Source organism: Pseudomonas acericola (SeqCode) (assembly GCF_053456465.1).
The window spans coordinates 224,002-278,010 of record NZ_JBRFJB010000006.1 but is presented as its reverse complement, the minus strand read 5'-3'; the positions used below and the strand labels follow the sequence as shown (position 1 = coordinate 278,010).

Sequence of the window (54,009 nt, the reverse complement as noted above, 5' to 3'; positions counted from 1 at the left end):
GTAGAGTTGGAGTTCAGCCAGGTCGAGAAGGTCTAGCTGAATAAGCATCCCAACCCCACAGCCTTAGGCTGTGGGGTTTTGTCGTCACTGGGATAAACGCGCAAGTAACCGGGGAGCCTTTCGAGGCGCTTGAACCCGTAATTGGAGTGCCTCATGGCCAAGAAGATTACCGCTTACATCAAGCTGCAAGTGAAGGCCGCTCAGGCCAACCCAAGCCCACCCGTCGGCCCAGCTCTGGGTCAGCACGGCGTGAACATCATGGAATTCTGCAAGGCCTTCAACGCCCGTACTCAGGGTATTGAGCCAGGTCTGCCGACTCCAGTGATCATCACTGTATATAGCGACCGTAGCTTCACCTTCGAAACCAAGTCGACCCCGGCTTCGGTTCTGTTGAAGAAAGCTGCTGGTCTGACTAGCGGTTCCGCTCGTCCTAACACCGTTAAAGTCGGCACTGTAACTCGTGCTCAGCTGGAAGAAATCGCGAAAACCAAAAACGCGGATCTGACTGCAGCTGATATGGATGCAGCCGTGCGTACCATCGCCGGTTCTGCTCGTAGCATGGGCCTTAACGTGGAGGGTGTGTAATGGCTAAGCTGACCAAGCGCCAAAAGGCTATCGCCGGCAAAATCGAAGCAGGCAAGTCCTACAACTTTGTAGACGCTGCTGCCCTGCTGACCGAGCTGTCGACTGTCAAGTTCAGCGAGTCCGTTGACGTTGCTGTAAACCTGGGTGTTGACCCACGTAAATCCGACCAGGTCGTTCGTAGCGCTACTGTGCTGCCACACGGTACTGGCAAGACTGTACGTGTAGCTGTCTTCACCCAAGGCCCGGCAGCTGAAGCTGCTCTGGCCGCCGGCGCTGACCGCGTTGGCATGGACGACCTGGCTGCCGAAATGAAAGGCGGCGACCTGAACTATGACGTAGTTATTGCTTCCCCGGATGCAATGCGCGTTGTAGGTCAGTTGGGTCAGATCCTCGGTCCACGCGGCCTGATGCCTAACCCTAAAGTCGGCACCGTGACTCCAGACGTAGCTACCGCGGTTAAAAACGCCAAGGCTGGTCAGGTTCGTTATCGCACCGACAAAAACGGCATCATCCACACCTCCGTTGGCAAAGTCGGCTTCGATGCCGTCAAGCTGAAGGAAAACGTTGAAGCCCTGATCGCTGATCTGAAGCGTATCAAGCCAGCTTCCTCGAAAGGTATCTACGTCAAGCGCGTTACCCTGAGCACCACTATGGGCCCAGGTCTGGTCATCGACCAAGGCTCGCTGGACGTATAAGACACAGATTGGCGCGAGAGATTGCGCCAATTGAAAAATTGGGGTCCCTGCCTGGCGGGGGCTATCCAAGACCGTAGGCGGCGCAAGCCTTAAACCTCAAGCCTACGCAGATGGTGCTCCCGGTTCCTTACCGAATCAGACACCAAAACGACATCCGGCTCCGGCCAGATGAAACGGTAACAAGCAGGAGTTAAACCCGTGGCAATTAATCTCGAAGACAAGAAGGCCATCGTCGCTGAAGTCAACGAGGCTGCCAAAGCTGCTCTGTCCGCTGTCGTGGCTGATGCCCGTGGTGTGACAGTAGGCGCTATGACCGGACTCCGTAAAGAGGCTCGTGAAGCTGGCGTTTACGTACGTGTTGTACGTAACACTCTGCTCAAGCGCGCTGTTGCTGACACTGAATACAGTGTTCTCAACGACGTGTTCACTGGCCCGACTCTGATCGCGTTCTCCAAAGAGCATCCAGGCGCCGCTGCCCGTTTGTTCAAGGAATTCGCCAAGAGTCAGGATAAGTTCGAGATCAAGGCAGCTGCGTTCGAGGGCAAGTTCCTCGCAGCTAACCAAATCGACGTACTGGCAACACTGCCGACCCGCGACGAAGCCATTTCGCAGCTGATGAGCGTGATTCAAGGCGCTACCAGCAAGCTGGCTCGTACTCTGGCCGCAGTTCGCGAGCAAAAAGAAGCTGCCGCAGCCTAAGGCTGAGCGACTTCTCTCGCGTATTTTTGTTTATTTCGATGGCCGTGTAGGCCGTCCCCCAATTCAGGAAATACAGCAATGTCTATCTCCCAAGACGATATCCTCAACGCCGTAGCTGAAATGTCGGTTCTGCAGGTTGTTGAGCTGATCAAAGCTTTCGAAGAAAAATTCGGCGTTTCCGCTGCCGCTGCTTCGGCTGGCCCAGCTGCTGCTGCTGCCGTTGTTGAAGAGCAAACCGAATTCAACGTCATGCTGACCGAAGCTGGCGAGAAGAAAGTAAACGTGATCAAGGCAGTACGTGAACTGACCGGTCTGGGCCTGAAAGAAGCCAAGGCTGTAGTTGACGGCGCTCCTGCCGTGGTTCTGGAAGCTGTGTCGAAAGACGCTGCTGACAAAGCCAAAGCTACTCTGGAAGAAGCAGGCGCTAAAGTCGAGCTGAAGTAAGCATCGACCTTGCGTCTCCAGCCCAAGCGTTAAGCTGAAGGCTGATGGCTGGTGGCTCTTGCCACCGGCCTTTTTCCGTTCTTGGCTGCCGACTAGGTCGCCGCCATTAACGCGCTGTAGCCACCCGAAGCGGTGGTGCAAACCAAGGGGTTTGCAAGATTTTCTGGCTGCTCCCGTCGGAGGGGCCAAACAAGCAGGTGACCAAGCTGGGGAACGCTGATGGCTTACTCATATACTGAGAAAAAACGTATCCGCAAGGACTTTAGCAAGTTGCCGGACGTCATGGATGTCCCGTACCTTCTGGCTATCCAGCTGGATTCGTATCGTGAATTCTTGCAGGCGGGAGCGACCAAAGATCAGTTCCGCGACGTGGGCCTGCATGCGGCCTTCAAATCCGTTTTCCCGATCATCAGCTACTCCGGCAATGCTGCGCTGGAGTACGTGGGTTATCGCCTGGGCGAACCGGCATTTGATGTCAAAGAATGCGTGTTGCGCGGTGTTACGTACGCCGTACCTTTGCGGGTTAAAGTCCGTCTGATCATTTTCGACAAAGAATCGTCGAACAAAGCGATCAAGGACATCAAAGAGCAAGAAGTCTACATGGGCGAAATCCCACTGATGACTGAAAACGGTACCTTCGTAATCAACGGTACCGAGCGTGTAATCGTTTCCCAGCTGCACCGTTCCCCGGGCGTGTTCTTCGACCACGACCGCGGCAAGACGCACAGCTCCGGTAAACTCCTGTACTCCGCGCGGATCATTCCGTACCGCGGTTCGTGGTTGGACTTCGAGTTCGACCCGAAAGACTGCGTGTTCGTGCGTATCGACCGTCGTCGCAAGCTGCCGGCCTCGGTACTGCTGCGCGCGCTCGGTTATACCACTGAGCAAGTGCTGGACGCTTTCTACACCACCAACGTATTCAGCCTGAAGGATGAAACCCTCAAGCTGGAGCTGATCGCTTCGCGTCTGCGTGGTGAAATTGCCGTCCTGGACATCCAGGATGAAAACGGCAAGGTGATTGTTGAGGCTGGCCGTCGTATTACTGCGCGCCACATCAACCAGATCGAAAAAGCCGGTATCAAAGAGCTGGAAGTGCCTCTGGACTACGTCCTGGGTCGCACCACCGCCAAGGTTATCGTTCACCCGGCCACAGGCGAAATCCTGGCTGAGTGCAACACCGAGCTGAACACCGAGATCCTGGCGAAAATCGCCAAGGCCCAGGTTGTTCGCATCGAGACCCTGTACACCAACGATATCGACTGCGGTCCGTTCGTCTCCGACACTCTGAAGATCGACTCCACCAGCAACCAATTGGAAGCGCTGGTCGAGATCTATCGCATGATGCGTCCTGGCGAGCCGCCAACCAAAGACGCTGCCGAGACCCTGTTCAACAACCTGTTCTTCAGCCCTGAGCGCTATGACCTGTCTGCGGTCGGCCGGATGAAGTTCAACCGTCGTATCGGTCGTACCGAGATCGAAGGTTCGGGCGTGCTGTGCAAGGAAGACATCGTCGCGGTACTGAAGACCCTGGTCGACATCCGTAACGGTAAAGGCATCGTCGATGACATCGACCACCTGGGTAACCGTCGTGTTCGCTGCGTAGGCGAAATGGCCGAGAACCAGTTCCGCGTTGGCCTGGTACGTGTTGAGCGTGCGGTCAAAGAGCGTCTGTCGATGGCTGAAAGCGAAGGCCTGATGCCGCAAGACCTGATCAACGCCAAACCAGTGGCTGCGGCGGTGAAAGAGTTCTTCGGTTCCAGCCAGCTCTCGCAGTTCATGGACCAGAACAACCCGCTCTCCGAGATCACCCACAAGCGCCGTGTTTCTGCACTGGGCCCGGGCGGTCTGACCCGTGAGCGTGCAGGCTTTGAAGTTCGTGACGTACATCCGACGCACTACGGTCGTGTTTGCCCGATCGAAACGCCGGAAGGTCCGAACATCGGCCTGATCAACTCCTTGGCTGCCTATGCGCGCACCAACCAGTACGGCTTCCTTGAGAGCCCGTACCGCGTGGTGAAAGACGCTCTGGTCACCGACGAGATCGTGTTCCTGTCCGCCATCGAAGAAGCTGATCACGTGATCGCTCAGGCTTCGGCCACGATGAACGACAAGAAAGTCCTGGTCGACGAGCTGGTAGCTGTTCGTCACTTGAACGAGTTCACCGTCAAGGCGCCGGAAGACGTCACCTTGATGGACGTATCGCCGAAGCAGGTAGTTTCGGTTGCTGCGTCGCTGATCCCGTTCCTGGAGCACGATGACGCCAACCGTGCGTTGATGGGTTCCAACATGCAGCGTCAAGCTGTACCGACCCTGCGCGCTGACAAGCCGCTGGTAGGTACCGGCATGGAGCGTAACGTAGCCCGTGACTCCGGCGTTTGCGTCGTGGCTCGTCGTGGCGGCGTGATCGACTCCGTTGATGCCAGCCGTATCGTGGTTCGTGTTGCCGATGACGAAGTTGAAACTGGCGAAGCCGGTGTCGACATCTACAACCTGACCAAATACACCCGCTCGAACCAGAACACCTGCATCAACCAGCGTCCGCTGGTGAGCAAGGGTGATCGCGTTCAGCGTAGCGACATCATGGCCGACGGCCCGTCCACCGATATGGGTGAGCTGGCTCTGGGTCAGAACATGCGCATCGCGTTCATGGCATGGAACGGCTTCAACTTCGAAGACTCCATCTGCCTGTCCGAGCGTGTGGTTCAAGAAGACCGCTTCACCACGATCCACATCCAGGAACTGACCTGTGTGGCACGTGACACCAAGCTTGGGCCTGAGGAAATCACTGCAGACATCCCGAACGTGGGTGAAGCTGCACTGAACAAGCTGGACGAAGCAGGTATCGTTTACGTAGGTGCTGAAGTCGGCGCAGGCGACATTCTGGTCGGTAAGGTCACTCCGAAAGGCGAGACCCAACTGACGCCAGAAGAAAAACTGCTGCGTGCCATCTTCGGTGAAAAAGCCAGCGACGTTAAAGACACCTCCCTGCGTGTACCTACTGGTACCAAGGGTACTGTTATCGACGTACAGGTCTTCACCCGTGACGGCGTTGAGCGTGATGCTCGTGCACTGTCCATCGAGAAGACCCAGCTCGACGAGATCCGCAAGGATCTGAACGAAGAGTTCCGTATCGTTGAAGGCGCGACCTTCGAACGTCTGCGTTCCGCTCTAGTAGGCCACAAGGCTGAAGGCGGCGCAGGTCTGAAGAAAGGTCAGGACATCACCGACGAAATCCTCGACGGTCTTGAGCACGGCCAGTGGTTCAAACTGCGCATGGCTGAAGATGCTCTGAACGAGCAGCTCGAGAAGGCCCAGGCCTACATCGTTGATCGCCGCCGTCTGCTGGACGACAAGTTCGAAGACAAGAAGCGCAAACTGCAGCAGGGCGATGACCTGGCTCCAGGCGTGCTGAAAATCGTCAAGGTTTACCTGGCAATCCGTCGCCGCATCCAGCCGGGCGACAAGATGGCCGGTCGTCACGGTAACAAAGGTGTGGTCTCCGTGATCATGCCGGTTGAAGACATGCCGCACGATGCCAATGGCACCCCGGTCGACGTCGTCCTCAACCCGCTGGGCGTACCTTCGCGTATGAACGTTGGTCAGATCCTTGAAACCCACCTGGGCCTCGCGGCCAAAGGTCTGGGCGAGAAGATCAACCGTATGATCGAAGAGCAACGCAAGGTCGCTGACCTGCGTAAGTTCCTGCACGAGATCTACAACGAGATCGGCGGTCGCAACGAAGAGCTGGACACCTTCTCCGACCAGGAAATCCTGGATCTGGCGAAGAACCTGCGCGGCGGCGTTCCAATGGCTACCCCGGTATTCGACGGTGCCAAGGAAAGCGAAATCAAGGCCATGCTGAAACTGGCAGACCTGCCAGAAAGCGGCCAGATGCAGCTGTTCGACGGCCGTACCGGCAACAAGTTCGAGCGCCCGGTTACTGTTGGCTACATGTACATGCTGAAGCTGAACCACTTGGTAGACGACAAGATGCACGCTCGTTCTACCGGTTCGTACAGCCTGGTTACCCAGCAGCCGCTGGGTGGTAAGGCTCAGTTCGGTGGTCAGCGTTTCGGGGAGATGGAGGTCTGGGCACTGGAAGCATACGGTGCTGCTTACACTCTGCAAGAAATGCTCACAGTGAAGTCGGACGATGTGAACGGTCGGACCAAGATGTACAAAAACATCGTGGACGGCGATCACCGTATGGAGCCGGGCATGCCCGAGTCCTTCAACGTGTTGATCAAAGAAATTCGTTCCCTCGGCATCGATATCGATCTGGAAACCGAATAACACGTGACGCGAATCGAGAGCGGGGCTGTTTAGCCCGCTCTCTGCTCCGCCAGGAGGAAAGGCCTTGAAAGACCTACTGAATTTGCTGAAAAACCAGGGTCAAGTCGAAGAGTTCGACGCCATCCGTATTGGATTGGCATCGCCTGAGATGATCCGTTCGTGGTCGTTCGGTGAAGTTAAAAAGCCGGAAACCATCAACTACCGTACGTTCAAACCTGAGCGTGACGGCCTGTTCTGCGCCAAGATCTTTGGCCCGGTAAAGGATTACGAGTGCCTGTGCGGTAAGTACAAGCGCTTGAAGCACCGTGGTGTGATCTGCGAGAAGTGCGGCGTTGAAGTTGCACTGGCTAAAGTTCGTCGTGAGCGCATGGCGCACATCGAACTGGCTTCGCCGGTTGCTCACATCTGGTTCCTGAAATCGCTGCCGTCCCGTATCGGCTTGCTGATGGACATGACCCTGCGTGATATCGAACGCGTTCTCTACTTCGAGAGCTATGTCGTTATCGATCCAGGCATGACCACCCTTGAGAAAGGTCAGCTGCTGAACGACGAGCAGTACTTCGAAGCGCTGGAAGAGTTCGGCGACGATTTCGATGCCCGCATGGGTGCCGAAGCTGTCCGTGAACTGCTGCACGCTATCGACCTGGAGCACGAGATTGGCCGTCTGCGCGAAGAAATTCCGCAAACCAACTCGGAAACCAAGATCAAGAAACTGTCCAAGCGTCTGAAGTTGATGGAAGCCTTCCAGGGTTCCGGCAACTTGCCAGAGTGGATGGTGCTGACCGTTCTGCCGGTTCTGCCGCCAGACCTGCGTCCGCTGGTACCGTTGGACGGTGGTCGTTTCGCGACGTCCGACCTCAACGACCTGTACCGCCGCGTGATCAACCGTAACAACCGCTTGAAGCGCCTGCTTGATCTGTCCGCTCCGGACATCATCGTGCGCAACGAAAAGCGTATGTTGCAAGAAGCTGTCGATGCCTTGCTCGACAACGGTCGTCGTGGCCGCGCTATCACCGGTTCGAACAAGCGTCCACTGAAATCCTTGGCTGACATGATCAAGGGTAAGCAAGGTCGTTTCCGTCAGAACTTGCTCGGTAAGCGTGTTGACTACTCCGGTCGTTCGGTAATTACCGTAGGCCCGACCCTGCGTCTGCACCAGTGCGGTCTGCCTAAGAAGATGGCGCTTGAGCTGTTCAAGCCATTCATCTTCGGCAAGTTGGAAATGCGTGGTCTCGCGACCACCATCAAAGCGGCCAAGAAAATGGTCGAGCGCGAACTGCCAGAGGTTTGGGACGTTCTCGCTGAAGTGATCCGCGAACACCCGGTTCTCCTCAACCGTGCACCGACCCTTCACCGTCTGGGTATCCAGGCGTTTGAACCGGTACTGATCGAAGGTAAGGCTATCCAGCTGCACCCTCTGGTCTGTGCTGCGTACAACGCCGACTTCGACGGCGACCAAATGGCCGTGCACGTACCGCTGACACTGGAAGCCCAGTTGGAAGCGCGTGCGTTGATGATGTCGACCAACAACATTCTGTCGCCAGCCAACGGTGAGCCAATCATCGTTCCGTCGCAGGACGTTGTATTGGGTCTGTACTACATGACCCGTGAAGCGATCAACGCCAAGGGTGAAGGTCGTGTGTTCGCTGACCTGCAAGAAGTTGACCGTGTGTTCCGTGCCGGCGAAGCCGCACTGCACGCCAAGGTCAAAGTGCGGATCAACGAAACCGTCAACGACCGTGATGGCGGCAGCGTGAGCGGCACCCGTATCGTCGACACTACCGTCGGCCGTGCGCTGCTGTATCAAGTTGTGCCAAAAGGTCTGTCGTACGACGTCGTCAACCTGCCGATGAAGAAGAAAGCGATCTCCAAGCTGATCAACCAGTGCTACCGCGTGGTTGGTTTGAAAGAGACCGTGATCTTCGCTGACCAGTTGATGTACACCGGTTTTGCTTATTCGACCATTTCCGGCGTTTCCATCGGTGTTAACGACTTCGTTATCCCGGATGAAAAAGCCCAGATCATCGGTGCTGCTACCGATGAAGTGAAAGAGATCGAAAGCCAGTACGCCTCCGGCCTGGTAACCCAGGGCGAGAAGTACAACAAAGTGATCGACCTTTGGTCGAAGGCGAACGACGAAGTTTCCAAGGCGATGATGGCCAACCTCTCGAAAGAGAAGGTTATCGACCGTCACGGCGTGGAAGTCGATCAAGAGTCCTTCAACTCGATGTACATGATGGCCGACTCGGGCGCACGGGGTTCTGCTGCGCAGATCCGTCAGCTCGCCGGTATGCGTGGCCTGATGGCCAAGCCGGACGGTTCCATCATCGAAACGCCGATTACTGCGAACTTCCGTGAAGGTTTGAGCGTACTTCAGTACTTCATCTCCACTCACGGTGCTCGTAAGGGTCTTGCGGATACCGCGTTGAAAACCGCTAACTCGGGTTACCTGACTCGTCGTCTGGTAGACGTTGCACAAGATCTGGTTGTAACCGAGATCGACTGCGGCACCGAGCACGGCCTGCTGATGACTCCGCACATCGAAGGCGGTGACGTTGTAGAGCCGTTGGGTGAGCGCGTACTGGGTCGAGTGATCGCCCGTGACGTATTCAAGCCAGGCACCGAAGAAATCATCGTTCCTGCCGGTACTCTGGTAGACGAGAAGTGGGTCGAGTTCATCGAACTCAACAGCATCGACGAAGTGATTGTTCGTTCGCCGATCAGCTGCGAAACCCGCTACGGTATTTGCGCCAAGTGCTACGGCCGTGACTTGGCTCGTGGTCACCAGGTGAACATCGGTGAAGCGGTCGGCGTTATCGCTGCCCAGTCCATCGGTGAGCCGGGTACCCAGCTGACCATGCGTACGTTCCACATCGGTGGTGCGGCAAGCCGGACCTCCGCAGCTGACAGTGTTCAGGTGAAGAATGGCGGTACCGTCCGTCTGCACAACCTGAAGCACGTTGAGCGAGTGGATGGCCACTTGGTTGCTGTGTCCCGTTCCGGTGAGCTGGCAATCGCTGATGACTACGGTCGTGAGCGTGAGCGCTACAAGCTGCCGTACGGTGCTGTAATTTCGGTTAAAGAAGGTGACAAGGTCGACGCTGGCGCAATCGTGGCCAAGTGGGATCCGCACACTCACCCAATCGTTACCGAAATGAAAGGTACCGTGACCTACGTGGGCATGGAAGAAGGCATCACGATCAAGCGTCAGACTGACGAATTGACCGGTATGACCAACATTGAAGTACTCGACGCGAAAGATCGTCCAGCTGCCGGTAAAGACATCCGTCCTGCCGTGAAGATGGTCGATGACAACGGCAAGGACTTGTTGCTGCCAGGCACTGACGTAATCGCTCAGTACTTCCTGCCAGCCAACGCCCTGGTCGGTGTAGCGGATGGTGCGAAGATCGCGATCGGTGATGTTATCGCTCGTATCCCGCAAGAAACTTCGAAAACTCGAGACATCACCGGTGGTCTGCCGCGTGTTGCCGACTTGTTCGAAGCTCGTCGTCCGAAAGAAGCGTCGATTCTGGCTGAAGTCAGCGGCACCATCGCGTTCGGTAAAGAGACCAAAGGCAAGCGCCGTCTGGTCATTACCCCGAACGACGGTAGCGATCCGTACGAAGAGCTGATTCCAAAGTGGCGTCACCTGAACGTGTTCGAAGGCGAACAGGTAAACCGCGGCGAAGTTATCTCCGACGGCCCGAGCGACCCACACGACATCCTGCGTCTGCTGGGTGTGAGTGCGCTGGCCAAGTACATCGTGAACGAGATCCAGGACGTTTACCGTCTGCAAGGCGTGAAGATCAACGACAAGCACATCGAGACCATCCTGCGTCAGATGCTGCGTAAAGTTGAAATCGCTGAATCCGGCGATTCCAGTTTCATCAAGGGCGACCAGATGGAACTGACTCACGTACTGGTAGAAAACGAGCGTCTGGCTGGCGACGAGAAATTCGTTTCCAAATTCACTCGTGTGTTGCTGGGTATCACCAAGGCGTCGTTGTCCACTGAGTCGTTCATCTCGGCGGCCTCCTTCCAGGAGACCACCCGCGTACTGACCGAAGCAGCGGTAACCGGCAAGCGCGACTACCTGCGCGGCCTGAAAGAAAACGTGGTTGTGGGTCGTTTGATCCCGGCGGGTACCGGTTTGGCTTACCACAGCGAGCGCAAGCGCCGCCGTGATGCTGACAAGCCGCTGCGCGTAAGCGCCAGTGAAGTGGAAGCTGCACTGACCGAAGCGCTGAACTCAAGCGGTAACTGAGTTCTGCGATAAATAAGACCGGGCCCTGGCAGCCCCATTCGTCGGATCGAGGCAGTTTTGCCCCGGTTCGATGAGAGGGGAGGTCGGGGCCTTGCCTTGACTGGGGGCAAGATCCTCTTTAGACTCTTGTACCCCTAAATTTGGCGGGAATTCGTTCCTGCCATTTTGCTTTTCTTGCAAGACAATAGCGTCGCAAGACAACAGTGGAGCTAGTAGATGGCAACTATCAACCAGCTGGTACGTCAGCCGCGTAAGCGTATCGTCGAGAAATCCGACGTACCTGCGCTGCAGAACTGCCCGCAACGTCGTGGCGTATGCACCCGTGTGTATACCACCACGCCGAAAAAACCTAACTCGGCACTGCGTAAAGTATGCCGTGTGCGCCTGACCAACGGTTTCGAGGTTTCCTCGTACATCGGCGGTGAAGGCCACAACCTGCAAGAGCACAGCGTGGTACTGATCCGCGGCGGTCGTGTAAAAGACTTGCCAGGTGTTCGTTACCACACCGTACGCGGCTCCTTGGATACTTCCGGCGTTAAAGGTCGTAACCAGGGTCGTTCGAAGTACGGTACCAAGAAGCCTAAGTAGTAGCGGCTTTTTGTAAAACTGAATCATCTTATTTTCTGAGTCGATAAGAGTAAGGTCGGAGGCGTCCCGAAAGGGCACCGATTCCGAGCGAACCTGAAGACCGTTTGAGGGCTTATCCATGCCAAGAAGACGCGTAGCAGCCAAGCGCGAAGTGCTTGACGATCCAAAATACGGAAGCCAAATCCTGGCCAAGTTCATGAACCACGTGATGGAAAGCGGCAAGAAAGCCGTTGCCGAGCGTATCGTTTATGGCGCGCTGGAAAAGGTTAAAGAACGCAAGAACAGCGACCCCCTGGAAATCTTCGAGAAAGCTCTCGACGCCATCGCTCCGCTGGTCGAAGTGAAGTCGCGCCGTGTAGGCGGTGCTACTTACCAGGTTCCGGTTGAAGTTCGTCCGTCCCGTCGTAACGCTCTGGCAATGCGCTGGTTGGTAGACTTCGCCCGTAAGCGTGGCGAGAAGTCTATGGCTCTGCGTTTGGCCGGCGAACTGTTGGACGCTGCCGAAGGTAAAGGTGCTGCTGTTAAGAAGCGTGAAGACGTGCACCGTATGGCTGAAGCTAACAAAGCTTTCTCGCACTACCGCTTCTAATCTTAGCTTCACTAATTTTGCGAGGGCTTTATGGCTCGTACTACTCCGATTAGCCGCTACCGTAACATCGGTATCGTCGCTCACGTGGATGCTGGTAAAACCACCACCACCGAGCGCGTACTGTTTTACACCGGCAAAAGTCACAAAATGGGCGAGGTGCATGACGGCGCCGCGACCACAGACTGGATGGTTCAGGAGCAGGAGCGTGGTATTACCATTACTTCTGCTGCTATTACCGCCTTCTGGAAAGGTTCTGAGAAGCAGTACAAAGACGAGCATCGCTTCAACGTAATCGATACCCCGGGCCACGTAGACTTCACCATTGAAGTTGAACGTTCCCTGCGCGTGCTCGACGGCGCTGTCGTTGTGTTCTGCGGTACCTCGGGTGTTGAGCCTCAGTCGGAAACCGTATGGCGTCAAGCCAACAAGTACGGCGTTCCACGTCTTGTTTACGTAAACAAGATGGACCGTGCTGGCGCCAACTTCCTGCGCGTGATCGGTCAGATCAAGCAGCGTCTGGGTCACACTCCGGTGCCAATCCAATTGGCTATCGGTTCCGAAGACAACTTCCAGGGTCAGATCGATCTGCTCGCCATGGAAGCTGTTTACTGGAATGATTCCGACAAAGGTATGGTTCCTGTTCGTAAGCCTATCCCTGAAGAGCTTCAGGAGTTGGCTGACGAGTGGCGCGGTAACATGGTTGAGGCTGCTGCCGAAGCCAGCGAAGAGCTGATGAACAAGTACCTCGAGGGTGAAGAACTCACCAACGTGGAAATCAAGGCTGCTCTGCGTCAGCGTACCATCGCTGGCGAAATCGTCTTGGCTGTTTGTGGTTCTTCCTTCAAGAACAAGGGTGTTCCCCTGGTTCTCGACGCCGTTATCGACTACCTGCCGGCTCCAACCGACATTCCTGCTATCAAGGGCTCCAACCCTGATAACGAGGAAGAAGAGATGGAGCGTCATGCAGACGACAACGAGCCGTTCTCGGCTCTGGCGTTCAAGATCGCTACCGACCCATTCGTGGGTACCTTGACCTTCGTCCGCGTTTACTCGGGCGTGTTGGCATCCGGCGACGGCGTGATCAACTCGGTTAAAGGCAAGAAAGAGCGCGTGGGTCGTATGGTGCAAATGCACGCAAACGCCCGTGAAGAGATCAAGGAAGTACGCGCTGGTGACATCGCGGCCCTGATCGGCATGAAGGACGTCACCACTGGTGAAACCTTGTGCGACGCTGCCAAGCCAATCATCCTGGTTCGTATGGACTTCCCGGAGCCGGTTATTTCGGTTGCCGTAGAGCCTAAGACCAAGGATGACCAGGAAAAAATGGGTATCGCTCTGGGCAAGCTTGCTCAGGAGGATCCATCTTTCCGCGTTAAGACTGATGAAGAGACTGGTCAAACGATCATCTCCGGCATGGGCGAGTTGCACCTGGACATCCTGGTTGACCGGATGCGCCGTGAGTTCAACGTCGAAGCCAACATCGGTAAGCCTCAGGTTTCCTATCGTGAGCGCATCACGAAGAACTGCGAAATCGAAGGCAAGTTCGTTCGTCAGTCCGGCGGTCGTGGTCAGTTCGGTCACTGCTGGATCCGTTTTGCTCCTGCTGACGAAGGTCAGGAAGGTCTGCAATTCGTGAACGAAGTAGTGGGTGGTGTGGTTCCTAAGGAATACATCCCTGCTATCCAGAAGGGCATCGAAGAGCAGATGAAGAACGGCGTTGTTGCCGGCTATCCGCTGATCGGCCTGAAAGCAACCGTTTTTGACGGTTCTTACCACGACGTCGACTCCAACGAGATGGCGTTCAAGGTAGCTGCCTCCATGGCAACCAAGCAACTGGCCCAGAAGGGCGGTGGTGAGTTGCTTGAGCCGATCATGGCGGTAGAAGTTGTTACACCTGAAGACTATATGGGTGATGTCATGGGCGACCTTAACCGTCGTCGCGGCATGATCTTGGGTATGGAAGACACGGTTTCCGGCAAAGTGATTCGCGCCGAGGTTCCGTTGGGTGAGATGTTCGGTTATGCGACCGACGTTCGCTCCATGTCCCAGGGTCGCGCAAGCTACTCTATGGAATTCAAGAAATACAATACGGCTCCGTCGCACATCGTCGAAACCGTTACCAAAAAACAAGGCTGATTCAGCCCGTTTAGGCTAGGAGTTAATTGTCGTGGCTAAAGAAAAATTTGATCGTTCCCTACCGCACGTAAACGTTGGCACCATCGGCCACGTTGACCACGGTAAAACCACTCTGACCGCAGCTCTGACTCGCGTTTGCTCCGAAGTATTCGGTTCTGCAATCGTTGACTTCGATAAGATCGATAGCGCTCCAGAAGAAAAAGCTCGTGGTATCACCATCAACACCGCGCACGTAGAGTACAACTCTTCGATTCGTCACTACGCTCACGTTGACTGCCCAGGTCACGCTGACTATGTGAAGAACATGATCACCGGTGCTGCCCAGATGGACGGCGCGATCCTGGTTTGCTCGGCCGCTGATGGTCCGATGCCACAAACCCGTGAGCACATCCTGCTGTCCCGTCAGGTAGGCGTTCCGTACATCGTGGTTTTCCTGAACAAGGCTGACCTGGTAGACGACGCTGAGCTGCTGGAACTGGTTGAGATGGAAGTGCGCGATCTGCTGAGCACTTACGACTTCCCAGGCGACGACACTCCGATCATCATCGGTTCTGCTCGTATGGCTCTGGAAGGCAAAGACGACAACGAAATGGGTACTACCGCTGTTAAGAAGCTGGTAGAAACTCTGGACAGCTACATCCCAGAGCCAGTTCGTCTGACCGACAAGCCGTTCCTGATGCCAATCGAAGACGTATTCTCGATCTCCGGTCGCGGTACTGTTGTGACTGGTCGTATCGAGCGCGGTATCGTTCGCATTCAAGATCCGCTGGAAATCGTTGGTCTGCGTGACACTACCGTCACCACCTGCACCGGTGTTGAAATGTTCCGCAAACTGCTCGACGAAGGTCGTGCTGGCGAGAACTGCGGCGTTCTGCTGCGTGGTACCAAGCGTGACGACGTTGAGCGTGGCCAGGTTCTGGTTAAGCCAGGCACCGTTAAGCCGCACACCAAGTTCACCGCAGAAGTCTACGTTCTGAGCAAAGAAGAAGGCGGTCGTCACACTCCGTTCTTCAAAGGCTACCGTCCTCAGTTCTACTTCCGTACTACTGACGTGACTGGTAACTGCCAGCTGCCAGAAGGCGTTGAAATGGTAATGCCAGGTGATAACATCCAAATGGAAGTTACCCTGATCAAAACCATCGCAATGGAAGATGGTCTGCGCTTCGCTATCCGTGAAGGCGGCCGTACCGTTGGTGCTGGTGTTGTAGCTAAAATCATCGAGTAAGCTCTTTTTGAGTTAGCTTGATGTTTTGAAAAAGCCTCCGCTCAGCGGGGGCTTTTTTTATTGGGTTGACACCTATCTGGGGCGTCTATAGAATTGCGCCTCCTTTTAACGGGCGTATTGCGCTCGCTGGGAATAGCAGCCGGAGTCTGAAATCCAATGCAAAATCAGCAAATCCGTATCAGGTTGAAGGCTTTTGACCATCGCCTGATCGACCAATCCACCCAGGAAATCGTGGAAACCGCGAAACGTACTGGTGCACAAGTGCGTGGTCCAATTCCACTGCCTACCCGTAAAGAGCGGTTCACCGTTCTGGTCTCCCCGCACGTCAACAAAGACGCGCGTGACCAGTACGAGATCCGTACTCATAAGCGCGTTCTGGACATCGTCCAGCCAACGGATAAAACCGTTGATGCACTTATGAAGCTTGATCTGGCGGCCGGTGTGGAAGTACAGATCAGCCTCGGCTAAGACTTGGGTCTTAGTCGTGTAACGCTCTGAAATGGGCGGCCATAGCGGGTGAAAGCCCCGTACACTCATGAGGTTTACAACATGACTATTGGTGTAGTCGGTCGTAAATGCGGTATGACCCGTATTTTCACCGAAGAAGGTGTCTCCATTCCGGTCACGGTCATTGAGATCGAACCGAATCGCGTCACCCAGTTCAAAACTGAAGAAACCGATGGCTATCGTGCAGTGCAAGTCACTGTCGGCGAGCGTCGTGCTTCGCGCGTGACTGCTGCTCAAGCAGGTCACTTCGCAAAAGCAAACGTTGCAGCTGGTCGTACTGTTATGGAGTTCCGTCTTGAAGATGGCGACTACCAGGCTGGCGATCTGATCAACGCTGAAATCTTCGCCGCTGGTCAACTGGTTGATGTAACCGGTCAGTCCAAGGGTAAAGGCTTCCAGGGTACGATCAAGCGTTGGAATTTCCGTGGTCAAGACAACACTCACGGTAACTCCGTTTCCCACCGCGTCCCGGGCTCTATTGGCCAGTGCCAGACTCCTGGTCGTGTATTCAAGGGCAAAAAAATGTCCGGTCATATGGGCGCTGAGCGCGTGACCGTGCAGTCCCTCGAAGTAGTGCGCGTCGACGCTGAACGCAATCTGTTGTTGGTCAAGGGTGCTGTTCCTGGCGCTACTGGCGGCAACCTGGTTGTACGTCCAGCGGCCAAGGCTCGCGGTTAAGGGGAAGCTGACATGCAATTAAATGTAAATGACGCTCAAGCGATCGAAGTTTCCGAACTGACATTTGGCGGCGAATTCAACGAGACGCTCGTTCACCAAGCAGTCGTGGCCTACATGGCCGGCGGCCGTCAAGGTAGCAAGCAGCAAAAGACCCGTTCCGACGTACGTGGTGGCGGTAAGCGCCCTTGGCGTCAGAAAGGCACTGGCCGTGCTCGTGCCGGTACTATCCGTAGCCCAATCTGGCGTGGCGGCGGTACCACTTTCGCAGCTCGTCCACAGGATCACTCTCAGAAGCTCAACAAGAAGATGTACCGCGCAGCACTGCGCTCCATCCTTGCTGAACTCGTGCGTACTGATCGTCTGGTCGTGGTTCAGGACTTCGCTGTTGAAAGTCCAAAAACCAAAGATCTGCTGGGCAAACTGAACAACATGAGCCTGACCGACGTTTTGATCGTGTCTGAAGCTGTTGATCAGAACCTGTACCTGGCTGCTCGCAACCTGCCACACGTTGATGTACGTGACGTGCAAGGTTCCGATCCAGTTAGTCTGATCGCATACGACAAGGTGTTGATCACCGTGTCGGCCGTGAAGAAATTCGAGGAGCTGCTGGGATGAACCAGGAACGCGTATTTAAAGTTCTGCTTGGCCCGCACGTTTCCGAAAAGGCTACGGTTCTGGCTGACAAGAAAGGCCAGTTCGTTTTCAAGGTTGCAACTGACGCAACCAAGCTGGAAATCAAGAAGGCCGTCGAAAGCCTGTTCAGCGTGAAAGTAGAGCGTGTTACTACCCTGAATGTTCTGGGTAAGAGCAAGCGCACTGCTCGCGGTCTGGGCAAGCGTAATGACTGGAAGAAGGCAGTTATCTCCCTTCAGCCAGGCCAAGATCTCGATTTCAGCAGCAGTGCTGAGTAAGGAAGGGGTGCATCATGGCAATCGTTAAATGCAAACCGACTTCCCCTGGCCGCCGTTTTGTGGTCAAGGTGGTCAACCAGGAGCTGCATAAAGGCGCTCCTCACGCACCGCTGCTCGAGAAAAAATCGAAGACTGGTGGTCGTAACAACAATGGTCGTATTACCACTCGTCACATCGGTGGTGGCCATAAGCAGCATTATCGTCTGGTCGATTTCCGTCGCAACGACAAAGATGGCATCTCTGCCACTGTCGAGCGTATCGAATACGATCCAAACCGTACTGCTCACATCGCTCTGCTGCTGTACGCAGATGGCGAGCGTCGCTACATCATCGCCCCTAAAGGCGTGAGCGCTGGCGACCAGCTGATCGCAGGTGCCTTGGCACCGATCAAGCCGGGCAACGCTCTGCAACTGCGTAACATTCCAGTTGGTAGCACCGTACACGGCATCGAATTGAAGCCAGGTAAAGGCGCGCAGATCGCTCGTTCCGCTGGTGCTTCGGCTCAGCTGATCGCTCGTGAAGGTGTCTACGTGACCCTGCGTCTGCGTTCTGGTGAGATGCGTAAAGTGCTGGCTGAATGCCGCGCGACCCTGGGCGAAGTCTCGAACTCCGAGCACAGCCTGCGTTCGCTGGGTAAAGCTGGTGCCAAACGCTGGCGTGGCGTTCGCCCAACCGTTCGTGGTGTTGCCATGAACCCGGTTGACCACCCACACGGTGGTGGTGAAGGTCGTACCTCTGGTGGTCGTCATCCGGTATCGCCATGGGGCTTCCCGACTAAGGGCGCGAAGACTCGTGGTAATAAGCGTACCGACAAAATGATCGTCCGTCGTCGCAAGTAAATAGAGGGATACGACAGTGCCACGTTCTCTGAAAAAAGGTCCTTTTATTGATCTTCACCTACTGAAGAAGATCGAAGTGGCGGCGGAAAAGAATGATCGCAAACCGGTGAAAACCTGGTCGCGTCGTTCGATGATCCTGCCACAAATGGTCGGTCTGACCATCGCAGTACACAACGGTCGTCAACACGTCCCAGTTCTCGTTAACGAAGACATGGTCGGCCACAAACTGGGCGAGTTTGCCGGTACCCGCACTTATCGTGGGCACGTGGCAGACAAGAAAGCCAAGCGTTAAGGGGTTAGGAAATGGAAGTAGCCGCTAAGTTGTCGGGCGCTCGAATCTCCGCCCAGAAAGCCCGCTTGGTCGCCGACCAGATCCGCGGGAAGAAGGTGGGCGAAGCGCTCAACCTGTTGGCTTTCAGCAGTAAGAAAGCCGCCGAGATCATGAAGAAAGTGCTGGAGTCGGCCGTAGCCAACGCCGAGCATAACGAAGGCGCAGACGTTGATGACCTGAAGGTCAGCACCGTTTTCGTCAACGAAGGGCGTTCGCTGAAGCGCATCATGCCACGTGCCAAAGGCCGTGCTGATCGCATCGTCAAGCGGTCTTGCCATATCACTGTCAAGGTTGCTGACAAGTAACGGAGTCGAAGAGATGGGTCAGAAAGTACATCCCATTGGCATTCGCCTGGGAATCGTCAAGGAGCACACCTCCGTCTGGTACGCAGACGGTCGGACTTATGCGGACTACTTGTTCGCTGATCTGAAGGTGCGTGAGTATCTCCAAGACAAACTAAAAAGCGCGTCCGTAAGCCGTATCGATATCCATCGTCCGGCACAAACTGCACGTATCACCATCCACACTGCTCGTCCAGGTATCGTTATCGGGAAGAAAGGTGAAGATGTTGAGAAACTGCGTCAGGACCTGACCAAGCAAATGGGTGTGCCTGTGCACATCAATATCGAAGAGATCCGTAAGCCGGAGCTCGACGGTATGCTGGTTGCGCAGAGCGTAGCTCAGCAGCTGGAGCGTCGCGTAATGTTCCGTCGCGCTATGAAGCGCGCCGTACAGAACGCCATGCGCATTGGTGCCAAAGGCATCAAAATCCAAGTGAGCGGTCGTCTCGGCGGTGCTGAAATCGCACGTACTGAATGGTATCGCGAAGGTCGTGTGCCACTGCACACCCTGCGTGCCGACATCGACTATGCCAACTACGAAGCTCACACCACTTACGGTGTGATCGGTGTAAAGGTTTGGATCTTCAAAGGCGAAGTAATTGGTGGTCGCCAAGAAGAACTGAAACCACAAGCACCAGCGCCTCGTAAAAAAGCTGCTAAGTAAGGGGTACGCCAAATGTTGCAACCTAAGCGTACGAAGTTCCGCAAGCAGATGACAGGCCACAACCGTGGTCTGGCTCAGCGCGGTAGCAAAGTCAGCTTCGGCGAGTTCGCGCTGAAGTCTGTAGCTCGTGGTCGTCTCACCGCTCGTCAGATCGAGTCAGCGCGTCGTGCTCTGACCCGTCACGTAAAACGTGGCGGCAAGATCTGGATCCGTGTATTCCCGGACAAGCCGATCTCCAAGAAGCCTCTCGAAGTGCGGATGGGTAAAGGTAAGGGTAACGTGGAATATTGGGTTGCCCAGATTCAGCCAGGCAAAGTCCTGTATGAAATCGAGGGTGTTACTGAAGAGCTGGCGCGTGAGGCTTTCGCCCTGGCTGCTGCAAAGCTGCCGCTCGCCACCTCCTTTGTTAAACGGACGGTGATGTGATGAAAGCGAATGAACTTCGTGAAAAATCCGCACAGCAGCTGAACGAGCAACTGCTCGGCTTGCTGCGCGACCAGTTCAATCTGCGTATGCAGAAAGCAACTGGCCAGTTGGGGCAGTCTCATCTGCTCTCGCAAGTTAAGCGTGACATCGCTCGCGTGAAGACTGTGCTCAACCAGCAGGCAGGTAAGTGATCATGGCTGAAGCCGAAAAGACTGTCCGTACGCTGACTGGCCGTGTTGTCAGCGACAAGATGGACAAAACCATCACCGTTTTGATCGAGCGTCGCGTTAAGCACCCGATCTACGGTAAATATGTTAAGCGTTCGACTAAGCTGCACGCGCACGACGAAACCAATCAGTGCCACATCGGCGACAAAGTCACTATTCGTGAAACTCGTCCGCTGGCCAAGACCAAGTCTTGGGCGCTGGTTGATGTTCTCGAACGCGCTGTGGAAGTCTAAGGACTAGGGGTCGGAGAAATTATATGATTCAGACTCAATCCATGCTCGATGTGGCCGATAACAGCGGCGCTCGCCGTGTTATGTGCATCAAGGTGCTGGGTGGCTCCCATCGTCGTTACGCTGGTATCGGTGACATCATCAAAGTTACCGTGAAGGAAGCAATTCCTCGCGGTAAAGTGAAAAAAGGCCAAGTGATGACTGCTGTTGTAGTCCGCACTCGTCACGGCGTACGTCGTGCTGATGGCTCCATTATCCGCTTTGATGGCAACGCTGCTGTTCTTCTGAACAACAAGCAAGAGCCGATCGGCACCCGTATCTTTGGGCCAGTGACCCGTGAACTTCGTACTGAGAAGTTCATGAAGATCGTCTCGCTCGCCCCAGAAGTGCTGTAAGGAGATCCGACATGCAAAAGATTCGTCGTGACGACGAGATCATCGTGATCGCCGGCAAAGACAAAGGTAAGCGCGGTAAGGTGCTTAAGGTTCTCGCTAATAACCGTCTGGTTATCGGTGGTCTGAACCTGGTTAAGCGTCATACCAAGCCTAACCCGATGTCGGGCGTGCAGGGCGGTATCGTCGAGAAAGAAGCTCCGCTGGATGCTTCTAACGTCGCCATCTTCAACGGCGAAACCAACAAGGCTGACCGCGTTGGTTTCAAAGTAGAAGACGGTAAGAAAATTCGTGTCTTCAAGTCGACCCAAAAAGCGGTTGATGCTTGAACACTGCTAGGTAGATTAGACCATGGCACGACTACAAGAGATTTACCGGAAGGAAATCGCCCCTAAGCTTAAGGAAGAACTTAAGCTTGGGAACGTGATGGAAGTTCCGCGCGTTACCAAAATCACCCTGAACATGGGTCTGGGCGAAGCGATCGGCGACAAAAAAGTCATCGAGCACGCTGTTGCTGACCTGGAAAAGATCACCGGCCAGAAAGTCGTTGTGACCTACGCTCGGAAATCCATCGCTGGCTTTAAAGTCCGTGAAGGTTGGCCGATCGGCGTCAAAGTGACCCTGCGCCGTGAGCGTATGTACGAGTTCCTGGATCGTCTGCTGTCGATCTCCCTGCCTCGGGTTCGCGACTTCCGCGGCCTGAATGCCAAGTCCTTCGATGGTCGTGGTAACTACAGCATGGGCGTGAAAGAGCAGATCATCTTCCCGGAAATCGACTACGACAAGATCGATGCTCTCCGCGGTCTGGACATCACCCTGACCACCACTGCCAAGAACGATGATGAAGGTCGCGCCCTGTTGCGTGCTTTCAAATTCCCGTTCCGCAACTGATTGGAGTAGGACCATGGCCAAGATGAGCATGAAAAACCGCGAGCTGAAGCGTCAGCTCACGGTTGCCAAGTACGCCAAGAAGCGTGCAGCACTGAAAGCAATCATCGTTGATCTGAACGCAAGTCCAGAAGCGCGTTGGGAAGCTACAGTAGCTCTGCAGAAGCAGCCGCGTGACGCAAGCGCTTCGCGCATGCGTAACCGCTGCCGCCTGACCGGTCGTCCACACGGCGTTTACCGCAAGTTCGGCCTCGGCCGTAACAAACTGCGTGAAGCGGCAATGCGTGGTGACGTACCAGGTCTGGTTAAAGCCAGCTGGTAAGTACTTTCAACGTCCTGGTGGTCGGAATCGCAAGATACTGACCGCCGGTGGCCTTGAATCTGGAACAAGCCCCTTTTGGGGCTTGTTTCATTTCTGGAGTGTGTCTAAAATACGCGGCTCGCCTGAGCCCGTGTTTTTTACCCGGAGATTCTCGGCGACATATGTAGCCGCAAGGCTAATTTTTTTGTATTAGGAGCGTCTAGCCCATGAGTATGCAGGACCCGTTAGCGGACATGCTAACTCGTATCCGTAATGCCCAGATGGCTGAAAAGTCCGTCGTAAGCATGCCATCTTCCAAGTTGAAGGTAGCTGTTGCCAAAGTCCTGAAAGACGAAGGCTACATTGCGGGTTATCAGATCAGCAGCGAAATCAAACCACTGCTGTCCATCGAGCTGAAGTACTTCGAAGGCCGTTCGGTCATCGAGGAAGTGAAGCGCGTTAGCCGTCCAGGCCTGCGTCAGTACAAGTCCGCTGAAGATCTGCCGAAAGTTCGTGGCGGTCTGGGCGTGTCTATCGTCTCCACCAACAAAGGTGTGATGACGGATCGTGCTGCGCGCGCTGCCGGTGTCGGCGGCGAAGTTCTTTGCACTGTGTTCTAAGGGGGGATAAGCATGTCTCGCGTCGCTAAGAACCCCGTTAAGCTGCCAGCCGGTGTCGAAGTAAAATTCGCAGGCCAACAGCTTTCGGTGAAGGGTGCCAAGGGTACTCTTGAACTGAACATCCATTCGTCCGTTGAGATCGTTGAAGAAGCTGGTGAGCTGCGTTTCGCTGCTCGCAATGGCGATCAACAAACTCGCGCAATGGCCGGTACCACGCGTGCGTTGGTAAACAACATGGTCCAAGGCGTAAGCCAAGGCTTCGAGCGTAAGCTCCAGCTGGTCGGTGTTGGTTACAAAGCGCAAGCAAAAGGCACGGTTTTGAACCTGGCCCTTGGCTTCTCGCACCCAGTGGATTACGAACTGCCGGAAGGCATCACCGCTGAGACTCCTAGCCAGACCGATATCCTGATCAAGGGCATCGATAAGCAACTGGTAGGTCAAGTGGCTGCTGAGATCCGCGACTTCCGTCCACCAGAGCCGTACAAAGGCAAAGGTGTGCGCTACGCGGACGAAGTCGTCCGTCGTAAAGAAGCCAAGAAGAAGTAGGGCATAGCAAATGACCGACAAAAAAGTTACTCGACTGCGTCGCGCTCGCAAAGCACGCCTGAAAATGCACGAACTCGAAGTCGTGCGTCTCTGCGTGTTCCGCTCGTCGCAGCACATCTACGCCCAGGTCATCTCGGCCGACGGCAACAAAGTCCTGGCAAGCGCCTCGACTTTGGATAAAGAACTGCGTGATGGTGCCACTGGCAACATCGACGCGGCCACTAAGGTTGGCCAGCTGGTCGCTACGCGTGCTAAGGCCGCTGGCGTCTCGCAAGTGGCTTTCGACCGCTCTGGCTTCAAGTACCACGGTCGCGTGAAAGCGCTGGCTGATGGCGCTCGTGAAGCTGGGCTGGAGTTCTAAGTTATGTCAAATAACGACCAAAAGCGCGACGAAGGCTACATTGAGAAGCTGGTTCAAGTTAACCGCGTAGCCAAAACCGTTAAAGGCGGCCGTATCTTCACTTTCACCGCGTTGACCGTGGTTGGTGATGGTAAAGGGCGTGTTGGCTTCGGCCGTGGCAAGTCGCGTGAAGTGCCTGCTGCGATCCAGAAGGCAATGGAAGCTGCTCGCCGCAACATGATCCAAGTTGACTTGAATGGCACTACTCTGCAGTACGCAATGAAGTCCGCTCATGGCGCTTCGAAGGTGTACATGCAGCCTGCTTCTGAAGGTACCGGTATCATCGCTGGCGGCGCTATGCGTGCTGTCCTCGAGGTTGCTGGCGTTCAGAACGTTCTGGCCAAGTGCTACGGCTCGACTAACCCGGTAAACGTGGTTCACGCCACTTTCAAAGGTTTGAAAGCTATGCAATCTCCTGAGTCCATCGCTGCTAAGCGTGGTCTGACTGTCAAGGAGATCTTCTGATCATGGCTACCGTTAAAGTAACGCTGATCAAGAGCATGACCGGCCGCATCCCTAACCACAAACTGTGCGTTAAGGGTCTGGGTCTGCGTCGCATCGGTCACACCGTAGAAGTACTTGATACTCCCGAGAATCGCGGGATGATCAACAAGGCTTACTACATGCTGCGTGTAGAGGGTTAATCGATGAAACTCAATGATCTGAGTCCAGCGCCGGGTTCCCGTCGCGAAAAGCATCGTCCGGGCCGTGGTATCGGTAGCGGTTTGGGTAAGACTGGTGGCCGTGGCCACAAAGGTCAGACCTCCCGTTCCGGTGGCACCATCGCTCCAGGCTTTGAAGGCGGTCAACAGCCGCTGCATCGTCGCCTGCCTAAGTTCGGTTTCGTTTCCCTGAAAGCCATGGATCGCGCAGAAGTGCGTCTGTCCGAGCTGGCTAAAGTGGAAGGCGACATCGTTACTGTGCAGACCCTGAAAGATGCCAACGTGATCAACGTCAACGTACAGCGTGTGAAAATCATGCTGTCCGGTGAAGTGACTCGCGCTGTCACTATCGGCAAGGGAATCGGCGCCACCAAAGGTGCGCGTTCGGCTATCGAAGCAGCTGGCGGCAAGTTCGAGGAATAAATGGCTAAGCAAGGTGCTCTCTCAGCGCTCGGCAAAGGCGGTATGTCTGAACTTTGGGCTCGTCTGCGTTTTCTGTTCCTGGCGATTATCGTCTACCGAATAGGCGCACACATCCCGGTTCCAGGTATCAACCCGGACCGACTCGCAGACCTGTTTCGACAGAATGAGGGGACCATTCTTAGCTTGTTCAACATGTTTTCCGGCGGCGCGCTGGAACGGATGAGCATCTTTGCACTGGGGATCATGCCGTACATTTCGGCATCGATCATCATGCAGCTGATGACCGCCGTCAGCCCGCAGCTGGAGCAGTTGAAGAAGGAAGGTGAAGCTGGCCGTCGCAAGATTAGCCAGTACACCCGCTACGGCACTGTAGCCCTCGCCCTGGTTCAGGCTATCGGCATGTCCGTTGGCTTGGCCGGGCAGGGTGTTGCGTTCACTGGTGACTTTGGCTTCCATTTCGTCGCGGTATCCACGTTTGTGGCTGGTGCGATGTTCATGATGTGGCTGGGTGAGCAGATTACTGAGCGTGGTGTTGGTAACGGTATCTCGATGTTGATTTTCGCAGGTATCGTCGCCGGTCTTCCGAGAGCAATTGGGCAGTCTTTCGAGTCTGCACGTCAGGGTGATATCAATATCTTCGCCCTGGTTGCCATCGGTTTGCTGGCAGTAGCGATTATCGGTTTTGTGGTGTTCATTGAGCGTGGCCAGCGTCGTATTGCTGTTCACTACGCCAAGCGTCAGCAGGGCCGTAAGGTCTTCGCTGCGCAGACCAGCCACTTGCCGCTGAAAGTGAATATGGCCGGTGTTATCCCGGCAATTTTCGCGAGCAGCATTTTGCTGTTTCCGGCTTCGTTGGGTACCTGGTTTGGTCAGTCTGAAAATATGGGCTGGCTGCAGGACCTCTCTCAGTCGATCGCTCCTGGTCAGCCGTTGAATATTCTGCTGTTTAGTGCAGGGATTATTTTCTTCTGCTTCTTCTATACGGCGTTGATGTTCAATCCGAAAGACGTAGCGGAAAACCTGAAGAAGTCCGGTGCCTTTATTCCGGGTATTCGTCCAGGTGAGCAGTCGGCACGCTACATTGATGGCGTTCTGACTCGTTTGACCCTGTTCGGTGCTCTATATATGACGGCCGTGTGCTTGTTGCCCCAGTTCCTGGTGGTTGCAGCAAACGTTCCGTTCTACCTTGGCGGGACCTCGTTGCTGATCGTCGTCGTGGTTGTGATGGACTTCATGTCCCAAGTACAATCGCACCTCGTTTCGCACCAGTACGAATCCCTGATGAAGAAAGCCAACCTGAAGGGCTACGGCAGCGGCATGTTGCGCTGAGTACCCCATAAGGTTCGAGGAGTTGGTGATGAAAGTTCGTGCATCGGTGAAAAAGCTGTGCCGTAACTGCAAGATTATTCGCCGCGAAGGTGTTGTTCGAGTAATTTGCAGCGCGGAACCGCGTCACAAACAGCGCCAAGGCTGAGTGTGATCCGCTTGAAGCCCGGCAGCTAGTGCGCTGCCGGGTTGATTATTTGTTATTACAGCGATATTATCTCGCGCCCTATTTCTTGGCTTCCGGGGCGTAGGTAGCTGTCAATTGGAGTCCCACTGAATGGCCCGTATTGCAGGCGTTAACATTCCAGATAACAAGCACACTGTTATCTCGCTGACCTACATCTATGGTGTTGGTCGCACAACTGCGCAGAAGATTTGCGCGGTCGCTGGGGTAAACCCAGCCGCTAAGATCAAGGATCTGAGCGACGAGCAGATTGAACAGCTGCGTGGCGAAGTGGCGAAGTTCACCACTGAAGGTGACCTGCGTCGCGAAATCAACATGAAAATCAAGCGTTTGATGGACCTCGGTTGCTATCGCGGTCTGCGTCATCGTCGTGGTCTTCCAGTACGCGGTCAGCGTACCAAGACTAACGCGCGTACCCGTAAAGGTCCGCGTAAGCCGATCCGCAAGTAATCGCCCCAGCGAATCGACAGGAAAATTATCATGGCAAAACCTGCTGCTCGTCCTCGTAAAAAAGTTAAAAAGACAGTGGTTGATGGCATCGCCCACATCCATGCTTCTTTTAACAACACAATCGTGACCATCACCGACCGTCAAGGTAACGCGCTGTCTTGGGCTACCTCTGGTGGTTCGGGTTTCCGCGGTTCCCGCAAGTCCACCCCGTTTGCTGCTCAAGTAGCTGCTGAACGTGCTGGTCAAGCTGCGCTGGAATACGGCCTGAAAAACCTCGACGTTAACGTCAAAGGTCCAGGTCCAGGTCGTGAGTCTGCTGTCCGTGCTTTGAACGGCTGTGGCTATAAGATCGCCAGCATCACCGACGTGACGCCAATCCCGCACAACGGGTGCCGTCCGCCGAAGAAGCGCCGCGTGTAATCCAGGAGATTGTAAAGAATGGCTCGTTACATTGGTCCAAAATGCAAACTCGCTCGTCGCGAAGGCACCGATCTCTTCCTGAAGAGCGGCGTGCGCGCGATCGAATCGAAGTGCAACATTGAAGCAGCACCTGGTATCCACGGCCAACGCCGCGGTCGCCAGTCCGACTACGGCACCCAACTGCGTGAAAAGCAGAAGGTCCGTCGTATCTACGGCGTTCTCGAGCGTCAGTTCAGCGGCTACTACAAAGAAGCTGCTGGCAAGAAAGGTGCAACCGGTGAAAACCTGCTGCAACTGCTCGAATGCCGTCTGGACAACGTTGTATACCGTATGGGCTTTGGTTCGACTCGTGCCGAATCCCGTCAGCTGGTATCGCACAAATCCGTCAGCGTAAACGGTCAGACCGTTAACGTCCCGTCCTACCAGGTTCGTGCTGGTGACGTGGTCGCGATTCGCGAGAAAGCAAAAAACCAACTTCGCATTGTCCAAGCTCTCGATCTGTGTGCCCAACGTGGCCGCGTAGAATGGGTAGAAGTAGACACTGAGAAGAAGTCGGGCGTTTTCAAGAACGTTCCTGCTCGCAGTGATCTGTCCGCCGACATCAACGAAAGCCTGATTGTCGAGCTCTACTCCAAGTAAGGGCTAGAAAATAGGTGCATCCATGCAGATTTCGGTAAATGAGTTCCTGACACCCCGCCACATTGATGTGCAGGTTGTCAGTCCAACCCGCGCCAAGATCACTCTCGAGCCTCTCGAGCGTGGTTTTGGCCACACCCTGGGCAACGCGCTGCGCCGCATCCTGTTGTCCTCAATGCCCGGCTGTGCAGTAGTCGAGGCCGAGATTGACGGTGTGCTCCACGAGTACAGCGCCATCGAAGGTGTACAGGAAGACGTAATTGAAATCCTGTTGAACCTTAAAGGTCTGGCTATCAAGCTGCACGGCCGTGACGAAGTTACGCTGACCTTGTCGAAGAAGGGTTCGGGGGTGGTTACCGCTGCCGATATTCAGCTGGATCATGATGTCGAGATCGTTAATCCCGATCACGTAATCGCTAACCTGGCGTCTAACGGCGCCCTGAACATGAAGCTCACCGTAGCTCGTGGTCGTGGTTATGAACCGGCCGACTCGCGTCAGAGCGATGAAGACGAAAGCCGCAGCATTGGTCGCTTGCAGCTTGACTCTTCGTTCAGCCCGGTTCGCCGTATCGCATACGTGGTGGAAAACGCCCGTGTCGAACAGCGTACTAACCTGGACAAGCTGGTTATTGATCTGGAAACCAACGGTACTCTGGATCCTGAAGAGGCTATCCGCCGCGCTGCAACCATTCTGCAACAGCAGTTGGCTGCGTTCGTCGACCTCAAAGGTGACAGCGAACCAGTGGTAATCGAGCAGGAAGACGAGATCGATCCGATCCTGCTTCGCCCGGTTGACGATCTGGAACTGACTGTACGTTCGGCTAACTGCCTTAAGGCGGAAAACATTTACTACATCGGCGACCTGATTCAGCGTACCGAAGTAGAACTGTTGAAGACTCCGAACCTGGGCAAGAAATCCTTGACTGAAATCAAGGACGTTCTGGCCTCCCGCGGTCTGTCCCTCGGCATGCGCCTCGACAACTGGCCGCCTGCAAGTCTTAAGAAGGACGACAAGGCGACTGCCTGATCGTCGTAATCACCGAACGTGAGTTTGGTAAGGAATGAACCATGCGTCATCGTAAAAGTGGTCGTCACCTGAGCCGTACCAGCTCGCACCGCAAGGCCATGTTTCAAAACATGGCGGTGTCGCTGTTCGAGCACGAGCTGATCAAAACTACACTGCCGAAAGCTAAAGAACTGCGTCGCGTTGCTGAGCCGCTGATCACTTTGGCCAAGACAGACAGCCTGGCTAACCGCCGTCTGGCTTTCGACCGTACTCGTTCGAAAGCTATCGTTGGTAAGCTCTTCAACGACCTGGGCAAGCGTTACGCTACCCGTGAGGGTGGCTACCTGCGCATCCTCAAGTGCGGTTTCCGCGCTGGCGACAACGCGCCTATGGCGTACGTCGAGTTGGTTGATCGTGCTACTGCCGGCGAAGCTGTAAGCGCCGAGTAAGACGTCAAGCTGTAACGAAAAACCGGGCCTAGTGCCCGGTTTTTTGTGCGCGTAACAAAAGCACCACCCGTACAAGCTTCCCAGGGCAGTGGCATGCACTATCGGTCTCGGAGTTGTTGGTAGTAATTTTCTATTGAAGTCCGCAATTTAATGAATTTGTGGGTGTTATCTTCATGATCAATACTCTCCACCAAGCCGATTAGCCGGCAGTTTCAAGTCCGACCTGAGGAATACGCACATGAGCCAGAATAAAATCCTTACGACCGCCAGCGGTGCTCCCGTTGCGGACAACCAGAATTCCCGTTCCGCTGGCCCCCGCGGCCCGTTGCTGCTCGACGATTTTCACCTGATCGAAAAGCTCGCTCACTTCAACCGTGAAAACATTCCTGAGCGCCGTGTACACGCCAAGGGGTCGGGTGCTTACGGTACGTTCACTGTTACTAAAGACATCACGCAGTACACAAGCGCCAAGTTGTTCGAGTCTGTTGGTAAGCAAACGCCAACTTTCCTGCGCTTTTCCACAGTAGGCGGGGAGCGCGGCTCGGCTGATACCGAGCGTGATCCACGCGGCTTCGCGTTGAAGTTCTACACCGAAGAAGGCAACTGGGACATCGTTGGCAACAACACGCCTGTGTTCTTTATCCGTGACCCGCTGAAATTCCCTGACTTCATCCACACTCAAAAGCGCCTGCCGCAAAGCAACCTTAAAAGCGCGCAAATGATGTGGGATTTTTGGTCGCACTCTCCAGAGGCGCTGCACCAGGTCACCATCCTGTTTTCGGACCGTGGTATCCCAGACGGCTACCGCCACATGCACGGCTTCGGCAGCCACACTTACAGCCTGATCAACGCCAAGGGTGAACGTCATTGGGTGAAGTGGCACTATAAAACCAAACAGGGCATCAAGAACCTGGCGCCCGCCGATGCCGCCCGCTTGGCGGGTACTGATCCTGATTACGCCCAGCGTGACCTGTTCGGTGCAATCGAGCGCGGTGACTTCCCGAAATGGCGCGTCTGCATCCAGATCATGACTGAAGCCCAGGCGAATGCTCACTATGAGAACCCCTTTGACGTGACCAAAACCTGGTCGCAAAAGGAATTCCCGTTGATCGAAGTTGGCGAGTTGGAGCTCAACCGCAACCCACAGAACTACTTCGCTGAAGTCGAGCAAGCGGCGTTCGGTCCAAGCAATATGGTCCCGGGCGTGGGGCTGTCGCCGGACCGCATGCTGCAAGGTCGTGTTTTCGCCTATGCTGATGCCCACCGCTACCGTGTCGGCACCAACCACCAGCAACTGCCGGTGAATGCGCCTCTGAGCCCGGTGAACAGCTACCAGCGTGATGGTTCGATGGCGTTTGGCCCCAACGGTGGTGCCGCTCCTAACTACGAACCCAACAGCTACGCCGATGCGCCTAAACAAGCGCCTCAATATGCTGAGCCTGCGCTGGCCCTGAGCGGTGCCGCCGATCGTTACGATCACCGCGAAGACACTGACTACTACAGTCACGCCGGTGCGCTATTCCGCCTGATGAGCGATGAGCAGAAAGCATTGCTCACCAACAACATCGCCGGCGCGATGGCGGGTGTGACAAGTGACGTGGTTCAGCGTCAACTGGCGCACTTCTACAAGGCCGATCCAGCGTACGGAGAAGCAATCGCAAAGGCACTGGGTGTATCGCTTAACTGACTCTAAACGATAAGCAGAACCGCCCTCATTTGGGCGGTTTTTGCGTTATTTCAGCTACTTTTCTCCGGAAATCTTCACTTTTCTGCCGTTGATCCCGTGACCTCCGGGTCATCATGGTTCAAACTACAGGCTTTCAAGCAGGGAGATGTAGGGCGATGCAAGGTCACCCCGACGTAATCGATTACCTCAACACGTTGCTGACGGGCGAACTGGCAGCTCGTGACCAATACTTCATCCATTCGCGTATGTATGAAGACTGGGGCTTTACGGAGCTCTACGAACGCATCAACCACGAAATGGAAGAAGAGGCACAGCACGCCGACGCGCTGATGCGCCGTATCCTCATGCTCGAAGGTACGCCACGCATGCGTCCCGACGACCTGGACACCGGCACTACCGTACCTGAGATGCTCGCCAGTGACTTGCGCCTGGAGTACAAAGTACGTGCCGCACTCTGCAAAGGCATTGAGCTTTGCGAGAAGCACAGCGACTTTGTCACCCGTGAAATCCTGCGTGTGCAGTTGAACGACACCGAAGAAGATCACACCTACTGGCTGGAAAAGCAGTTGGGCCTGATCAAGTTGATCGGCCTGGAGAATTACCTGCAATCGCAGTTCTGATTCCTGGCTACAAAAAAGCCCCTGTCGCCTTAACGGTGACAGGGGCTTTTTGTTGGGCCCGATAAATCAGGCCCGGTCGCGCGCCAACAGTGGTTTTAAGTAGTAACCGGTGTGCGACTGCGGCATCTCAGAGACTTCCTCCGGTGTGCCCACCGCGATGATCTGGCCACCTTTTGAGCCACCTTCCGGCCCAAGGTCCACCAGCCAATCGGCGGTCTTGATCACATCCAGGTTGTGCTCGATCACGACTACCGTGTTGCCGTGGTCGCGCAAGCGGTGCAGCACGTCGAGCAATTGCTGGATATCCGCGAAGTGCAAACCGGTGGTCGGTTCATCGAGGATATACAAGGTCTTGCCAGTATCACGCTTGGACAGCTCGCGCGACAGCTTCACCCGTTGCGCCTCGCCGCCGGACAGCGTGGTCGCCGACTGCCCCAGCTTGATGTACGACAGGCCCACATCCATCAACGTCTGTAGCTTGCGCGCCAACGCCGGAACCGCGTCGAAGAACACCCGCGCTTCCTCGATGGTCATCTCCAGGGTTTCGTGGATGCTTTTGCCCTTGTACTTGATCTCCAGGGTTTCGCGGTTGTAGCGCTTGCTCTTGCACACATCGCAGGGCACGTAGATGTCTGGCAGGAAGTGCATCTCCACCTTGATCAGGCCATCACCCTGGCAGGCTTCGCAGCGCCCGCCCTTGACGTTGAACGAGAACCGGCCAGGTCCGTAGCCCCGTGAGCGGGACTCCGGGACACCCGCAAACAACTCGCGAATCGGCGTAAACAACCCGGTATAGGTCGCCGGGTTGGAGCGTGGCGTACGGCCAATGGGGCTCTGGTCGATATCGACCACTTTGTCCAAGTGCTCCAGGCCCTTGATGCTGTCATGCGCTGCCGCTTCCAGGGTGGTCGCGCCGTTCAGGGCGGTGGCACTCAACGGGAACAGGGTGTTGTTGATCAGCGTCGACTTGCCTGAGCCTGAAACACCCGTCACACAGGTCAGCAGGCCCAGGGGGATTTCCAGGTCCACGTTACGCAAGTTGTTGCCGCGAGCGCCCTTGAGGTGCAGTGACAGCTTCTTGTTGCGTGGTGTGCGCTTGGCCGGCACTTCAATCTTCACACGGCCGGACAGGTACTTGCCCGTCAGCGAGTCCGGGTGCGCCATGACTTCGGCAGGTGTGCCCTCGGCGACAATGTGCCCACCATGAACACCCGCGCCCGGACCGATATCGACGACGTAATCCGCCAGGCGAATCGCATCTTCATCGTGCTCGACCACAATCACGGTGTTGCCGATATCCCGCAGGTGTTTCAGCGTGCCGAGCAGGCGATCGTTGTCGCGTTGGTGCAAACCGATCGACGGTTCGTCGAGGATGTACAGCACCCCCACAAGGCCCGCGCCAATCTGGCTGGCCAGGCGAATCCGCTGGGCTTCACCGCCGGACAACGTATCTGCGCTGCGATCCAGCGACAGGTAGTCCAGGCCCACGTTGACCAGGAACTGCAAGCGCTCGCGAATTTCCTTGAGGATCTTGTCGGCAATCTCGCCGCGACGGCCGGTCAGCTTAAGTACACCAAAATACTCACAGGCGTCGCCGATCGGCAGGTTGGTCACCGCCGGCAACGTCTTTTCACCCACCCACACATGCCGCGCCTCACGACGCAGGCGCGTGCCGCGGCAATCCGGGCAGGGTTGGGTGCTGAGGAATTTCGCCAGCTCTTCACGCACGCTGGCCGATTCGGTCTCGCGGTAGCGGCGCTCCAGGTTTGGCACGATGCCTTCGAACGGGTGCGAGCGTTTAACGATGTCGCCGCGGTCGTTCAGGTATTTGAAGTCGACATTCTGTGAGCCGCTGCCATGGAGGATGACTTTCTGCTGATCCGCCGGCAGTTGGTTGAACGGCACTTCCAGGCTGAATTTGTAGTGGGATGCCAACGACCCCAGCATCTGGAAGTAATAGACGTTGCGCCTGTCCCAGCCGCGTATCGCACCCTCGGCCAAGGTCAGCTCGCCATTGACCAGGCGCTTGATGTCGAAGAACTGCTTCACGCCGAGGCCATCGCACGTCGGGCAGGCGCCGGCCGGGTTGTTGAAGGAGAACAGCTTGGGTTCCAGCTCGCTGATGGCGTGGCCGCATATAGGGCAGGCAAAGCGCGCGGAGAAGATGATTTCTTCACCCGGCTCGTCATCCATCGGCGCCACCAACGCAATGCCATCCGCCAGCTTCAAGGCCGTCTCGAACGATTCCGCCAGGCGCTGTTGCAGGTCAGCCCGTACCTTGAAGCGGTCCACCACTACATCGATGGAGTGCTTCTTCTGCTTGTCGAGCTTTGGCGCTTCGTCCAGCTCATAGAGCTTGCCGTTGATCCGCGCGCGTACAAAACCTTGTGCGCGCAGCTCTTCGAAGACGGAAAGGTGTTCGCCCTTGCGCTCGCGAATCACGGGTGCCAGCAACATAAGCTTGGCGCCTTCCGGCTGGGCCAGCACCAGGTCAACCATCTGGCTGACGGTCTGGGCTTCCAGGGGAATGTCATGGTCCGGGCAGCGCGGAATACCTACGCGTGCATATAGAAGACGCAGGTAGTCGTAGATTTCGGTGATGGTGCCCACGGTGGAACGCGGGTTATGGGAGGTCGATTTCTGCTCGATGGAGATCGCCGGCGACAGGCCTTCAATGGTGTCGACGTCGGGCTTTTCCATCATCGACAGGAACTGCCGGGCATAAGCCGACAGCGATTCCACATAGCGCCGCTGGCCTTCGGCATACAGCGTATCGAAGGCCAGGGACGATTTGCCGGACCCCGACAAACCGGTGATGACGATCAGTTTGTCCCGGGGCAGGGTCAGGTCGATGTTCTTCAGGTTGTGGGTTCTAGCCCCACGAATCAGGATCTTGTCCAAGATGGCCTCGCACGGCGGGCGTAAATAATGCAGGAGTATACGGCTAAAGACTGGATGAATATACACTGTCAAATTGCCGGGTGCAGCCTTACATGAAAGCTGCGCGGCAAAGCGCCGCATATACCCTCTCAATCGATGGGACTGGTAGAATCGCCGCCGGTTCACACGAGGTTTTTCCATGCACGATCCCCACAGCGAACGCATGAGTAGCGGCGAGACCCGAGCGGCAAGCGGTCTGGCCCTGGTGTTCGCCTTCCGTATGCTTGGCATGTTCATGGTGTTGCCGGTACTGGCGACCTATGGGATGGATCTCGCAGGCGCGACCCCCGCCCTGATCGGCCTGGCGATTGGCGCCTATGGCCTGACCCAGGCGATTTTCCAGATTCCATTCGGGATCATTTCCGACCGCATTGGCCGCCGCCCGGTGATTTACCTGGGGCTGATCGTGTTCGCCCTCGGCAGTGTGCTGGCGGCCCAGTCGGATTCGATCTGGGGCGTGATTGCTGGCCGTGTCCTACAGGGCGCCGGGGCAATTTCTGCCGCGGTCATGGCACTGCTGTCGGATTTGACCCGCGAACAACACCGCACCAAGGCCATGGCCATGATCGGCATGACCATCGGCCTGTCGTTTGCCGTGGCCATGGTGGTCGGCCCTTTGCTCACCAGCGCCTTCGGCCTGCATGGCCTGTTCCTCGCCACGGGCGGCATGGCGCTGTTCGGCATCGTGATCGTGGCCTTCATGGTGCCGCGCTCCACCGGCACGTTGCAGCACCGCGAGTCTGGGGTTGCGCGCAAGGCGTTGTTGCCGACGCTCAAGCACCCCGACCTGCTGCGCCTGGATTTAGGTATCTTCGTATTACACGCAATGCTGATGTGCAGCTTCGTCGCCTTGCCCCTGGCGCTGGTGGAAAAAGCCGGTTTACCCAAGGAGCAGCACTGGTGGGTCTACCTCACGGCACTGCTGATTTCGTTCTTCGCCATGATCCCGTTCATCATCTATGGCGAGAAGAAACGCAAAATGAAACGAGTTTTGCTGGGCGCCGTCGCGACGCTGATGCTCACTGAGCTATTCTTCTGGCAGTTCGGCGATAGCCTGCGAGCGTTGGTGATCGGTACGGTGGTGTTCTTCACCGCGTTCAACCTGCTGGAAGCCTCGTTGCCTTCGCTGATCAGTAAAGTTTCACCGGCCGGTGGCAAGGGCACGGCGATGGGGGTGTATTCCACCAGCCAGTTCCTCGGCTCCGCGCTGGGCGGCATCATGGGTGGCTGGATGTTCCAGCATGGCGGTTTGTCGGTTGTGTTCCTCGGATGCGCCGGCCTTGCTGCACTTTGGTTGGCCTTTGCTGTTACCATGCGCGAACCTCCATACGTCACAAGCCTGCGCCTGCCGTTGTCGCCCGAAGCAATTCGTGAAGCCGGCCTGGTAGAGCGCCTAATGGCCGTTGTTGGGGTAACAGATGCGGTAGTGATCGCCGAAGAAGCCGCCATCTACATCAAATTGGACACCGAATTATTGGATCGCGCGACGCTTGAGCAACTGGTCAACCCAGTGCCGACAGCGCGCCCAGCCTAGGAGAACGTTATGGCCCGTGGGGTTAACAAAGTCATATTGGTCGGTACATGCGGCCAGGATCCCGAAGTTCGCTACTTGCCTAACGGTAACGCCGTGACCAACCTGAGTCTGGCGACCAGCGAACAGTGGACCGACAAGCAAACCGGCCAGAAGGTCGAGAAAACCGAATGGCACCGTGTGTCGATGTTCGGCAAGGTGGCAGAGATCGCCGGTGAGTACCTGCGCAAAGGTTCGCAGGTCTACATCGAAGGCAAGCTGCAAACCCGCGAGTGGGAAAAAGACGGTATCAAGCGTTACACCACCGAAATCGTGGTCGACATGCAAGGCACCATGCAACTGCTGGGCGGCCGTCCACAGGGCGACCAACAGGGCCAGGGTGGCATGTCCAACTCGGCTCCGCGTCCACAGCAGTCGCGTCCGCAGCCAAGCCAACAGCCTCAGCGTGAGTCGCGTCCAGCGCCACAGCAGGCTGCTCCGCAACCGGCTCCGGATTTCGACAGCTTTGATGACGATATCCCGTTCTAAGGTCCAAGACCCGGAACGCACAAAACCCCCGATAGCCCAGGCTTCGGGGGTTTTTTATTGCCCGATCGTCCAGGCATTTGTTCTCATGGCCTACAGGATTTAGGCTGTGGCCAACCTTTAACATGAAGGAATGTTGCGATGACCTGGTCTGCCAAGCAATACACGATGTTCGAACAGCAGCGCACCCGTCCGGTCCGTGACTTGGTGGCGGCAATCCCGAACACCGACGTGCGCACCGCCGTCGACCTGGGTTGCGGCCCCGGCAACTCCACCGAAGTCCTGGCCGAGCGCTTTCCGCACGCCCACGTCATCGGCATGGACAGCTCCGACGACATGCTCGCCGACGCCCGCAAACGCCTGCCGGCACTGAGCTTCGAGCTGGCGGATATTGGCGACTGGAGCCCAGCGCAAGCCTTTGACGTGATCCTGGCCAATGCGTCCCTGCAATGGTTACCCAATCACGCCACGCTGTACCCGCACCTGGTCAACCAACTGACACCCGGCGGCACGCTGGCGGTGCAAACCCCGGACAACCTCGACGAGCCCGCCCACCGGCTCGCCCGCGAAGTCGCTGCCGAGGGCCCATGGGCCGCCAAGATCGGCGCGGTCAAACACAATGAACGTCACGCCGCGAGCTACTACTACGAGCTGTTGAGCAAACACTGCAGCACCGTCGATGTGTGGCGTACCACTTACCTGCACCCGTTGGCAGACCACGCTGCGGTGGTGGAGTGGTTCAAGGCGTCGGCCCTGAGACCGTTCCTCGCGCCGTTGACCGATAGCGAAAAGACCGCCTTCCTACAGGAATACCAGGCGCGGATTACCCAGGCTTACCCAGCCCTGGCCGATGGCACCGTGTTGCTGCCATTTCCGCGCCTGTTCATCATCGCAACTCGCTGACGTCGGGTAGGCAAGTGGCGGTCAGGCCGCCGCCGCTTGCGCCTGCAAGTATTCATCTGCCGAGACCACGCCCGCATAGCCAAATGCCAGTGAGGCCATATAGGCGCCATGCACTTGCGCGGCCGGAATCACTTGGCCGTTGAATTCCAGCTCCCGGGTTGCGCAGGCGTCGTGAATGACCGTGACCTTGTAGCCCAAATCCGCTGCCGCCCGCACCACGGCATCGATGCACATATGACTCATACTGCCGACCACCACCAGTTCGGTGATGCTGCGTTGTTCCAGCAGTGCACGCAGATTGGTTTCGCGAAACGCATTGACGAAATGCTTCAACACCACCGGCTCGTTGCCCTCGTTCAGCACCTTGGAATGCAAATGCGCACCCTCGGAGCCCGGCGTGAAGAACGGTGCGTCTTCGGAGGTGAACTCATGGCGAACATGAATCACCGCATCACCGGCCTGGCGAAACGCTTGCAGCACCTGCGCAGCATTGTCCGCCGCGGCGTCCACGCCGTCGAGTGGCCACTTGCCCTGAGGGAAGTAGTCGTTCTGGATATCGATTAGGATGAGTGCTTGCTTGGCCATGGGTATTGCCTCGTGATGGGTTGATGGGCCCAGTATCTGCGCTGGCGCCTGCACCTGGGATTGGCTGCACCGACAATAACAGGGGGAAAACTGACAATGGTCGTTGTTGAGTTGGGTGTGTTGATTTACCAGGGTGCGCAATTGGCCGCCGTGCATGGTTTGACTGACTTGTTCGGCGTGGCCAACCGCATCGCTGCCGAGCATCAATCGGCGCAATTGCCGTTGCTGCGGGTCAGCCACTGGCAAGTCGACGCACAGGGCAAGCCGCTGCGCGTATTCGACAGCCACCCCGGCCCCGAGCAGCCGATGATGGCGGTGCTGGTGCCGCCGTCCATCGGCGAGTTTACCGAAGAACAAACGCCGCCGGCGCTGTTGGCGTGGTTGCGCGAGCAACATGCGACGGGCACGGTGCTGGGCGGCGTGTGTATTGGCTCGATCATGCTGGCGCGCAGTGGCCTGTTGGATGGGCGCAGCGCCACCACCCATTGGTCTTCCGCCCAATCTTTTGCCGCGCGCTATCCGGCGGTGCGCCTGGAGGCGGATAAGCCCATCGTCGATGACGGCGACCTGATCACCACGGCCGGGCTGATGGCCTGGTCCGAACTGGGCCTGCGCCTGGTGGATAGGCTGATGGGCCCGAGCATCGCCGCTGATACGGCACGTTTCCTGGTGATCGAGCACAGCGACAGCGCCAGCCAGTGCGGCAGCAACTTCGCGCCGATCCTTGGGCATGGCGATGGCGCCATCCTCAAGGTTCAGCACTGGCTGCAAGCCAGCGGCGCGGTGGATGTATCTGTCGCCGCCATGGCGCAAGAAGCGGGCCTGGAGGAGCGCACCTTCCTACGGCGTTTTCGCAGCGCCACCGGCTTGAAACCCACCGAATACTGCCAGCACCTGCGTGTGGGCAAGGCGCGGCAAATGCTCGAGTTCACCAACGGCACCATTGATCACATCGCCTGGACCGTGGGTTACCAGGACCCCAGCGCCTTTCGCGCCACCTTCAAGAAGATTACCGGGCTGGCACCCAGTGATTACCGCAGTCGATTTGGCGTTTAAGATCCTGGCGTTCTCTAAGCCGTCTTCGCGAGCAAGCCCGCTCCCACATTGGAATGCATTTCAACTGTGGGAGCGGGCTTGCCCGCGATTGCGGTAGACCAATCAACACACGCTCAAGCCGGCGCCTTCTTCACCCGCAACGCCTTGGCCTTCGCTTCCACTCCCAGGTACATCACCAGCGAGATCAGCAGGGGCAAAATAAAGTAGATCGCCCGATAAGCAATCAGCCCCGCCAACAAGCTGCCCCGCGACGCCTCATGTTGCAGTAACCCAATAAACACGGCCTCCAACACCCCAAGTCCCGCCGGGATATGGGTGATCACGCCGGCAATGGCGCTGATCAGCAACACCCCGAGTACCAACGGGTAGTCCAGCTTGGCCGGCAGCAGGGTAAAAATCACCGCCGCCATCAGCGACCAATTCAATGCGCCCAAGGCCAACTGCAAGCACGCCATGCGCACCGACGGCAGGTTGATCTCCATGCCGCGAACAGACCACTCGCGTTTCTTCGAGAATTGGCAGGCGGCCAAGTAACCAAGGCTGAGCAGCACCAACACAATCCCAATGCCCTGCAACGCGCCGGTGCTGACTTTCCAGCCTGGTGGCATCGTCACCAGGCCACTGCTGAAAATCACCCCGGCCAGTGCCATATAGCCGAACCAATTGGTCGCCAGGCTCAGCCCGAGGATTTTGGCGATATTGCCGGTGCTCACCCCCAGCCGCGAATACAACCTGTAGCGCATGGCAATGCCGCCAATCCACGCGCTGAGGTTGAGATTGAAGGCGTAGCTGATGATGCCCACCGGCAGGATCTGCTTCCAGGTCAAGTCTTGGCGAATGTAGGTGCGGCCGATCAGATCAAAGCTGGCGTACACCAAAAAACTGCACAGCGTCACCGCGCCGGCGATCAGCAAGGTACGCAGCTTGAAGTCGCCCAGGGTCTGTAGCACTTCGCTCCAGTCGATGCGCCGGGCGAGCAGGGTGAACAACACGATCAGCGCCAGGAAGAACACCACGGTCAGCGGTTTCTTCCAACGTTTGACGCGCGATTCAGCGGTCATGGGCCTGGCCCTCAAACGGCTTCAACCGCGGTTTATGGGCGGGCAGCCAACCGGTCATCGCGGGGAAGTGGCGCATCACATGAAACACCAGGAAACCGACGGTCAATCGCCACAGCCACAAACGCGGCTTGCGGTTTTCCGGCATGGTCTGGCAGTGATCGCGGGCGAGTAGTTCCAGGCGCTCGTAGAGCTGTTGGTTGAAGGCGCGATCGCGTATCAGCACGTTGGCTTCCAGGTTCAGCGCCAGGCTCAACGGGTCCAGGTTGCTCGAACCCACGGTGCTCCAGTCGTCGTCCACCAGCGCAACTTTGCCGTGCAGCGGGCGCTGGCAATACTCGTGGATCACCACGCCATCCTTGAGCAGGTAGTCGTAGAGCATGCGCGCGGCCAGCTTGGCCAGCAGCACATCCGGCTGGCCCTGCATGATCAACTGCACCTGTACGCCCCGGCGCGCCGCATTGCGGATTTCCCGCAGCAGGCGGTAGCCAGGGAAGAAGTAGGCGTTGGCGATCACCACACGTTTTTGTGCCTGGCCCAGGGCGTGGATATAGGCCTCTTCGATGTCATCGCGATGTCTCACGTTGTCGCGATAAATCAAGCGCACCAAGCCCTCGCCCTCGATAGATCCGGCGCAAGGCCGCTGCTGGCGCCGCCGCCAGCCGCGCGGGGCGCGGAGCTGACGGCCACTTTGTGCCAGGGCGAAATGATGCAGGTCGGCCACCGCCGGGCCCGTCACCTGCACCGCATAATCCTGCTTGGCCTCGGGGCCGAAATCCCCCAGATGGTCGGCCGAAAAATTGATCCCGCCGATAAACGCCACGGCGGCGTCCACCACGACGATCTTGCGATGCAGGCGGCGAAACCAGTTGGTGCGAACGCCCAGGGTTTTCGACGCCGGGTCGAACATCTGCACCGTCACCCCGGCGTCCGCCAGCTCACCGAGAAACCCTGGGCTCAGCTCGCCGCAGCCAAAGCCGTCGAGGCTGACGACCACCTTCACGCCACGCTGCGCTGCGTCGATCAGGATGTGTTGCAGCTCATGCCCGACTTTGTCTTCGAACAGGATAAAGGTCTCCAGCAGAATTTCCCGCCGTGCCTCGCGCAGGGCCTCGAAGACCTTCGGGAAGTACGCCTCGCCGTTTTCCAGCAACTGCACCTGGTTATCGCTGTGCCAGCCGTAGTCCAGGTCGCGTGCCTTGGCTGCGTCCGGCGGCTGGTCGGTGGCGATGTGTTCGACGGCGACGCTCATAGCTCGATCTCCACCGACAGCGGCACGTGGTCTGACAGATGGGACCAGGGCCGGGTCCTCAACACCCGGGGGTTATGCACCTTGAGGTTGCGCACATAGATGCGGTCCAGCGGCAACAGCGGCAGGCGCGCCGGGAAGGTGCGTGCCGGTTTGCCGTGGGCCTGCATGAACGCTTCGGTGAGGCCGCTCTGGCTCAAGTCGGCCTTCTGCCGCCAATCGTTGAAATCTCCGGCCACCACCAGCGGCGCATCGGCCGGAATCTCACGGATACGTTGCTCCAGCAGGCGCAGTTGCTGCTGGCGATGCACCTCGCGCAGGCCCAGGTGGATGCAGATCGCATGCACCTCCTGGCCGGTGCCCGGCAGTCGCAATACGCAATGCAGCAGGCCACGGTTTTCATGGCCACTCTGGGAAATATCCAGGTTGTCGTAGCGCACAATCTGGAATTTCGACAACAGCGCATTACCGTGGTCCCCGTGGGGATAGACCGCGTTGCGCCCGTAAGCGAACTGCGGCCAGATGCTGTCGGCGAGGAATTCGTACTGCGGCATGTTCGGCCAGTCGCTGTAGCGCTGCGGGTGGCGTTCGTGGGTGCCGTGGATCTCCTGCAGGAACACCATGTCCGCGCCCACACTGCGCACCGCTTCGCGCAGCTCGGGCAGGATGAAACGCCGGTTGAGGGCGGTAAAACCTTTATGGATATTGACCGTCAGCACCGTGAAGCGGGTGATGGCGACGCTGGGGGTGATGGGCACCCAGTCGGGAGTCGCAGCCATGGTTGCTCCTGAAGAAGAGTGGGGCCTGGCCCCGTTTATGGCTGACTTCAAGGGGCGGCGGAAAGTTTCCAGCGTCCTACGGACGGCATAAACATGCCCTGGCGGGGGAACGATCAAGGCCCAAACTCGTCAGTTCCTTACAGACCCTGCTGTAGGAGCCCGGTGTTTTGCTGAACTCAAAGACTGCACTACTGCTCGGTGCGCTGCTGTTTTGCGGCAGCAGCGCACTGCAAGCTGCCGACCCGCAGCCTGAAGCACCGGCCAAGCCGGAACTGCTGGTGGAAGGTGGCCTGCTCGGGGCCATCAGTTCCAGCATCGATGATGTTCAGGACAAGCTCGACCTCAATCAGAGCCTGGTCGATGCCTGGCGCCTGCGGGCGGATCGGGCGGCAGACGAAGTAGGGCGGCTGGTGGACCAGACGTCAGAACGTTCGCCATGGAGCGTCGCCGGGGACTTCTTGCTGTTATCCGGGGTGTGGATCGGCGCCTTTGCGTTGCTCACCTTGTTGGGCCGCTGGTTCGTGCAGCGCCTGAGCCGGCGCGCCTTTGTCGCACAACGCGGGCGCCTGCAAGCCGTGCTCGGCTACGTGGTGCCCTATACGCTCCCGGCGCTTGTCTGCCTGCCCTTGACACTTTACGTCAGCCATTTTTTACCCACATCAGTAGGAAGAGCGCTGGCGCTGTGTTTTGCCTACGCCACCAGCAGCGGGATCTTCTCCACATCGATGCTGTTGTGTGTGATCGTCATGTTCAACCTCGGCCACAAGCGTCCGGCCGTGGGGATCATTCGCAGTTATTGCCCCAAGCCGCTGTTCCTGATCGGCTTTCTCGCCGCCCTCAGCGATGCCCTGACCAGCCCGCAAATCGCCCGTCAACTTGGTGGCAATATCACCAGCAGTATCGCGGTGTTTACCGGTCTGTTTGCTGCGGTGATCTTCGGCGTACTGGTGGTGCGCCTGCGCCGGCCGGTGGCCCATCTGATCCGCAACCGGCCGTTGGCCCAGCGCCTGAAACACCCGGCGTTGCAACAATCGCTGCGGGTGTTTTCCGGGCTGTGGTATTGGCCGATCCTGTTGATGGTGCTGGTCTCGGCGATCAATTTGATTGGCGCCGGTGACGACAATCAAAAGGCCCTGCGTTGCGCGTTGTTCACGACGATCCTGCTGATCGGCACGGTGTTCCTCAGCACGGTGCTGCAACACCTGTTCAAGTCCCGCAGCCAGGTGGCGATCCAGCGCAGCAGTGCCTACAAGGAACGTTTCCTCAGCCTGTTACACGCGATTTTGCGTATCGCCATGGCCATCGGGTTTATCGAGATTCTCGGGCGGATCTGGGGCGTCTCGTTGTTTGAGTTTGCCGAGCGCAATTCCATCGGCCGGGCGATCAGCGATTCCCTCAGCAGCATCGGCTTGATCCTGCTGATGACCTGGCTGTTCTGGGTGGTGCTCGACACGGCGATCCAGGAAGCCTTGAAGCCGCCCGTCAACAAACGCTCCAGCCGCCAGCCGAGCACGCGGGTGAAAACCATCCTGCCGCTGGTGCGCAATGCGGTGAAAATCATCCTGGTGGTGATCTGCGCGATCACCACCATGGCCAACCTGGGGATCAACGTCGCGCCGCTGCTGGCGGGTGCCGGGGTGGTGGGCCTGGCGATTGGTTTTGGCTCGCAGCAACTGGTGCAGGATGTGATCACCGGGCTGTTCATCATCATCGAGGACACCCTGTCCATCGGCGACTGGGTGGTGCTCGACTCCGGCCACGCCGGCACCGTCGAAGGCCTGACCATCCGCACCCTGCGCCTGCGCGACGGCAAGGGGTTTGTGCATTCGGTGCCGTTCGGGCAGATCAAGGCGGTCACCAACCAGTCGCGGCAATTTGCCTACGCGTTCTTTTCGGTGCAGTTCACCTACGACACCGATGTGGATAAGGCCGTGGAGTTGATCCTCGAGGCGGGCCAGTCGATCCGTGACGATGGGTTCCTCAAGTACAACCTGCAAGGGCCGCTGGAGGTGTTTGGCGTGGATAAGATGGACCTCAACGGCGTGGTGCTGACGGCACAGTTCCGTACCGTGTCGGGTGGGCAATATGCGGTGAGCCGAGCGTTCAACCAGCGCTTGAAGAAGCTTGTGGATAACTGCGCCGAGGTGCAGTTCGCGCAGACTTATCCACAGCAGGTGATGGTGCCCGTCAAGGCGGCCCTTGAGCATGAACCGCCAGAGGCCGGCGCGAAGACAGTTAATCCGTGACGGTTGCGCTACAAACCCGCAAAATGCAACGATTCTGACCAATACTTAATTAGCCATCGTTCCACACTGACCGGGCCTGCTCAATCTATGCGAATGCGCCTTATGTTGTTGGGCGGCGGGAATGCCCTCGGGCAGGCGCTGATTCGCCTCGGTGCAGAGGAAGACATCGGTTTCCTCGCCCCCAAACCGCCCCAAGACGGCTGGGATGCCGCGAGCCTTACCCAATTGCTCGACGACACCCGTCCCGATGCGTTGATCAACCTCGCCTACTACTTCGACTGGTTCCAGGCCGAAGCCGTCAGCGAAACCCGTTTGGCCGCCCAGGAGTTCGCCATCGAACGCCTGGCCGAACTGTGCCAGCACCACACCATTACCTTGCTGCAACCGTCCAGCTACCGCGTGTTCGATGGCTCCCGTGCCACCGCCTACAGCGAAAAGGACGAGCCGGTGCCCCTGGGCCTGCGCGGCCAGGCGTTGTGGCGCATCGAGCAGAGCGTGCGCGCGACGTGCCCGCAACATGTGTTGCTACGTTTTGGTTGGCTGCTGGATGACAGCGTCGATGGCACCCTCGGGCGGTTCCTCGCCCGGGCCGAAAAACCGGATGAATTGCTGATGGCGGACGACCGTCGTGGCAACCCGACGCCGGTGGATGATGCGGCGCGGGTGATCATCTCGGTGCTCAAGCAACTCGATTGTGCGGCGCCGCTGTGGGGCACCTATCACTACGCGGGCCAGGAGGCGACCACGCCGTTGGCGCTGGGCCAGGCGATCCTCACGGAAGCGCGTACTTTTCATCCGCTGGCGATTGAATCACCCACCGCCCAGGCCCACGCCGCACGGCCGGATGCGAGTGATGAGCCACAACACGCGGTGCTGGCCTGCAAGAAGATCCTGCACACCTTTGGCATCAAGCCACGGGCGTGGCGGGCGGGGTTGCCGGCGTTATTGGACCGGTTCTACCGCCATACCTGACACCGGCCCAAACGCAAATGTGGGGGCCGGCCCATGTGGGAGCTGGCTTGCCTGCGATAGCATCACCTCGGTATGACTGAAACCCCGAGGTGTCTGCATCGCAGGCAAGCCAGCTCCCACACAAGCCGGCCCCCACATTGGTTATGCGGCGTTGCTTAGAACTTGTAACCGATACCCACCATGTAAACCATCGGGTCCACGTCCACATTGACCTTGGCGCGAGTGCCCGGTGCCACGGCGTTGTTTTCCACGGTGGCCTTGGTGCTGATATCGATGTAGCGCGCCTGGGCGTTGATCATCCACTTGTCGTTGATCATGTAGTCCGCACCGATCTGTGCGGCCCAGCCCCAGGAGTTTTCCGCCTTGAAGTTGCTGAAACCTGCACCTTGGGCGCGGCTGCCGACGTGTTCGTCGTAGATCCAGGTGTAGTTGATACCGGCGCCCACGTACGGTTGGAAGGCGGACTTGTTGTCCAGTGGGTAGTACACGACGCTCAAGGTCGGCGGCAGGTGTTTCAGGGTGCCGAGCTTACCGTTGGCGGCGCCGAGGGCGGTGCCCTTGATCTTCACGTCGTGCTCGAACGGCGTGGCGGCCAGCAGTTCGATACCGACGTGGTTGGTCAGCATGTAAGCGAAGTTGAGGCCCAGTTGGGTGTCGCTGCTCATGGTCGCCTTGCCACCCAGGTTGGTCCCGGCCAATGGGCCTTGGTCAACCTTGACGTGGCCGCTGTCGGCTTTCGGGTTCACGGTAATTGCACCGGCGCGAACCAGAATGTCGCCCGCTTCGTGAGCGTGGGCAACCGGGGCGACGAGGGCGAGCGCGAAGAGGGACGCGCCGAGCAGGGACTTGTTCATGGGAGCTCCAAAGGACGTTTAAAAGTTGTAGGTCCAATGGTAAAGATCGTTCCGTGCGGTCTTTTGATTCAGCTCAATGAAAGGGTGATCAGCGTTATTCCTGCAGTTCGTACATGTAAATCTTCTCGGCATCCATCTGGTAACCGGCATCGGCCAGCTCACTGGTGGACGGCTTGACCTGCATCGCGCCTTCGATCCAGTACGGCTGGTACAGCTCATCAAGCTTCACGCCGACTTCGCTTTTCACATGCACGATCTGGTTCGACGGCGGCGGTGGCACATGGATGCACGCGCCGAAATACGGCACCAGCAAGAACTCGGTGGTGCGACCTTCTTCGCTGACTTCCAGCGGCACGATGTAACCCGGCAGACGAATATGCTGGCCGTTCAGCGCCTGCACCACTGGCGCGTTGGGCAGGTCCTGCTTGGCCGCAGGCGCCGCTTCGGCCGACAACGCATCGGCCATGCCTGACAGATCGTGCAGCGGTTTCATGTTCGGCACTTCCGGTGGCGCGTCAGGTGGGATCATCTCCTGCCACGACAAATCCTTGGGCTGGTCGCCGGCCCACACGGGCGCGCTCAGCAGCAACAACAGCGCAAACAGGGCACGACGCATCGAAGCCTTCCTCATAAACGTATGGACAGGCCGTCGGCCAGGGATTGTCGATAGGCGCGCCACGCGGGCACGCTGCCCATCAACAGCGCGGCGGCCAGGATACCGGCGAGCAGCGTCCATTCATATTCGCTCGGCCACGCCATTGGCAAGTCCAGGCCGTAGTTGGCCTGCAAATAGCCGCGCGAGGCGGCGATGCACACGTACAGCAAGCCAACCCCTGCGACCACGCCAGACAGCGCCAGGGCGAAGGCTTCGAAGATCAGCAACGTCGCGATATGCCACGGGCGGGCGCCCACCGAACGCAGGATCGCCATTTCGCGGCGGCGCTCGTTGAGGCTGGTGAGGATCGCCGTGAGCATGCCGATCAAACCGGTCAGCACCACGAACAGGGAAATCACGAACAGCGCTTTTTCGGCGGTGCCCATCATGCTCCACAGCTCTTGCAGCGCCACGCCCGGCAGGATCGCCAGCATCGGCTCGCCCCGGAATTCATTGATCTCCCGTTGCAGGGCGAAGGTGGAAATCTTGTTGTTCAGGCCCAGCATGAACGCGGTGATGGCCTGCGGGGTGAGGTCCATGTTGCGCGCCTGATCCGCACTGATGCGGCCTTTGCCCTGGGCCGGCACGCCGTTGTGCCAGTCGATATGGATCGCTTCCATGCCGCCGAGGCTGATATGCAGCGTGCGGTCCACCGGCGTGCCGGTGCGCTTGAGAATGCCGACCACGGTGAAGGGTTTGTCATCGTGCTTGACCAGGCTCACCACGGCAACGCCGTGGGCCAGCACCAGCTTGTCGCCGAGCTTGTAGTGCAGCGCGTCGGCGACTTCGGCGCCGAGCACTACTTCAAACGGGTCGGTGGCGAAGGCGCGGCCGCTGGCCAGTTCGAGGTTTTGCTTGCGCCCGTACTGGTAGTGCTCGAAGTAGGAGTCGTTGGTGCCCATCACGCGGTAGCCGCGATGGGAGTCGCCGAGGGAAATCGGGATTGCCCACTTCACCTGGGGGTTGGCGGCGAAGTGTTCGTAGCTGTCCCAACGGATGTTGTTGGTGGCGTTGCCGATGCGGAACACCGAGTACAACAACAGGTTTACCGAACCGGAACGGGCGCCGACGATCAGGTCGGTGCCGCTGATGGTGCTGGCAAAACTGTTGCGCGCTTCGACGCGCACGCGCTCCACCGCCAGTAACAAACACACTGACAGCGCGATGGCGAACGCGGTGAGGATCGCGGTAAAGCGGCGGTTAGCCAGGCTGGCCATGGCTAGACGGAACAGATACATCTCAAACCTCTGCGGGCGTGGCGGCGCGATTGAGTTCGGCTAGCGACAGGTGGCGGTCGAACAGCGCAGCCAGGCTTTGGTCATGGCTGACAAACAGCAGGCTGGCGCCGGCGTCGCGGCATTCGGCGAACAACAACTGAAGGAAAGCTTCGCGGGCGTCGTAGTCCAGGGCCGAGGTGGGTTCGTCGGCGATCACCAGTTCCGGTTGGCCGATCAACGCGCGGGCAGCGGCGACCCGTTGTTGCTGGCCGATGGACAGTGAGTCGGCGCGGCGCTCCAGCAAGTCCTTGTCCTTCAAGCCCAGGTGCGCGAGCAAGGTCGCGGCGGCTTGATCGACACTGCCGTGGCGTTGTTTGGCCCGTTGCGCACGCAACTTGGAAAAGTGGCACGGCAACTCGACGTTCTCGCGCACCGAGAGGAACGGCAGCAGGTTGAACTGCTGGAAGATATAGCCGGTGTGGTCCACGCGGAAACGGTCGCGAGCGCCGGCCGACAGCTCGGTGAGCTCCTGGCCGAGCAGGCGGATGCTGCCCTGGCTGGGTTTCTGCACTCCGCCGAGCAGGCCCAGCAGCGTGGTTTTGCCACTGCCGCTCGGGCCCTTGAGGAACAGGGTTTCACCCGCTTCCAGGCGGAACGCGGGGATGTCCAGCAACTGTGGGTGACCGGGCCAGTTGAAGCCCAGGTCAGACAGTTCGATCAATGCTTGGGTCATGTGGAATCAGTAATGTCTGCTGGCGAAGTTTCAAAGGTGGCGCCGATCAAAGGTGGGAGCTGGCTTGCCTGCGATGCAGGCGGTGTGGTGCATCTGTCACACCGCAGCGATGCCATCGCAGGCAAGCCAGCTCCCACATTGACCGTATATTCAAATCAGAATTTGATGGTGGCTGCCGATGCCGTCGCGTCAACACCTTGCTGACCGCTCGGGCCGATCAGTTGTACCTGAATTTTCTGAGTGGCGGGGAAGGTCTTGAACACCTGGGTCAGGTCGAGGTTGCTCAACGCGGTCGGCGTGGCGCAGGTGAATTGGTAGTGGGCGTGGATTTCGCTGTGGTCGTGATGATGCTCGCCACCTTTGGCGTCGTGATCGTGGTCGTCATCATCGTCGTGATCGGCTTCGGGCTTGTCGCCGAACAGCGGGCTGTTGAGTTCCTGGCTGCTGACCACGCAACCCGCGCCTTTGGGCAGGTTGAACAGGGCCAGCGGATTCTCCAGCTGTTTGCGCACGGCGGCGACCTTGGCTTTGTCGGCGGCGGTGGTGGCGACGTGTTCAAAACCCACCAGGTTCATCGCCGGGCTGTCTAGCTCAAGCTCCAGGTCCTGGCCGTCCAGCACCGCGTTGAGGCGACCCACACCATGTTCGTGGGCGCCGAGGCTGCCGTGTTCGTGGTCGTGCTCTTCATGAGCATGGGCAACCGCCAGTGGCAGCAGGGCAAACGGCAAAGCAAGCAACAGACGGCGCATGGGGCGGCTCCAGGACATGAAAGTTTTGTTATGTGATCTTATAACAATAGTCGCGAGAGTTTGACCGCCTGCTTGGCGTTGCGCAAGCCGCATGGGAGCATGCCCGTCAGAAAAGTGCAGGAGTAAGGACGATGTTGCGAATTCGAGGAACCGTTGGCGACCTGCCGGTGGATTTGACCCTGGAGCTGGACGACGGCGATTGGGCACGCCTGGGCGCGCAATTGCAGGCAGCCCCGGTGCCAAGCGCTCCGGCAGCGGCGCCGGTCAAGCAGGATGAAGATCAGTGGCAGAACGCCCAGGATCTATTGCGCAAAGCTGGGCAGCTCAGCGGCCTGGAATTGCTCGATCAATTGGAAGGCTTGGCCGGCGACGCCTCGGCGGGCAAGCGCCTGTTGGTGCGCCTGCGCCACAGCGCCAAGGTCAAGGTCGCCAGCGGCGGGGATACGCCGCTGTACAGCTGGATCGGTGATTAGTACAGCGCAGCGAACAACTTGCGGCGGTACACCGTGACCAGCGGGTGATCATTGCCCAGCAGTTCGAACACCTGCAGCAAGGTCTTGTGCGGCAAGCCTTCGCTGTAGCTGCGGTTGCGGATAAACAACTTGAGCAAGCCTTCCAGCGCCGCGTCGTACTGCTGGCGCGCCAGTTGCTGGATGCTCAATTGATAGGCCGCTTCATCGTCCTGCGGGTTTTGCGCCAGGCGGCTTTTCAGGTCGGCCGCGTCCGGCAGGTCAGCGGCCTGGCGCAGGAAGGTGATCTGCGCCTTGGCGCCGGCGAGGGCGGCTTTGTGCTCGTCGCTTTTCACGGCGTCCAGCACGGTCTGGGCTTCACCCAGTTCGCCACGTTCTGCCAGGCAGCGTGCATACAGGATCAGCGCGGCGGCGTTGGTGTTGTCCTCGCCCAGCAACGTCACCAGCACAGCCTCGGCATCGCTGATGCGGCCGTCGGCAAACAACGCCTGGGCCTGTTCCAACGGATCTGCCGCCGCCGGTGGTGGCATCTGCACATGGGGCTCCAGCATCGCCCGCACCGCCGACTCCGGCTGCGCCCCGGCAAACCCGTCCACCGGTTGACCATCCTTGAACAACACCACCGTTGGCAGGCTACGAATGCCAAAGCGCGCGACGATGTCCTGCTCCGCCTCGCAATCAACCTTGGCCAGCAACAACTCACCCTGATAACTCTCGGCTATCTGCGCCAGCAGCGGCATCAACGCCTTGCACGGCGCGCACCACTCGGCCCAGAAATCCACCAGCACGGGTTTGTGGAACGAATTCTCGATGACGGCTTGGTCGAACGTGGCGGTGGTGGCATCGAAGATGTACGGCGTGGGCTCACTCATGGGGCGTCTCGAAGAAAGCGGGAATGGGGCAACTATAAGGGCTGGCGCTGGCGGCTGAAAGCGTGGCGGGTTCAAGAACGCTATCGCGGGCAAGCCCGCTCCCACAGGGGAATGCATTTCAACAGGACAATGCAGCCCGAATGTGGGAGCGGGCTCGCCCGCGATGGCCTCAAGAACGCCGCGAGTGGTACAGGCTCACCTTGCGAAACTCCCAAGGCTCTGCCAGGTCCGGCAACGTCAGCGCGTCGAGGACTTCCAGCCGCTGATAATCCGCATGCTGGAAGTCTCTTACCCGCGAATCCGCCACCAACGCTTCACGGCCACGGGTAAGGAAGTGATCCAGCAACGGCAGGTTGGCGCGGTCGTAGAGGACGTCAGCCACCAGGATCAGGTCGAAGCGGTCGGCTTCGGCAAAGAAGTCCGGCGAATAACCCAGCGTCACACCGTTGAGTTCGGCATTCGCCCGGCACGCCGCCAGCGCCAGCGGATCAAGGTCGCAAGCCACCACTTCCAGCGCCCCGGCTTTGACGGCCGCAATCCCGGCCACGCCGGAACCGGCGCCAAAATCCAGCACGCGCTTGCCGGCAACCCACTCGGGGTTCGCCGCGAGGTACCGCGCCAGCGCCAGGCCGCTGGCCCAGCAGAAGCTCCAGTAGGGCGGTTCATGCAGGATGCGCCGGGTTTCTTCGGGGCTGAAGGCGCGGTCCATGTTGTCCGCGTCCAGCAGCCATAACGATAACGCGGTGCCCGGCAGCGGGCAGGGCACCAGTTGGGCGTCGCCGATCAGTTCGCTCAACGCCCCTTGCAGGGCCAGCGGTGGCGTCATGGTGCCTTGACGAGTTGCAGGGGGCCGGTGGTCTGGGTGATCGCCTGGGTGATGCGCACGGCGGGCAGGTGCAGGATCAACTGGCCGGACTGGCTGGCGCGGCCGCGCACTTCAACACGCGCACCGGCCGGGAAGGCCTCGGGGTTGAAGCGCAGGCGGAAGGCCAGGGGCTTGCCGTTGCCGGTCAGCACGCTGCTGGCGAGCAATTGTTGCGGGCGCGAGCGCTCGTCGATCACCAGCAGGGCCATCTCGACTTCGGCGCCGGCGGGCACGTTGGTCAGGCTGCCGTTGATTTCACGCTGATAGGCCGGCAGTGGGCCGAGGTCTTCAATACCCGGGACCTTTTTCTCTTGCGCCGGTGCTGGCTGAGGCGTGGACGGTTTGGGGGCTTCGCTGCTGCAGGCGACCAGGAAACTGAACACGGTGAGCAAGACAAGTGGTCGTAACTGCATGTACGGCTCCAGAAAGGGCAAAATCCGTGGCTTTAAAATCAAGAAACATAATAGGCAGTCTATATACCGTAAAGGCTATGGCTTGTCTTGCCACGGGGATGCGCTACCATGGCCCTCCCTTTTTTTGTTGCCTGCCACCATGCACTGTCCCTTCTGCGGTGCCAACGACACCAAGGTCATTGACTCACGTCTGGTCGCCGAGGGCGATCAAGTGCGTCGCCGGCGCGAATGCCTGGCCTGCGGTGAGCGTTTCACCACCTTCGAAACTGCCGAACTGGTATTGCCGCGCCTGATCAAGTCCGACGGCAGCCGCCAGCCTTTCGACGAAGACAAACTGCGCGCCGGTATGCAGCGCGCCCTGGAAAAACGCCCGGTGAGTGTCGAGCGCCTGGAAGCCGCGCTGGTGCATATCAAGCACAAGCTGCGGGCGACCGGCGAGCGCGAGGTCAAGAGCCTGGTGGTTGGAGAACTGGTGATGGGCGAGCTGCAAAAGCTCGACGAAGTCGCCTATATCCGTTTCGCCTCGGTGTATCGACGCTTCCAGGACCTCAATGAGTTCCGCGAAGAAATCGACCGCCTGGCCCGTGAGCCTGCCAAACAATGACCCCACCGTCTGCCGAACAAGCTGTCCTCGACGCCCATTACATGGCCCGCGCCCTCGAATTGGCGCGCAGGGGCTTGTACACCACCCATCCCAACCCCCGGGTCGGCTGCGTGATCGTGCGCGATGGGCAGATTGTCGGCGAAGGTTGGCATGAACGCACCGGCGAGCCCCACGCCGAGCCCAGCGCCCTGCGCGCCGCTGGTGACAAGGCCCGTGGCGCCACGGTGTACGTGACCCTCGAACCGTGCAGCCACCACGGCCGCACTCCGCCTTGCGCCGATGCGCTGGTGAGTGCCGGCGTGGCGCGGGTGGTGGCTGGCATGCAGGACCCGAACCCGGAAGTGGCGGGGCGCGGCATGCAGCGTCTGGCCCAGGCCGGGATCGAAATCCGCAGCGGCGTACTGGAAAGCGAAGCGCGCGCGTTGAACCCCGGTTTCCTTAAACGCATGGAACACGGCCTGCCGTTTGTGCGGGTCAAGCTGGCGATGAGCCTGGACGGCCGCACCGCGATGGCCAGCGGCGAGAGCCAATGGATCACCGGCCCCGCCGCCCGCGCCGCCGTGCAGCGCCTGCGCGCCGAGGCCAGCGTGGTGCTGACCGGTGCCGACACGGTGCTGGCCGATGGTGCGCGCCTGACCGTGCGCGCCGCCGAACTGGGCTTGGATGCAGAAACCACCGCGCTCGCGATGTCGCGCCCGCCGTTGCGCGTGCTCATCGACGGCCGCCTGCGGGTGCCGCTCAACGCGCCGTTCTTCAAGGCCGGCCCGGCATTGGTCATCACCTGCGTGACCGCGGAAAACCAGTTCCCCCGTGGCCCCGAGTGCCTGGTGGTGCCGGGCGTCGAGGGCCAGGTTGACCTGCGTTCGGCGCTGGTGGCGCTGGCTGCCCGTGGTGTCAACGAAGTGTTGGTGGAAGCCGGGCCAAGCCTGGCGGGCGCCTTTGCCCAGCAAGGCCTGGTGGATGAGTACGTGATTTTCATCGCCGGCAAGTTTCTCGGCTCCGCCGCGCGGCCTTTGCTGGACTGGCCGCTTGAGAAACTGGCGGACGCCCC

General features: G+C 58.1%; 63 protein-coding genes (2 of these 63 cut by a window edge). 50 read left to right on the top strand and 13 right to left on the bottom strand.

The features are described from left to right. The 41 genes from nusG to bfr all read left to right on the top strand — a co-directional run. Window positions 1-36 carry the 3' end of a transcription termination/antitermination protein NusG gene (gene nusG, locus ACU688_RS22620; protein WP_003176436.1) on the top strand. The gene continues 498 nt to the left of window position 1, outside the view, so only the last 36 of its 534 coding nucleotides appear in the window; its start codon lies off the left edge, out of view; its stop codon occupies window positions 34-36. Between the two features lie 117 nt (window positions 37-153). Continuing rightward, window positions 154-585: a 50S ribosomal protein L11 gene (rplK, locus tag ACU688_RS22615; protein WP_003210097.1), complete on the top strand. Its 432-nt coding sequence runs from the start codon at window positions 154-156 to the stop codon at window positions 583-585. Beyond that, window positions 585-1,280, top strand: coding sequence for a 50S ribosomal protein L1 (gene rplA, locus ACU688_RS22610; RefSeq protein WP_003176434.1), 696 nt, complete (start codon window positions 585-587; stop codon window positions 1,278-1,280). The genes rplK and rplA overlap by 1 nt, the downstream gene beginning before the upstream one ends. Before the next feature lie 198 nt (window positions 1,281-1,478). Continuing rightward, window positions 1,479-1,979 (top strand): 50S ribosomal protein L10, encoded by a 501-nt coding sequence (rplJ, locus tag ACU688_RS22605; protein ID WP_016969477.1) that lies wholly within the window; start codon window positions 1,479-1,481, stop codon window positions 1,977-1,979. A 78-nt stretch (window positions 1,980-2,057) separates the two neighbouring features. Next, on the top strand, window positions 2,058-2,423 hold the full coding sequence (gene rplL, locus ACU688_RS22600; RefSeq protein WP_017736673.1) for a 50S ribosomal protein L7/L12: 366 nt from the start codon (window positions 2,058-2,060) through the stop codon (window positions 2,421-2,423). A 219-nt stretch (window positions 2,424-2,642) separates the two neighbouring features. Continuing rightward, entirely contained in the window at window positions 2,643-6,716 is a 4,074-nt protein-coding gene (rpoB, locus tag ACU688_RS22595) for a DNA-directed RNA polymerase subunit beta (protein ID WP_026136778.1), read from the top strand. A gap of 64 nt (window positions 6,717-6,780) precedes the next feature. Continuing rightward, the gene (rpoC, locus tag ACU688_RS22590; RefSeq protein ID WP_257780146.1) at window positions 6,781-10,980 is read left to right on the top strand and encodes a DNA-directed RNA polymerase subunit beta'; all 4,200 of its coding nucleotides are present in this window, start codon (window positions 6,781-6,783) and stop codon (window positions 10,978-10,980) included. Window positions 10,981-11,196: 216 nt separating this feature from the next. Then, window positions 11,197-11,568, top strand: coding sequence for a 30S ribosomal protein S12 (rpsL, locus tag ACU688_RS22585; RefSeq protein WP_002555494.1), 372 nt, complete (start codon window positions 11,197-11,199; stop codon window positions 11,566-11,568). A 118-nt stretch (window positions 11,569-11,686) separates the two neighbouring features. After that, window positions 11,687-12,157 (top strand): 30S ribosomal protein S7, encoded by a 471-nt coding sequence (gene rpsG, locus ACU688_RS22580; protein WP_002555493.1) that lies wholly within the window; start codon window positions 11,687-11,689, stop codon window positions 12,155-12,157. Window positions 12,158-12,187: 30 nt separating this feature from the next. Next, entirely contained in the window at window positions 12,188-14,293 is a 2,106-nt protein-coding gene (fusA, locus tag ACU688_RS22575) for an elongation factor G (protein ID WP_448186443.1), read from the top strand. Window positions 14,294-14,324: 31 nt separating this feature from the next. Beyond that, a complete protein-coding gene (gene tuf / locus ACU688_RS22570) occupies window positions 14,325-15,518 on the top strand; it encodes an elongation factor Tu (RefSeq protein ID WP_448186442.1) in 1,194 nt (397 codons plus the stop codon). Between the two features lie 156 nt (window positions 15,519-15,674). Next, window positions 15,675-15,986: a 30S ribosomal protein S10 gene (gene rpsJ, locus ACU688_RS22565; RefSeq protein WP_003186070.1), complete on the top strand. Its 312-nt coding sequence runs from the start codon at window positions 15,675-15,677 to the stop codon at window positions 15,984-15,986. An 81-nt stretch (window positions 15,987-16,067) separates the two neighbouring features. Further along, window positions 16,068-16,703: a 50S ribosomal protein L3 gene (gene rplC, locus ACU688_RS22560; RefSeq protein WP_003194649.1), complete on the top strand. Its 636-nt coding sequence runs from the start codon at window positions 16,068-16,070 to the stop codon at window positions 16,701-16,703. Between the two features lie 12 nt (window positions 16,704-16,715). Continuing rightward, the gene (gene rplD, locus ACU688_RS22555) at window positions 16,716-17,318 is read left to right on the top strand and encodes a 50S ribosomal protein L4 (RefSeq protein ID WP_003176424.1); all 603 of its coding nucleotides are present in this window, start codon (window positions 16,716-16,718) and stop codon (window positions 17,316-17,318) included. Further along, window positions 17,315-17,614 carry a 50S ribosomal protein L23 gene (gene rplW, locus ACU688_RS22550; RefSeq protein WP_002555488.1) on the top strand — a complete coding sequence of 100 codons (300 nt, stop codon included), beginning with the start codon at window positions 17,315-17,317 and terminating at the stop codon, window positions 17,612-17,614. Before rplD ends, rplW begins: the two co-directional genes overlap by 4 nt. Before the next feature lie 14 nt (window positions 17,615-17,628). After that, window positions 17,629-18,453, top strand: a complete 825-nt coding sequence (gene rplB, locus ACU688_RS22545; RefSeq protein WP_003176423.1) for a 50S ribosomal protein L2 — start codon at window positions 17,629-17,631, stop codon at window positions 18,451-18,453. Window positions 18,454-18,469: 16 nt separating this feature from the next. After that, window positions 18,470-18,745: a 30S ribosomal protein S19 gene (gene rpsS / locus ACU688_RS22540; RefSeq protein WP_002555486.1), complete on the top strand. Its 276-nt coding sequence runs from the start codon at window positions 18,470-18,472 to the stop codon at window positions 18,743-18,745. An 11-nt stretch (window positions 18,746-18,756) separates the two neighbouring features. Further along, window positions 18,757-19,089 (top strand): 50S ribosomal protein L22, encoded by a 333-nt coding sequence (rplV, locus tag ACU688_RS22535; protein WP_003103908.1) that lies wholly within the window; start codon window positions 18,757-18,759, stop codon window positions 19,087-19,089. A 13-nt stretch (window positions 19,090-19,102) separates the two neighbouring features. After that, window positions 19,103-19,789 carry a 30S ribosomal protein S3 gene (rpsC, locus tag ACU688_RS22530; RefSeq protein ID WP_003176422.1) on the top strand — a complete coding sequence of 229 codons (687 nt, stop codon included), beginning with the start codon at window positions 19,103-19,105 and terminating at the stop codon, window positions 19,787-19,789. A 12-nt stretch (window positions 19,790-19,801) separates the two neighbouring features. Further along, entirely contained in the window at window positions 19,802-20,215 is a 414-nt protein-coding gene (gene rplP, locus ACU688_RS22525; protein ID WP_017736665.1) for a 50S ribosomal protein L16, read from the top strand. Next, window positions 20,215-20,406, top strand: a complete 192-nt coding sequence (gene rpmC, locus ACU688_RS22520) for a 50S ribosomal protein L29 (protein ID WP_002555481.1) — start codon at window positions 20,215-20,217, stop codon at window positions 20,404-20,406. Before rplP ends, rpmC begins: the two co-directional genes overlap by 1 nt. A 2-nt stretch (window positions 20,407-20,408) precedes the next feature. Then, entirely contained in the window at window positions 20,409-20,675 is a 267-nt protein-coding gene (rpsQ, locus tag ACU688_RS22515; RefSeq protein WP_003176419.1) for a 30S ribosomal protein S17, read from the top strand. A 23-nt stretch (window positions 20,676-20,698) separates the two neighbouring features. Further along, the gene (gene rplN, locus ACU688_RS22510) at window positions 20,699-21,067 is read left to right on the top strand and encodes a 50S ribosomal protein L14 (protein ID WP_002555479.1); all 369 of its coding nucleotides are present in this window, start codon (window positions 20,699-20,701) and stop codon (window positions 21,065-21,067) included. 11 nt (window positions 21,068-21,078) lie between these two features. Further along, window positions 21,079-21,393 (top strand): 50S ribosomal protein L24, encoded by a 315-nt coding sequence (gene rplX / locus ACU688_RS22505; RefSeq protein ID WP_003176416.1) that lies wholly within the window; start codon window positions 21,079-21,081, stop codon window positions 21,391-21,393. 22 nt (window positions 21,394-21,415) lie between these two features. After that, window positions 21,416-21,955, top strand: a complete 540-nt coding sequence (gene rplE, locus ACU688_RS22500; RefSeq protein ID WP_003194642.1) for a 50S ribosomal protein L5 — start codon at window positions 21,416-21,418, stop codon at window positions 21,953-21,955. A 13-nt stretch (window positions 21,956-21,968) separates the two neighbouring features. Beyond that, entirely contained in the window at window positions 21,969-22,274 is a 306-nt protein-coding gene (gene rpsN / locus ACU688_RS22495) for a 30S ribosomal protein S14 (protein WP_003176414.1), read from the top strand. A gap of 206 nt (window positions 22,275-22,480) precedes the next feature. Next, window positions 22,481-22,873 (top strand): 30S ribosomal protein S8, encoded by a 393-nt coding sequence (gene rpsH / locus ACU688_RS22490; protein WP_003176413.1) that lies wholly within the window; start codon window positions 22,481-22,483, stop codon window positions 22,871-22,873. Between the two features lie 12 nt (window positions 22,874-22,885). Continuing rightward, window positions 22,886-23,419 (top strand): 50S ribosomal protein L6, encoded by a 534-nt coding sequence (rplF, locus tag ACU688_RS22485; protein WP_003176412.1) that lies wholly within the window; start codon window positions 22,886-22,888, stop codon window positions 23,417-23,419. A 10-nt stretch (window positions 23,420-23,429) separates the two neighbouring features. Beyond that, window positions 23,430-23,780 carry a 50S ribosomal protein L18 gene (rplR, locus tag ACU688_RS22480; protein WP_017736664.1) on the top strand — a complete coding sequence of 117 codons (351 nt, stop codon included), beginning with the start codon at window positions 23,430-23,432 and terminating at the stop codon, window positions 23,778-23,780. A 3-nt stretch (window positions 23,781-23,783) separates the two neighbouring features. Next, window positions 23,784-24,284, top strand: a complete 501-nt coding sequence (gene rpsE / locus ACU688_RS22475; RefSeq protein WP_003176409.1) for a 30S ribosomal protein S5 — start codon at window positions 23,784-23,786, stop codon at window positions 24,282-24,284. Between the two features lie 2 nt (window positions 24,285-24,286). Then, entirely contained in the window at window positions 24,287-24,463 is a 177-nt protein-coding gene (gene rpmD / locus ACU688_RS22470) for a 50S ribosomal protein L30 (protein ID WP_003186033.1), read from the top strand. A gap of 3 nt (window positions 24,464-24,466) precedes the next feature. Further along, complete coding sequence (gene rplO, locus ACU688_RS22465) at window positions 24,467-24,904, top strand: 50S ribosomal protein L15 (RefSeq protein ID WP_003176407.1); 438 nt, start codon at window positions 24,467-24,469, stop codon at window positions 24,902-24,904. Further along, a complete protein-coding gene (secY, locus tag ACU688_RS22460) occupies window positions 24,905-26,233 on the top strand; it encodes a preprotein translocase subunit SecY (RefSeq protein ID WP_017736663.1) in 1,329 nt (442 codons plus the stop codon). A 28-nt stretch (window positions 26,234-26,261) separates the two neighbouring features. After that, the gene (gene rpmJ, locus ACU688_RS22455) at window positions 26,262-26,378 is read left to right on the top strand and encodes a 50S ribosomal protein L36 (protein ID WP_002555468.1); all 117 of its coding nucleotides are present in this window, start codon (window positions 26,262-26,264) and stop codon (window positions 26,376-26,378) included. Window positions 26,379-26,507: 129 nt separating this feature from the next. After that, entirely contained in the window at window positions 26,508-26,864 is a 357-nt protein-coding gene (gene rpsM, locus ACU688_RS22450; protein WP_003194635.1) for a 30S ribosomal protein S13, read from the top strand. Between the two features lie 30 nt (window positions 26,865-26,894). Continuing rightward, the gene (gene rpsK, locus ACU688_RS22445; RefSeq protein ID WP_002555466.1) at window positions 26,895-27,284 is read left to right on the top strand and encodes a 30S ribosomal protein S11; all 390 of its coding nucleotides are present in this window, start codon (window positions 26,895-26,897) and stop codon (window positions 27,282-27,284) included. Window positions 27,285-27,302: 18 nt separating this feature from the next. Further along, the gene (gene rpsD, locus ACU688_RS22440) at window positions 27,303-27,923 is read left to right on the top strand and encodes a 30S ribosomal protein S4 (RefSeq protein WP_003210056.1); all 621 of its coding nucleotides are present in this window, start codon (window positions 27,303-27,305) and stop codon (window positions 27,921-27,923) included. A gap of 22 nt (window positions 27,924-27,945) precedes the next feature. After that, the gene (locus ACU688_RS22435) at window positions 27,946-28,947 is read left to right on the top strand and encodes a DNA-directed RNA polymerase subunit alpha (protein WP_003176403.1); all 1,002 of its coding nucleotides are present in this window, start codon (window positions 27,946-27,948) and stop codon (window positions 28,945-28,947) included. 41 nt (window positions 28,948-28,988) lie between these two features. Continuing rightward, entirely contained in the window at window positions 28,989-29,375 is a 387-nt protein-coding gene (gene rplQ / locus ACU688_RS22430) for a 50S ribosomal protein L17 (protein WP_003176402.1), read from the top strand. A 238-nt stretch (window positions 29,376-29,613) separates the two neighbouring features. Beyond that, window positions 29,614-31,062 (top strand): catalase, encoded by a 1,449-nt coding sequence (locus ACU688_RS22425; RefSeq protein ID WP_448186441.1) that lies wholly within the window; start codon window positions 29,614-29,616, stop codon window positions 31,060-31,062. 155 nt (window positions 31,063-31,217) lie between these two features. Continuing rightward, window positions 31,218-31,682: a bacterioferritin gene (gene bfr, locus ACU688_RS22420; protein ID WP_448186440.1), complete on the top strand. Its 465-nt coding sequence runs from the start codon at window positions 31,218-31,220 to the stop codon at window positions 31,680-31,682. 66 nt (window positions 31,683-31,748) lie between these two features. On the opposite strand, the gene uvrA is transcribed toward bfr, so the two are convergent. Further along, on the bottom strand, window positions 31,749-34,583 hold the full coding sequence (gene uvrA, locus ACU688_RS22415) for an excinuclease ABC subunit UvrA (RefSeq protein WP_448186439.1): 2,835 nt from the start codon (window positions 34,581-34,583) through the stop codon (window positions 31,749-31,751). A 178-nt stretch (window positions 34,584-34,761) separates the two neighbouring features. Between uvrA and ACU688_RS22410 the strand changes: the two genes are divergently transcribed. The 3 genes from ACU688_RS22410 to tam all read left to right on the top strand — a co-directional run bounded on the left by ACU688_RS22410 (window position 34,762) and on the right by tam (window position 37,581). Beyond that, complete coding sequence (locus ACU688_RS22410) at window positions 34,762-36,156, top strand: MFS transporter (RefSeq protein WP_448186438.1); 1,395 nt, start codon at window positions 34,762-34,764, stop codon at window positions 36,154-36,156. A gap of 9 nt (window positions 36,157-36,165) precedes the next feature. Beyond that, window positions 36,166-36,681 (top strand): single-stranded DNA-binding protein, encoded by a 516-nt coding sequence (locus tag ACU688_RS22405; protein WP_003232445.1) that lies wholly within the window; start codon window positions 36,166-36,168, stop codon window positions 36,679-36,681. A 138-nt stretch (window positions 36,682-36,819) separates the two neighbouring features. Next, the gene (gene tam, locus ACU688_RS22400; RefSeq protein ID WP_448186437.1) at window positions 36,820-37,581 is read left to right on the top strand and encodes a trans-aconitate 2-methyltransferase; all 762 of its coding nucleotides are present in this window, start codon (window positions 36,820-36,822) and stop codon (window positions 37,579-37,581) included. 21 nt (window positions 37,582-37,602) lie between these two features. Here the strand turns inward: tam and ACU688_RS22395 are convergent, their stop codons facing one another. Continuing rightward, entirely contained in the window at window positions 37,603-38,166 is a 564-nt protein-coding gene (locus ACU688_RS22395; protein WP_448186436.1) for a cysteine hydrolase family protein, read from the bottom strand. Between the two features lie 96 nt (window positions 38,167-38,262). Here ACU688_RS22395 and ACU688_RS22390 point away from each other — a divergent pair, with 96 nt between their 5' ends. Beyond that, window positions 38,263-39,222, top strand: a complete 960-nt coding sequence (locus ACU688_RS22390; RefSeq protein WP_448186435.1) for a GlxA family transcriptional regulator — start codon at window positions 38,263-38,265, stop codon at window positions 39,220-39,222. Window positions 39,223-39,335: 113 nt separating this feature from the next. Here ACU688_RS22390 and ACU688_RS22385 read toward each other — a convergent pair whose 3' ends face one another. From ACU688_RS22385 to ACU688_RS22375, 3 genes are read right to left on the bottom strand one after another with little or no spacing between them, the layout of a single operon-like run. Continuing rightward, window positions 39,336-40,283 (bottom strand): lysylphosphatidylglycerol synthase domain-containing protein, encoded by a 948-nt coding sequence (locus ACU688_RS22385; RefSeq protein WP_448186434.1) that lies wholly within the window; start codon window positions 40,281-40,283, stop codon window positions 39,336-39,338. Further along, window positions 40,273-41,532: a cardiolipin synthase ClsB gene (clsB, locus tag ACU688_RS22380; protein ID WP_448186433.1), complete on the bottom strand. Its 1,260-nt coding sequence runs from the start codon at window positions 41,530-41,532 to the stop codon at window positions 40,273-40,275. The genes ACU688_RS22385 and clsB overlap by 11 nt, the downstream gene beginning before the upstream one ends. Continuing rightward, window positions 41,529-42,308: an endonuclease/exonuclease/phosphatase family protein gene (locus tag ACU688_RS22375; protein ID WP_448186432.1), complete on the bottom strand. Its 780-nt coding sequence runs from the start codon at window positions 42,306-42,308 to the stop codon at window positions 41,529-41,531. Before ACU688_RS22375 ends, clsB begins: the two co-directional genes overlap by 4 nt. 167 nt (window positions 42,309-42,475) lie before the next feature. On the opposite strand from ACU688_RS22375, the gene ACU688_RS22370 reads away from it, so the two are divergent. Beyond that, window positions 42,476-44,554 carry a mechanosensitive ion channel family protein gene (locus ACU688_RS22370; RefSeq protein WP_448186431.1) on the top strand — a complete coding sequence of 693 codons (2,079 nt, stop codon included), beginning with the start codon at window positions 42,476-42,478 and terminating at the stop codon, window positions 44,552-44,554. An 87-nt stretch (window positions 44,555-44,641) separates the two neighbouring features. After that, a complete protein-coding gene (locus ACU688_RS22365; RefSeq protein ID WP_026136777.1) occupies window positions 44,642-45,526 on the top strand; it encodes a sugar nucleotide-binding protein in 885 nt (294 codons plus the stop codon). Window positions 45,527-45,681: 155 nt separating this feature from the next. Here ACU688_RS22365 and ACU688_RS22360 read toward each other — a convergent pair whose 3' ends face one another. From ACU688_RS22360 to ACU688_RS22340, 5 genes are all read right to left on the bottom strand, one after another. Continuing rightward, window positions 45,682-46,380 (bottom strand): OmpW/AlkL family protein, encoded by a 699-nt coding sequence (locus ACU688_RS22360; protein WP_448186430.1) that lies wholly within the window; start codon window positions 46,378-46,380, stop codon window positions 45,682-45,684. A gap of 94 nt (window positions 46,381-46,474) precedes the next feature. Further along, complete coding sequence (locus ACU688_RS22355; RefSeq protein WP_448186429.1) at window positions 46,475-46,996, bottom strand: DUF3299 domain-containing protein; 522 nt, start codon at window positions 46,994-46,996, stop codon at window positions 46,475-46,477. A gap of 11 nt (window positions 46,997-47,007) precedes the next feature. Then, complete coding sequence (locus ACU688_RS22350; protein WP_448186428.1) at window positions 47,008-48,273, bottom strand: ABC transporter permease; 1,266 nt, start codon at window positions 48,271-48,273, stop codon at window positions 47,008-47,010. Between the two features lies 1 nt (window position 48,274). Next, entirely contained in the window at window positions 48,275-48,985 is a 711-nt protein-coding gene (locus ACU688_RS22345) for an ABC transporter ATP-binding protein (protein ID WP_017736647.1), read from the bottom strand. A gap of 155 nt (window positions 48,986-49,140) precedes the next feature. After that, on the bottom strand, window positions 49,141-49,734 hold the full coding sequence (locus ACU688_RS22340; RefSeq protein ID WP_448186427.1) for a DUF2796 domain-containing protein: 594 nt from the start codon (window positions 49,732-49,734) through the stop codon (window positions 49,141-49,143). 131 nt (window positions 49,735-49,865) lie between these two features. On the opposite strand from ACU688_RS22340, the gene ACU688_RS22335 reads away from it, so the two are divergent. Then, window positions 49,866-50,207 (top strand): hypothetical protein, encoded by a 342-nt coding sequence (locus ACU688_RS22335; RefSeq protein WP_448186426.1) that lies wholly within the window; start codon window positions 49,866-49,868, stop codon window positions 50,205-50,207. Here ACU688_RS22335 and trxA read toward each other — a convergent pair. The 3 genes from trxA to ACU688_RS22320 form a co-directional block, all read right to left on the bottom strand. After that, complete coding sequence (gene trxA, locus ACU688_RS22330; protein WP_448186425.1) at window positions 50,204-51,076, bottom strand: thioredoxin; 873 nt, start codon at window positions 51,074-51,076, stop codon at window positions 50,204-50,206. The genes ACU688_RS22335 and trxA overlap by 4 nt on opposite strands. Before the next feature lie 169 nt (window positions 51,077-51,245). After that, window positions 51,246-51,902: a class I SAM-dependent methyltransferase gene (locus tag ACU688_RS22325; RefSeq protein ID WP_448186424.1), complete on the bottom strand. Its 657-nt coding sequence runs from the start codon at window positions 51,900-51,902 to the stop codon at window positions 51,246-51,248. Next, complete coding sequence (locus tag ACU688_RS22320) at window positions 51,899-52,354, bottom strand: YbaY family lipoprotein (RefSeq protein ID WP_448186423.1); 456 nt, start codon at window positions 52,352-52,354, stop codon at window positions 51,899-51,901. The genes ACU688_RS22325 and ACU688_RS22320 overlap by 4 nt, the downstream gene beginning before the upstream one ends. A gap of 139 nt (window positions 52,355-52,493) precedes the next feature. Here ACU688_RS22320 and nrdR point away from each other — a divergent pair, with 139 nt between their 5' ends. Both nrdR and ribD read left to right on the top strand, forming a co-directional pair. Next, window positions 52,494-52,958: a transcriptional regulator NrdR gene (gene nrdR / locus ACU688_RS22315; protein ID WP_017736640.1), complete on the top strand. Its 465-nt coding sequence runs from the start codon at window positions 52,494-52,496 to the stop codon at window positions 52,956-52,958. Then, window positions 52,955-54,009: the 5' portion of a bifunctional diaminohydroxyphosphoribosylaminopyrimidine deaminase/5-amino-6-(5-phosphoribosylamino)uracil reductase RibD gene (gene ribD / locus ACU688_RS22310; RefSeq protein WP_448186422.1), read on the top strand. It continues 82 nt past the right edge of the window; only the first 1,055 of its 1,137 coding nucleotides appear in the window; the start codon lies at window positions 52,955-52,957; its stop codon lies off the right edge, out of view. Before nrdR ends, ribD begins: the two co-directional genes overlap by 4 nt.

What these genes read in the sequence shown, in the direction of transcription:
- rplE (WP_003194642.1), top strand. Translation starts at nt 21,416, where the DNA reads ATGGCACGACTACAAGAGATTTACCGGAAGGAAATCGCCCCTAAGCTT.
- ACU688_RS22410 (WP_448186438.1), top strand. Translation starts at nt 34,762, where the DNA reads ATGCACGATCCCCACAGCGAACGCATGAGTAGCGGCGAGACCCGAGCG.
- ACU688_RS22355 (WP_448186429.1), bottom strand. Translation starts at nt 46,996, where the DNA reads ATGCGTCGTGCCCTGTTTGCGCTGTTGTTGCTGCTGAGCGCGCCCGTG.
- rplW (WP_002555488.1), top strand. Translation starts at nt 17,315, where the DNA reads ATGAACCAGGAACGCGTATTTAAAGTTCTGCTTGGCCCGCACGTTTCC.
- rplL (WP_017736673.1), top strand. Translation starts at nt 2,058, where the DNA reads ATGTCTATCTCCCAAGACGATATCCTCAACGCCGTAGCTGAAATGTCG.
- rpsE (WP_003176409.1), top strand. Translation starts at nt 23,784, where the DNA reads ATGTCAAATAACGACCAAAAGCGCGACGAAGGCTACATTGAGAAGCTG.
- rplX (WP_003176416.1), top strand. Translation starts at nt 21,079, where the DNA reads ATGCAAAAGATTCGTCGTGACGACGAGATCATCGTGATCGCCGGCAAA.
- ACU688_RS22360 (WP_448186430.1), bottom strand. Translation starts at nt 46,380, where the DNA reads ATGAACAAGTCCCTGCTCGGCGCGTCCCTCTTCGCGCTCGCCCTCGTC.
- rpmC (WP_002555481.1), top strand. Translation starts at nt 20,215, where the DNA reads ATGAAAGCGAATGAACTTCGTGAAAAATCCGCACAGCAGCTGAACGAG.
- rplF (WP_003176412.1), top strand. Translation starts at nt 22,886, where the DNA reads ATGTCTCGCGTCGCTAAGAACCCCGTTAAGCTGCCAGCCGGTGTCGAA.
- ACU688_RS22425 (WP_448186441.1), top strand. Translation starts at nt 29,614, where the DNA reads ATGAGCCAGAATAAAATCCTTACGACCGCCAGCGGTGCTCCCGTTGCG.
- secY (WP_017736663.1), top strand. Translation starts at nt 24,905, where the DNA reads ATGGCTAAGCAAGGTGCTCTCTCAGCGCTCGGCAAAGGCGGTATGTCT.
- ACU688_RS22405 (WP_003232445.1), top strand. Translation starts at nt 36,166, where the DNA reads ATGGCCCGTGGGGTTAACAAAGTCATATTGGTCGGTACATGCGGCCAG.
- rplD (WP_003176424.1), top strand. Translation starts at nt 16,716, where the DNA reads ATGCAATTAAATGTAAATGACGCTCAAGCGATCGAAGTTTCCGAACTG.
- nrdR (WP_017736640.1), top strand. Translation starts at nt 52,494, where the DNA reads ATGCACTGTCCCTTCTGCGGTGCCAACGACACCAAGGTCATTGACTCA.
- rpmD (WP_003186033.1), top strand. Translation starts at nt 24,287, where the DNA reads ATGGCTACCGTTAAAGTAACGCTGATCAAGAGCATGACCGGCCGCATC.
- rpsH (WP_003176413.1), top strand. Translation starts at nt 22,481, where the DNA reads ATGAGTATGCAGGACCCGTTAGCGGACATGCTAACTCGTATCCGTAAT.
- ACU688_RS22345 (WP_017736647.1), bottom strand. Translation starts at nt 48,985, where the DNA reads ATGACCCAAGCATTGATCGAACTGTCTGACCTGGGCTTCAACTGGCCC.
- rpsL (WP_002555494.1), top strand. Translation starts at nt 11,197, where the DNA reads ATGGCAACTATCAACCAGCTGGTACGTCAGCCGCGTAAGCGTATCGTC.
- rpsC (WP_003176422.1), top strand. Translation starts at nt 19,103, where the DNA reads ATGGGTCAGAAAGTACATCCCATTGGCATTCGCCTGGGAATCGTCAAG.
- rplR (WP_017736664.1), top strand. Translation starts at nt 23,430, where the DNA reads ATGACCGACAAAAAAGTTACTCGACTGCGTCGCGCTCGCAAAGCACGC.
- clsB (WP_448186433.1), bottom strand. Translation starts at nt 41,532, where the DNA reads ATGAGCGTCGCCGTCGAACACATCGCCACCGACCAGCCGCCGGACGCA.
- rplO (WP_003176407.1), top strand. Translation starts at nt 24,467, where the DNA reads ATGAAACTCAATGATCTGAGTCCAGCGCCGGGTTCCCGTCGCGAAAAG.
- tam (WP_448186437.1), top strand. Translation starts at nt 36,820, where the DNA reads ATGACCTGGTCTGCCAAGCAATACACGATGTTCGAACAGCAGCGCACC.
- ACU688_RS22325 (WP_448186424.1), bottom strand. Translation starts at nt 51,902, where the DNA reads ATGACGCCACCGCTGGCCCTGCAAGGGGCGTTGAGCGAACTGATCGGC.
- rplP (WP_017736665.1), top strand. Translation starts at nt 19,802, where the DNA reads ATGTTGCAACCTAAGCGTACGAAGTTCCGCAAGCAGATGACAGGCCAC.
- rpsK (WP_002555466.1), top strand. Translation starts at nt 26,895, where the DNA reads ATGGCAAAACCTGCTGCTCGTCCTCGTAAAAAAGTTAAAAAGACAGTG.
- rpsG (WP_002555493.1), top strand. Translation starts at nt 11,687, where the DNA reads ATGCCAAGAAGACGCGTAGCAGCCAAGCGCGAAGTGCTTGACGATCCA.
- rplQ (WP_003176402.1), top strand. Translation starts at nt 28,989, where the DNA reads ATGCGTCATCGTAAAAGTGGTCGTCACCTGAGCCGTACCAGCTCGCAC.
- rpsJ (WP_003186070.1), top strand. Translation starts at nt 15,675, where the DNA reads ATGCAAAATCAGCAAATCCGTATCAGGTTGAAGGCTTTTGACCATCGC.
- rplA (WP_003176434.1), top strand. Translation starts at nt 585, where the DNA reads ATGGCTAAGCTGACCAAGCGCCAAAAGGCTATCGCCGGCAAAATCGAA.
- ACU688_RS22435 (WP_003176403.1), top strand. Translation starts at nt 27,946, where the DNA reads ATGCAGATTTCGGTAAATGAGTTCCTGACACCCCGCCACATTGATGTG.
- ACU688_RS22365 (WP_026136777.1), top strand. Translation starts at nt 44,642, where the DNA reads ATGCGAATGCGCCTTATGTTGTTGGGCGGCGGGAATGCCCTCGGGCAG.
- ACU688_RS22350 (WP_448186428.1), bottom strand. Translation starts at nt 48,273, where the DNA reads ATGTATCTGTTCCGTCTAGCCATGGCCAGCCTGGCTAACCGCCGCTTT.
- rpmJ (WP_002555468.1), top strand. Translation starts at nt 26,262, where the DNA reads ATGAAAGTTCGTGCATCGGTGAAAAAGCTGTGCCGTAACTGCAAGATT.
- ACU688_RS22320 (WP_448186423.1), bottom strand. Translation starts at nt 52,354, where the DNA reads ATGCAGTTACGACCACTTGTCTTGCTCACCGTGTTCAGTTTCCTGGTC.
- rpsQ (WP_003176419.1), top strand. Translation starts at nt 20,409, where the DNA reads ATGGCTGAAGCCGAAAAGACTGTCCGTACGCTGACTGGCCGTGTTGTC.
- ACU688_RS22375 (WP_448186432.1), bottom strand. Translation starts at nt 42,308, where the DNA reads ATGGCTGCGACTCCCGACTGGGTGCCCATCACCCCCAGCGTCGCCATC.
- rplN (WP_002555479.1), top strand. Translation starts at nt 20,699, where the DNA reads ATGATTCAGACTCAATCCATGCTCGATGTGGCCGATAACAGCGGCGCT.
- bfr (WP_448186440.1), top strand. Translation starts at nt 31,218, where the DNA reads ATGCAAGGTCACCCCGACGTAATCGATTACCTCAACACGTTGCTGACG.
- rplB (WP_003176423.1), top strand. Translation starts at nt 17,629, where the DNA reads ATGGCAATCGTTAAATGCAAACCGACTTCCCCTGGCCGCCGTTTTGTG.
- fusA (WP_448186443.1), top strand. Translation starts at nt 12,188, where the DNA reads ATGGCTCGTACTACTCCGATTAGCCGCTACCGTAACATCGGTATCGTC.
- ACU688_RS22340 (WP_448186427.1), bottom strand. Translation starts at nt 49,734, where the DNA reads ATGCGCCGTCTGTTGCTTGCTTTGCCGTTTGCCCTGCTGCCACTGGCG.
- trxA (WP_448186425.1), bottom strand. Translation starts at nt 51,076, where the DNA reads ATGAGTGAGCCCACGCCGTACATCTTCGATGCCACCACCGCCACGTTC.
- ACU688_RS22335 (WP_448186426.1), top strand. Translation starts at nt 49,866, where the DNA reads ATGTTGCGAATTCGAGGAACCGTTGGCGACCTGCCGGTGGATTTGACC.
- rpoB (WP_026136778.1), top strand. Translation starts at nt 2,643, where the DNA reads ATGGCTTACTCATATACTGAGAAAAAACGTATCCGCAAGGACTTTAGC.
- rpsD (WP_003210056.1), top strand. Translation starts at nt 27,303, where the DNA reads ATGGCTCGTTACATTGGTCCAAAATGCAAACTCGCTCGTCGCGAAGGC.
- rpsN (WP_003176414.1), top strand. Translation starts at nt 21,969, where the DNA reads ATGGCCAAGATGAGCATGAAAAACCGCGAGCTGAAGCGTCAGCTCACG.
- rplV (WP_003103908.1), top strand. Translation starts at nt 18,757, where the DNA reads ATGGAAGTAGCCGCTAAGTTGTCGGGCGCTCGAATCTCCGCCCAGAAA.
- ACU688_RS22385 (WP_448186434.1), bottom strand. Translation starts at nt 40,283, where the DNA reads ATGACCGCTGAATCGCGCGTCAAACGTTGGAAGAAACCGCTGACCGTG.
- rplC (WP_003194649.1), top strand. Translation starts at nt 16,068, where the DNA reads ATGACTATTGGTGTAGTCGGTCGTAAATGCGGTATGACCCGTATTTTC.
- rpsM (WP_003194635.1), top strand. Translation starts at nt 26,508, where the DNA reads ATGGCCCGTATTGCAGGCGTTAACATTCCAGATAACAAGCACACTGTT.
- ACU688_RS22395 (WP_448186436.1), bottom strand. Translation starts at nt 38,166, where the DNA reads ATGGCCAAGCAAGCACTCATCCTAATCGATATCCAGAACGACTACTTC.
- ACU688_RS22390 (WP_448186435.1), top strand. Translation starts at nt 38,263, where the DNA reads ATGGTCGTTGTTGAGTTGGGTGTGTTGATTTACCAGGGTGCGCAATTG.
- rplK (WP_003210097.1), top strand. Translation starts at nt 154, where the DNA reads ATGGCCAAGAAGATTACCGCTTACATCAAGCTGCAAGTGAAGGCCGCT.